44 protein-coding genes (2 of these 44 running past the window's edge) are annotated in these 57,671 nt (G+C 67.3%); 27 read left to right on the forward strand and 17 right to left on the reverse strand.

What is annotated here, in order from left to right; translation table 11 throughout:
* The 6 genes from SOM47_RS13745 to SOM47_RS13770 form a co-directional block, all read left to right on the forward strand.
* On the forward strand, window positions 1-1,883 hold the 3' portion of the coding sequence (locus SOM47_RS13745; protein WP_320505926.1) for a GH92 family glycosyl hydrolase. The gene continues 514 nt to the left of window position 1, outside the view; the window shows 1,883 of its 2,397 coding nt (coding positions 515-2,397); the start codon falls outside the window, past its left edge; it ends in the stop codon at window positions 1,881-1,883.
* Between the two features lie 94 nt (window positions 1,884-1,977).
* Window positions 1,978-3,033: a LacI family DNA-binding transcriptional regulator gene (locus SOM47_RS13750; protein ID WP_042613961.1), complete on the forward strand. Its 1,056-nt coding sequence runs from the start codon at window positions 1,978-1,980 to the stop codon at window positions 3,031-3,033.
* A gap of 44 nt (window positions 3,034-3,077) precedes the next feature.
* Window positions 3,078-4,394 (forward strand): sugar MFS transporter, encoded by a 1,317-nt coding sequence (locus SOM47_RS13755; protein ID WP_042613960.1) that lies wholly within the window; start codon window positions 3,078-3,080, stop codon window positions 4,392-4,394.
* Between the two features lie 5 nt (window positions 4,395-4,399).
* Entirely contained in the window at window positions 4,400-5,395 is a 996-nt protein-coding gene (locus SOM47_RS13760; protein ID WP_320505891.1) for a carbohydrate kinase family protein, read from the forward strand.
* Complete coding sequence (locus SOM47_RS13765) at window positions 5,395-6,582, forward strand: AGE family epimerase/isomerase (protein WP_320505892.1); 1,188 nt, start codon at window positions 5,395-5,397, stop codon at window positions 6,580-6,582. The genes SOM47_RS13760 and SOM47_RS13765 overlap by 1 nt, the downstream gene beginning before the upstream one ends.
* Before the next feature lie 246 nt (window positions 6,583-6,828).
* On the forward strand, window positions 6,829-9,468 hold the full coding sequence (locus tag SOM47_RS13770; protein ID WP_320505893.1) for a beta-mannosidase: 2,640 nt from the start codon (window positions 6,829-6,831) through the stop codon (window positions 9,466-9,468).
* Window positions 9,469-9,696: 228 nt separating this feature from the next.
* On the opposite strand, the gene mtnC is transcribed toward SOM47_RS13770, so the two are convergent.
* The 5 genes from mtnC to SOM47_RS13795 all read right to left on the reverse strand — a co-directional run bounded on the left by mtnC (window position 9,697) and on the right by SOM47_RS13795 (window position 15,100).
* Complete coding sequence (gene mtnC, locus SOM47_RS13775) at window positions 9,697-10,392, reverse strand: acireductone synthase (RefSeq protein WP_042613957.1); 696 nt, start codon at window positions 10,390-10,392, stop codon at window positions 9,697-9,699.
* Window positions 10,393-10,398: 6 nt separating this feature from the next.
* Complete coding sequence (locus SOM47_RS13780) at window positions 10,399-10,953, reverse strand: 1,2-dihydroxy-3-keto-5-methylthiopentene dioxygenase (protein ID WP_182656796.1); 555 nt, start codon at window positions 10,951-10,953, stop codon at window positions 10,399-10,401.
* Window positions 10,954-11,042: 89 nt separating this feature from the next.
* Entirely contained in the window at window positions 11,043-11,684 is a 642-nt protein-coding gene (locus tag SOM47_RS13785) for a methylthioribulose 1-phosphate dehydratase (RefSeq protein WP_320505894.1), read from the reverse strand.
* Between the two features lie 417 nt (window positions 11,685-12,101).
* A complete protein-coding gene (locus tag SOM47_RS13790; RefSeq protein ID WP_042613954.1) occupies window positions 12,102-13,526 on the reverse strand; it encodes an amino acid permease in 1,425 nt (474 codons plus the stop codon).
* Between the two features lie 98 nt (window positions 13,527-13,624).
* Window positions 13,625-15,100 carry an amino acid permease gene (locus SOM47_RS13795; protein ID WP_192083407.1) on the reverse strand — a complete coding sequence of 492 codons (1,476 nt, stop codon included), beginning with the start codon at window positions 15,098-15,100 and terminating at the stop codon, window positions 13,625-13,627.
* A 181-nt stretch (window positions 15,101-15,281) separates the two neighbouring features.
* On the opposite strand from SOM47_RS13795, the gene SOM47_RS13800 reads away from it, so the two are divergent.
* Window positions 15,282-15,854 (forward strand): NUDIX hydrolase, encoded by a 573-nt coding sequence (locus SOM47_RS13800; protein WP_320505927.1) that lies wholly within the window; start codon window positions 15,282-15,284, stop codon window positions 15,852-15,854.
* A gap of 82 nt (window positions 15,855-15,936) precedes the next feature.
* On the opposite strand, the gene serA is transcribed toward SOM47_RS13800, so the two are convergent.
* A complete protein-coding gene (gene serA / locus SOM47_RS13805; RefSeq protein WP_320505895.1) occupies window positions 15,937-17,181 on the reverse strand; it encodes a phosphoglycerate dehydrogenase in 1,245 nt (414 codons plus the stop codon).
* A 170-nt stretch (window positions 17,182-17,351) separates the two neighbouring features.
* Here serA and SOM47_RS13810 point away from each other — a divergent pair, with 170 nt between their 5' ends.
* The 4 genes from SOM47_RS13810 to SOM47_RS13825 all read left to right on the forward strand — a co-directional run bounded on the left by SOM47_RS13810 (window position 17,352) and on the right by SOM47_RS13825 (window position 21,437).
* Window positions 17,352-18,740, forward strand: a complete 1,389-nt coding sequence (locus SOM47_RS13810; RefSeq protein WP_320505896.1) for a D-2-hydroxyglutarate dehydrogenase — start codon at window positions 17,352-17,354, stop codon at window positions 18,738-18,740.
* Between the two features lie 61 nt (window positions 18,741-18,801).
* The gene (locus tag SOM47_RS13815; RefSeq protein ID WP_042613986.1) at window positions 18,802-19,116 is read left to right on the forward strand and encodes a DUF2388 domain-containing protein; all 315 of its coding nucleotides are present in this window, start codon (window positions 18,802-18,804) and stop codon (window positions 19,114-19,116) included.
* On the forward strand, window positions 19,116-20,897 hold the full coding sequence (locus SOM47_RS13820; protein ID WP_320505897.1) for a DUF7844 domain-containing protein: 1,782 nt from the start codon (window positions 19,116-19,118) through the stop codon (window positions 20,895-20,897). Before SOM47_RS13815 ends, SOM47_RS13820 begins: the two co-directional genes overlap by 1 nt.
* Window positions 20,898-20,978: 81 nt before the next feature.
* Entirely contained in the window at window positions 20,979-21,437 is a 459-nt protein-coding gene (locus tag SOM47_RS13825; RefSeq protein ID WP_414715806.1) for a hypothetical protein, read from the forward strand.
* Between the two features lie 375 nt (window positions 21,438-21,812).
* On the opposite strand, the gene yeiP is transcribed toward SOM47_RS13825, so the two are convergent.
* From yeiP to SOM47_RS13850, 5 genes are all read right to left on the reverse strand, one after another.
* A complete protein-coding gene (yeiP, locus tag SOM47_RS13830) occupies window positions 21,813-22,379 on the reverse strand; it encodes an elongation factor P-like protein YeiP (protein ID WP_320505898.1) in 567 nt (188 codons plus the stop codon).
* A 50-nt stretch (window positions 22,380-22,429) separates the two neighbouring features.
* Window positions 22,430-23,200 carry an SDR family oxidoreductase gene (locus SOM47_RS13835; RefSeq protein ID WP_042613948.1) on the reverse strand — a complete coding sequence of 257 codons (771 nt, stop codon included), beginning with the start codon at window positions 23,198-23,200 and terminating at the stop codon, window positions 22,430-22,432.
* Between the two features lie 852 nt (window positions 23,201-24,052).
* Window positions 24,053-26,608, reverse strand: a complete 2,556-nt coding sequence (locus SOM47_RS13840) for a sensor domain-containing protein (protein ID WP_320505899.1) — start codon at window positions 26,606-26,608, stop codon at window positions 24,053-24,055.
* A complete protein-coding gene (locus SOM47_RS13845; RefSeq protein ID WP_192083412.1) occupies window positions 26,605-27,498 on the reverse strand; it encodes a hydroxymethylglutaryl-CoA lyase in 894 nt (297 codons plus the stop codon). Before SOM47_RS13845 ends, SOM47_RS13840 begins: the two co-directional genes overlap by 4 nt.
* A gap of 231 nt (window positions 27,499-27,729) precedes the next feature.
* Window positions 27,730-28,518 (reverse strand): enoyl-CoA hydratase-related protein, encoded by a 789-nt coding sequence (locus SOM47_RS13850; RefSeq protein WP_042612822.1) that lies wholly within the window; start codon window positions 28,516-28,518, stop codon window positions 27,730-27,732.
* A 116-nt stretch (window positions 28,519-28,634) separates the two neighbouring features.
* Here SOM47_RS13850 and SOM47_RS13855 point away from each other — a divergent pair, with 116 nt between their 5' ends.
* The 9 genes from SOM47_RS13855 (at window position 28,635) to SOM47_RS13895 (ending at window position 38,590) form a co-directional block, all read left to right on the forward strand.
* Window positions 28,635-28,886 (forward strand): FeoA family protein, encoded by a 252-nt coding sequence (locus SOM47_RS13855; protein ID WP_042612821.1) that lies wholly within the window; start codon window positions 28,635-28,637, stop codon window positions 28,884-28,886.
* Window positions 28,883-30,742, forward strand: a complete 1,860-nt coding sequence (feoB, locus tag SOM47_RS13860) for a ferrous iron transporter B (protein ID WP_320505900.1) — start codon at window positions 28,883-28,885, stop codon at window positions 30,740-30,742. The genes SOM47_RS13855 and feoB overlap by 4 nt, the downstream gene beginning before the upstream one ends.
* Window positions 30,742-30,996, forward strand: coding sequence for a DUF6587 family protein (locus SOM47_RS13865; RefSeq protein ID WP_320505901.1), 255 nt, complete (start codon window positions 30,742-30,744; stop codon window positions 30,994-30,996). The genes feoB and SOM47_RS13865 overlap by 1 nt, the downstream gene beginning before the upstream one ends.
* A 169-nt stretch (window positions 30,997-31,165) precedes the next feature.
* Window positions 31,166-31,888: a 4-hydroxy-tetrahydrodipicolinate reductase gene (gene dapB / locus SOM47_RS13870; RefSeq protein ID WP_080335061.1), complete on the forward strand. Its 723-nt coding sequence runs from the start codon at window positions 31,166-31,168 to the stop codon at window positions 31,886-31,888.
* Window positions 31,889-32,181: 293 nt separating this feature from the next.
* Complete coding sequence (carA, locus tag SOM47_RS13875; protein ID WP_192083416.1) at window positions 32,182-33,312, forward strand: glutamine-hydrolyzing carbamoyl-phosphate synthase small subunit; 1,131 nt, start codon at window positions 32,182-32,184, stop codon at window positions 33,310-33,312.
* Window positions 33,312-33,866, forward strand: a complete 555-nt coding sequence (locus SOM47_RS13880; RefSeq protein ID WP_042612816.1) for a hypothetical protein — start codon at window positions 33,312-33,314, stop codon at window positions 33,864-33,866. The genes carA and SOM47_RS13880 overlap by 1 nt, the downstream gene beginning before the upstream one ends.
* Window positions 33,867-33,920: 54 nt before the next feature.
* Window positions 33,921-37,163, forward strand: coding sequence for a carbamoyl-phosphate synthase large subunit (gene carB, locus SOM47_RS13885; RefSeq protein WP_042612815.1), 3,243 nt, complete (start codon window positions 33,921-33,923; stop codon window positions 37,161-37,163).
* 8 nt (window positions 37,164-37,171) lie between these two features.
* A complete protein-coding gene (gene greA, locus SOM47_RS13890) occupies window positions 37,172-37,636 on the forward strand; it encodes a transcription elongation factor GreA (RefSeq protein WP_185000279.1) in 465 nt (154 codons plus the stop codon).
* 3 nt (window positions 37,637-37,639) lie between these two features.
* Entirely contained in the window at window positions 37,640-38,590 is a 951-nt protein-coding gene (locus tag SOM47_RS13895; RefSeq protein ID WP_320505902.1) for a phosphoglycerate mutase, read from the forward strand.
* A gap of 63 nt (window positions 38,591-38,653) precedes the next feature.
* On the opposite strand, the gene SOM47_RS13900 is transcribed toward SOM47_RS13895, so the two are convergent.
* A complete protein-coding gene (locus SOM47_RS13900) occupies window positions 38,654-39,706 on the reverse strand; it encodes a DUF1176 domain-containing protein (protein ID WP_320505903.1) in 1,053 nt (350 codons plus the stop codon).
* 116 nt (window positions 39,707-39,822) lie between these two features.
* On the opposite strand from SOM47_RS13900, the gene recJ reads away from it, so the two are divergent.
* Window positions 39,823-41,580 (forward strand): single-stranded-DNA-specific exonuclease RecJ, encoded by a 1,758-nt coding sequence (gene recJ / locus SOM47_RS13905; protein ID WP_320505904.1) that lies wholly within the window; start codon window positions 39,823-39,825, stop codon window positions 41,578-41,580.
* A 71-nt stretch (window positions 41,581-41,651) separates the two neighbouring features.
* Here the strand turns inward: recJ and SOM47_RS13910 are convergent, their stop codons facing one another.
* Window positions 41,652-42,746, reverse strand: coding sequence for a DUF1176 domain-containing protein (locus SOM47_RS13910; RefSeq protein ID WP_414715807.1), 1,095 nt, complete (start codon window positions 42,744-42,746; stop codon window positions 41,652-41,654).
* Between the two features lie 99 nt (window positions 42,747-42,845).
* Here SOM47_RS13910 and SOM47_RS13915 point away from each other — a divergent pair, with 99 nt between their 5' ends.
* Window positions 42,846-45,800, forward strand: a complete 2,955-nt coding sequence (locus tag SOM47_RS13915) for a DUF2135 domain-containing protein (protein WP_320505906.1) — start codon at window positions 42,846-42,848, stop codon at window positions 45,798-45,800.
* On the opposite strand, the gene SOM47_RS13920 is transcribed toward SOM47_RS13915, so the two are convergent.
* The gene (locus SOM47_RS13920) at window positions 45,787-47,025 is read right to left on the reverse strand and encodes an acyltransferase family protein (protein ID WP_320505907.1); all 1,239 of its coding nucleotides are present in this window, start codon (window positions 47,023-47,025) and stop codon (window positions 45,787-45,789) included. The genes SOM47_RS13915 and SOM47_RS13920 overlap by 14 nt on opposite strands.
* A 157-nt stretch (window positions 47,026-47,182) precedes the next feature.
* Here SOM47_RS13920 and SOM47_RS13925 point away from each other — a divergent pair, with 157 nt between their 5' ends.
* The 5 genes from SOM47_RS13925 to SOM47_RS13945 all read left to right on the forward strand — a co-directional run bounded on the left by SOM47_RS13925 (window position 47,183) and on the right by SOM47_RS13945 (window position 54,460).
* A complete protein-coding gene (locus SOM47_RS13925) occupies window positions 47,183-48,073 on the forward strand; it encodes a LytTR family DNA-binding domain-containing protein (protein ID WP_320505908.1) in 891 nt (296 codons plus the stop codon).
* 103 nt (window positions 48,074-48,176) lie between these two features.
* A protein-coding gene (gene prfB, locus SOM47_RS13930; RefSeq protein WP_101099674.1) for a peptide chain release factor 2 occupies window positions 48,177-49,302 on the forward strand; the annotation gives its coding sequence in 2 pieces (ribosomal slippage) (window positions 48,177-48,251 and window positions 48,253-49,302; 1,125 coding nt in all).
* Window positions 49,303-49,427: 125 nt separating this feature from the next.
* The gene (lysS, locus tag SOM47_RS13935; protein WP_320505909.1) at window positions 49,428-50,945 is read left to right on the forward strand and encodes a lysine--tRNA ligase; all 1,518 of its coding nucleotides are present in this window, start codon (window positions 49,428-49,430) and stop codon (window positions 50,943-50,945) included.
* 195 nt (window positions 50,946-51,140) lie between these two features.
* Complete coding sequence (gene rpfG, locus SOM47_RS13940; RefSeq protein ID WP_042612809.1) at window positions 51,141-52,280, forward strand: cyclic di-GMP phosphodiesterase response regulator RpfG; 1,140 nt, start codon at window positions 51,141-51,143, stop codon at window positions 52,278-52,280.
* A gap of 2 nt (window positions 52,281-52,282) precedes the next feature.
* The gene (locus tag SOM47_RS13945) at window positions 52,283-54,460 is read left to right on the forward strand and encodes an ATP-binding protein (protein ID WP_320505910.1); all 2,178 of its coding nucleotides are present in this window, start codon (window positions 52,283-52,285) and stop codon (window positions 54,458-54,460) included.
* A gap of 82 nt (window positions 54,461-54,542) precedes the next feature.
* Here the strand turns inward: SOM47_RS13945 and SOM47_RS13950 are convergent, their stop codons facing one another.
* From SOM47_RS13950 to betA, 3 genes are all read right to left on the reverse strand, one after another.
* Complete coding sequence (locus SOM47_RS13950) at window positions 54,543-55,412, reverse strand: crotonase/enoyl-CoA hydratase family protein (protein WP_042612805.1); 870 nt, start codon at window positions 55,410-55,412, stop codon at window positions 54,543-54,545.
* A gap of 227 nt (window positions 55,413-55,639) precedes the next feature.
* Window positions 55,640-57,316 (reverse strand): long-chain fatty acid--CoA ligase, encoded by a 1,677-nt coding sequence (locus tag SOM47_RS13955; protein WP_320505911.1) that lies wholly within the window; start codon window positions 57,314-57,316, stop codon window positions 55,640-55,642.
* Between the two features lie 251 nt (window positions 57,317-57,567).
* Window positions 57,568-57,671, reverse strand: the 3' end of a protein-coding gene (gene betA / locus SOM47_RS13960; RefSeq protein ID WP_320505912.1) for a choline dehydrogenase. The gene runs 1,576 nt beyond the window's last position; 104 of the gene's 1,680 nt are visible here — the last part of the coding sequence; its start codon lies beyond the right edge, outside the window — the gene reads right to left on this strand; the stop codon is at window positions 57,568-57,570.

Here is a 57,671-nt window from a genome sequence, read left to right on the forward strand (position 1 = left end):
AGCGCCATTCGGTGATCGGCAGCGTGGTCGACGTGGTCGGCGACCGGGTGGTGGAAGGCAAGCTGGTCACCAAGAGTTTCTGCGGTGGCCATCAGTACACGACGTGGTTCCGCATCGAGTTCGACCGTCCGTTCACCGCGCACGGCGTGTGGGGCGAGGAGCGCGGCCTGCCGGGCGCGCGCCACAGCATGGAAGGCGAAGCCAAGCCGAATGGTGCGTGGTTGAGCTTCGACCTGGCCGACGGCCGTGCGGTGACCGCGGTCAGTGCGATCTCGCACGTGGATGCCGAAGGCGCGCGCACCAACCTGCGCAGCGACGGCATGCAGGGCGGCAAGCTGCTCGGATTCGACCGGATGCGCCGCTTGGCGCAGGACGCGTGGCGCGAAGAATTGTCGACGGTGAAGCTTGATGGGGGCAGCAAGGACGACCGCACGGTGCTCTACACCGCGCTGTACCACGCGCTCCTGCAACCGCTGACCGGCAGCGATGCCGACGGTCGTTACCGTGGCTACGATGATGCGATCCATCGCGCCGACGGCTGGACCTACTACGAGTATTTCTCGCTGTGGGATACCTATCGCGCGCAGAACCAGTGGCTGGCGCTGACCCGCCCGCAGGTGGCACGTGACATCGGCCGCACGCTGCTGGCGATCGATGCACAGGGGGGCTGGTTGCCGCGCTGGGGCTATGCCAACTTCGAAACCAACATCATGACCGGCGATCCGGTGACGCCCTTCATGGCCGACCTGTGGCGTTTCGGCGCGCTGGAAGGCCGCGAGCAGGAAGCCTGGTCGGCACTGCGCCGCAATGCCTTCGACGTGCCGCCGTTGAACTCGCGCGCGGCCGGCCGCTCGGGCAACCCGTCCTACCTGGACAAGGGCTACGTGGTGTACGACCGCGCGTTCCCGTCCAAGGGCATGGATGTCGATCCGCACCATGGCGGTTCGGCGACGCTGGAATACGCGCTGGCCGACTGCGCACTGGCGCAGATGGCCGATGGCCTGGGCCATTCGGCGGATGCGGCGACGCTGCGTGCCCGCGGGCGCAACTGGCGCAACGTATGGGATGGCTCGGTGCGTGATGCGGAAACCGGCTTCACCGGCTTCCCGCGTCCGCGCACCGAAGGCGAGCAGTGGTACACCCCGTCCGATGGACACTACAGCCCGCGCTCGCACCATGGCTTCCACGAAGGCACCGCCTGGCAGTACCAGTGGCTGACCCAGCAGGACGTACCGGGCCTGGTGGAGGCGATGCACGGCCGCGAACAGGCCGGCAAGCGGCTGGATGCGTTCTTCGCGATGGATGCGCTGCTGGCCGATCCGCTGCAGGCCGCGCGCAAGGAATGGGTGGTGGGCCCTTACAGCTATTACAACCAGTACCGCTACAACCCCAACAACGAACCGGACCTGCATGCGCCGTGGATGTACACGCTGATCGGCCAGCCGTGGAAGACCGCCACCGTGGTCCGCGCAGCGCAGCAGTTGTTCACCAACGCCCCGAACGGCGTGACCGGCAACGATGACCTGGGCACGATGTCGGCCTGGTACCTGTTCAGTGCGCTGGGCCTGTACCCGGCGGTGCCGGGCAGTGGCGAGTTCCTGCTGCACGCGCCGCGTTTCGCAAAAGTGGATGTGGCGCTGGGCAACGGCCGCACGCTGAAGCTGCGTGCCCCCGGCGCGGACGGCCGCACGCTGCAGTACGTGCAGGGCGTGGAAGTGGACGGCGCCGCGCGATCGGCAGTGTGGCTGGACTGGGAAGCGCTGCGCGCTGGCCCGACCCTGCAGTGGTCGCTTGGCACCCAGCCGGCGGAACAGGGTTGGGGCACGGCGGTCAACGACCTGCCGGTCTCGTTCTGCGCCGCACCCGGCAGCGTCCTGAAGTGAGGCATTCGGCTCCACGTGCTGCGCATGATCGTGCACGCGCGGCTGGGGCCGTTATGATTCAGGTACCTATCCAGAGCTCAGGGTCCATTACAGGATGAATGACGCCACCGGCAGCAAGGGGCCACGCAAAAGCGGCGACCGCGCGGTCACCGTGACCGACATCGCGCGCGCGATCGGCGTGTCACGGGCGACCGTGTCGCTGGTGCTGCGTGGCAGCCCGCTGGTGAACGTGGATACGCGCGCCAAGGTGGAGGCCGAACTGCGCCGCCAGCGCTATGTGTACAACCGCGCGGCGGCCAACCTGCGCCGGCGCACATCCTCCAGCGTGGCGCTGGTGATCAACGACCTGTCCAACCCGTTCTTCGCCGAGTTCGCCGCCGGCGTCGACGAAGCACTGGGCGACCAGGGCTATGTGACCTTGCTCGGCAGCACCGGCGAATCACCACAGCGCCAGCAGGCGGTGCTGGGCACGCTGATGGAGCACACTCCGGCCGGATTGATCCTGTCACCGGCCGAAGGCAGTGATACCGCGCAGGTGCGCCAGGCCTTGGGGCCCACCGCCAACGTGCTGTTGTTCAACCGTGCACTGGTCGGCGCGGACTGGGATTTCCTCGCGCTGGACAACCAGCAGGGAGCCTATCTGGCGACCCGCCACCTGATCGAACGCGGTCACCGCGAGATCGCCTTCTTCGGTGGCCACGCCGATTCCAGTTCCTGCGAACAACGCCGTGCCGGCTACCAGCAGGCACTGGGCGAGGCCGGCCTGTCGGTCACGCCGCAGTGGCTGATCGAATCGGCGCCGAACCGCCTGGAAGCCGCGCGCCGGGTTGACGAGCTGTTCGTCGGTGGTGGGCGGCCCAGTGCGGCGGTCTGCTACAACGACACCGTCGCGCTGGGGCTGATGCTGGGCCTGACCTCGCGCGGGATCCGTCCCGGCGGCGATTTCGCCGTCACCGGTTTCGATGACATTCCCGAGGCGGCGGTCGCCGTGCCGCCGTTGACAACCCTCACCGTTGATCCGCGGGCGCGCGGACGCCAGGCTGCCGAGCTGCTGCTGCAGCGTGTGCAGGCCCCGGATGCGCCGCCGCAGCGTACCGTTGCCCCCGTGCAGCTGCGCATACGCGAAAGCAGCGCCGCCCGCCCGAACTGATTCCCCTTCCTCATTCAACCACGCGCACCGAGGCGCGAACCCGCATGCCGATTTCATCAACGCCCCGTTTGAACACCACGCCCGGGCAAGGCGCACCGCCGGTCAACACCCGCATGGCGCTGGGCGTGGCCACCACCATCTTCTTCATGTGGGGCTTCCTGACCTGCCTCAATGACATCCTCATTCCGCACCTGAAGGCGGTGTTCGAACTGAATTACGCGCGCGCGATGCTCGTGCAGTTCACCTTCTTCGGCGCCTATTTCCTGATGTCCCTGCCGGCCGGTCGGCTGGTGGCCCACCTGGGGTACAAGAAAGGCATCGTGGCCGGCCTGTTGATCGCCGGCGTCGGCGCGCTGGGCTTCTGGCCCGCCGCAGAGCTGCGCGAGTACAGCGCCTTCCTGGGCGCGCTGTTCGTCCTGGCCACCGGCATCACCGTGCTGCAGGTGGCCGCCAACCCGTACGTGGCGCTGCTGGGTCCGGTGGAAACCAGTTCCAGCCGCTTGACCCTCGCCCAGGCACTGAACTCGCTGGGTACGGCGATCGCGCCGATCTTCGGCGGACTGTTGATCCTTGGCAACACGGTCAAGAGCGCCGATGAGATCAATGCGCTGTCGGTAGCCGAACAGGCCGCCTACCGTGCAGCCGAGGCGCAGTCGGTGCAGGGCCCCTACATCGGCCTGGCGATCGCCCTGGCGCTGCTGGCGCTGTTCGTTTACCTGTTCCGCCTGCCGACGCTGAGCGAGGCGTCCGAGCAGGTCGACGACGGTAAGCAGCACACCTATGCTGCCGCACTGCGCCACCGCCACCTGCTGTTCGCGGTGCTGGGCATCTTCTTCTACGTGGGTGCCGAAGTCTCCATCGGCAGCTTCCTGGTCAACTACCTGTCGATGCCGACCATCGGTGGCTTCACCGAACAGCAGGCCACGCATTACGTGTCCGCCTACTGGACGATGGCGATGATCGGCCGCTTCGCCGGTTCGGCGCTGCTGACCCGCTATTCGCCGCGGCACATGCTGGCCCTGTTCGCCGGCATCAACGTCGTGCTGCTGGGTGCCACGATGGCCAGTTCGGGCCAGGTCGCGCTGTACTCGGTGGTGGCCATCGGCCTGTTCAATTCCATCATGTTCCCGACCATCTTCGCGCTCGGCATCGAGCGTCTGGGGCCGCTGACCAACAAGGCCTCCAGCCTGCTGATCATGGCCATCGTCGGTGGCGCGCTGGTGCCGTACCTGCAGGGCGTGCTGGCCGACCACATCGGTCTGCAGCCGAGCTTCATCCTGCCGCTGGTGTGCTACGGCTACGTCATCTTCTTCGGTCTGGTGGGTGCACGCCTGCCGGCTGACACGACCCGCGGAGGCTGATGCAGATGGGCACCATTGTCTGTTTCGGCGAGATTTTGATCGATCTATTAGCGCAGCCACCGGCCTCGCCGGCCGAGCCGCGCGCCTTCCTGCAATACGCCGGTGGCGCGCCGGCCAACGTCGCGGTTGCCGCCGCACGGCTGGGCGTGGATACCCAGTTCGTGGGCATGCTGGGTCGGGACATGTTCGGTGATTTCCTCGCCGACAGCCTGCAGCAGCACGGCGTGGGCATCGACTACATCGCACGTACCGATGCGGCCAAGACGGCGCTGGCGTTCGTCGCGCTGGATCCGCATGGCGAGCGAAGTTTCAGCTTCTACCGGCCGCCGGCGGCGGACCTGCTGTTCCGCGCCGAGCATTTCCAGGCGGACTGCTTCGCGCAGGCACGCTGCTTCCACGTCTGCTCCAACAGCCTGACCGAAGCGGCCATCGCGCAGGCGACGTTGGAGGGCATGCAGCGTGCGCGCGCGGCCGGTGCCCTGGTCAGCCTGGACCTCAACCTGCGTCCGGCGCTGTGGCCGGCCGACACCGATCCGCTGCCGACGTTGTGGCAGGCGCTGGCGCTGGCCGACGTGGTCAAACTGTCACGTGAAGAGCTCGACTTCCTGGCCGCGCCGCTGGGCGAGGGCGGTGCCGAACAGGTCCTGCAACGGCTGTTCGCCGCGCAGGCGCGCTGGGTGGTGGTCACCGATGGCGCCGCCGCACTGCGTTGGTACACGCGCAGCGCGCAGGGCCAGGCCACCAGCTTCCGTGTCGCCACCGTGGACAGCACCGCTGCCGGCGATGCCTTCGTCGGCGGCCTGCTGACCGCACTGGTCGAACGCGGCGTGGATGCCAGCAACCTGCCGACCTTCTGCAACGACGAAGCGGCGATGCACGAGGTGTTGCGCTTCGGCGCTGCCGTCGGTGCGCTGGCGGTGACCCGCAAGGGCGCTTTCGCGGCCATGCCCTCGCGCGATGAAGTCAACGACTTGCTGCTGCAAACCGAGGAATCGCACTGATGACCCAGACTCCGGACTTCCGTTCGCCGGCTTTCCTGCGCGGCCACATCGCCCACACCATGGCGTTCTACCATCCGCGTTGCATCGATCCGCAGGGTGGCTTCTTCCATTACTTCCGTGACGACGGCAGCGTCTACGATGCAGGGCATCGCCATCTGGTGAGCAGCACGCGTTTCGTCTTCGACTACGCCATGGCTTACCGCGAGTTCGGTGATGCGGCTTACCTGGACGGGGTCAAGCATGGCGTGCGCTACCTGCGCGAGGTGCATCGCAACCCGGCCACCGGCGGCTATGCCTGGACGCTGCGCGATGGCGTGGTGGAAGACGATACCAACCACTGCTACGGCGTCGCCTTCGTGCTGCTGGCGTACAGCTGCGCGCTGAAGGCCGGCATCGAAGAAGCGCGCGGCTGGATGGAGGAGACCTGGCAGCTGCTGGAAACGCGGTTCTACGAGCCGGCGCACGGTCTGTACCGTGACGAAGCCGACGCGCAGTGGAACTTCAGCGGCTACCGCGGGCAGAACGCCAACATGCACATGTGCGAGGCGATGCTGGCCGCGTTCGAGAGCAGTGGCGAGCAGCGCTACCTGGATCGTGCGCTGCAGCTGGCCGACATCATGACCCGCCGCCAGGCCGCCAAGGCCGACGGGCTGGTGTGGGAGCACTACGACAGCGAGTGGAACATCGACTGGAAATACAACCTGGATGATCCCAAGCACCTGTTCCGTCCGTGGGGATTCCAGCCGGGTCACCAGACCGAGTGGGCCAAGCTGTTGCTGATCCTGGATCGCCATGTGCAGGCGGACTGGCTGGTGCCGACGGCGCGCCATCTGTTCGGCGTAGCGGTGAAACGCAGCTGGGACAACGAGCGCGGTGGGTTGTATTACGGCTTCGCGCCGGATGGCAGCGTCTGCGACGACGACAAGTACTTCTGGGTGCAGGCGGAGTCGCTGGCGACCGCGGCGGTGTTGGCGCAGAGGACGGGTGATGCGGTGTACTGGGAGTGGTATGACCGGCTGTGGGCGTATGCGTGGGAGCACTTCGTGGACCATGAGTACGGTGCGTGGTTCCGCATCCTGGATGCGGACAACCGCAAGTACAGTAATGAGAAGAGTCCGGCGGGCAAGGTGGATTACCACACCATGGGCGCGTGTTATGAGGTGTTGAAGGTGGTGCGTTCCGGTTGAGTACAAGCGCGGCGCCTGTTTGATCCTGGGGGCGGCGCCTGCCTTGGTGTCGGGCTGAGGCGGCGGGCCACCCTGCGCGTGACACGCCGTGAACCCATCCATGGGGGCTCGTTTCCGCCCGTCCGGGGCTCCAACGGTCCCGCGCAGGGTGGCCCGCCGCCTCCGGAAAACTCCCCGCGCGTGCGGCCGGTCAAGCGTGTTGGTCGGTCGTGCGCTGCGGGGATCATTGTTGAGACGGGGGTTGGGATGCAGATCCGGGATGCGTGGGTGCGGTTCGGTGCGGTAGTGCTGGCGTGTCTGTTGCCGGTGCTGGCGCAGGCCGGTGTGCTGGAGGCGCGCTGGGAATTCCGGCTGCTGCCGGGTGGGGCGCAGGTGGCGGCGCATCCGGAAGCGGCAGGCTGGGGCGCGGCGCAGGTGCCGGGCAGTGTGCATACCGATCTGCTGGCCGCCGGCTTGATCCGCGATCCGTATGTCGGTTCGCCCGAGGCGCAGCTGCAGTGGATCGGGCTGGCGGACTGGGAGTATCGCGCCGGCTTCGATGTGGACCCGGCAACGCTGGCGCGCCCGCACGCCGAGCTGGTGTTCGAAGGGCTCGATACCTTCGCCGAGGTGGAACTCAACGGCCAGCCGTTGCTGCGCGCTGACAATGCGCACCGGACCTGGACGGCGCGTGTCGACGGCCGCCTGCAGCCGCGGGGCAACGTGCTGCGCATCGTCTTCCGTTCGCCGATCACCCGGTTGCTGCCGGCCGTGCAGGCAATGCCGCACAAGATCGCGGGCAACTATCCCTCGCCTTATGGGGATGAGCCGCGCGATGCGATGGTCGGCAACTTCGTGCGCAAGCCGGCCTACCATTTCGGGTGGGACTGGGGCCCGCGCTATGTCACCGCGGGCGTGTGGAGGCCCGTACGGCTGGAAACTTGGGGCGCGCAACGGGTGACCGACCTGGCGGTACGCACCGAGGCGCTGGATGCCAACCTCGCTGCGTTGACCGCCCTGGTCGAGGTCGAACATGCCGGCGCCGAGGCGACGCTGCCACTGCGGCTGGAGGTGCGCGATCCGGACGGCAAGCCTGTAGTGCAGGTGGTCCGCGATGTGCTGCTGAAGGCGGGAACGCAGACGCTGCAGGTGCCGTGGCAGGTCCCGCAGCCGCGTCGCTGGTGGCCGGCCGGGCAGGGCGCGCAGGACCGTTACAGCGTGCGGGTTGCGCTGGGTGCGGGCGACGAGCCAGCACTGCAGGCCAGCCGCCGGATCGGCCTGCGCAGCGTGGAGCTGCGGCGCGACACGGATGCCCAGGGTGGCCAGGGCTTCGCCTTCGTGATCAATGGGCGCGAGGTGTTCGCCAAGGGGGCCAACGTGATTCCCTTCGATGCGTTCCCCGCACGCGTGGACACCGCCCGCCTGCGCACCCTCCTCACCGCCGCGCGCGATGCCAACATGAACATGCTGCGCAACTGGGGCGGCGGTTATTACGAAGACGATGCGTACTTCGAGCTGGCCGACGAGCTCGGGCTGATGGTCTGGCAGGACTTCATGTTCGGCGGCGGCATGCAGCCGGGGTTCGATCCGGCGTTCCGGCAGAGCGTGGTCGCCGAGGCCCGCGACAACGTGCGGCGGCTGCGCCACCACCCCAGCATCGTGCTGTGGTGTGGCAACAACGAAGAAGAAACGGCGTGGAAGGATTGGGGGCATGGCCGCGATCTGGAAAAAGCCGATCCTGCGTTCGCCGCCCGTGTATGGCAGGGCTACGTGGACCTGTTCGGGCATGACCTGCGCGCCGTGGTGGCCGAACAGGGCCTGGGTGTCCCGTACTGGTCCAGCTCGCCCAGCAACGACCTGGATGACAAGGCCAACGACTCCACCCGTGGTGACAAGCATTACTGGCAGGTATGGGGCAATCCGGCGTTGCCGGTCGGTGCCTACCTGAAAGAAACGCCGCGCTTCATGTCCGAGTATGGCCTGCAGTCCTGGCCGTCGCAGGCCATGGTCGACCGCTTCGCCACGCGTGCCGAGCAGCGCATCGACAGCCAGGTGATCCAGGCGCACCAGAAATTCATGGCCGGGCAGGGCAACGAACGGCTGCTGCATTACATCCGGCTCGGCTATGGCGAGCCGGCCGATTTCCCCGCGTTCCTGTACCTGTCCCAGGTGATGCAGGCTGAAGGCATCCAGTTGGCTGCGCTGCACCACCGGGCGTCGCGTCCGTACACCATGGGTTCGCTTTACTGGCAGCTCAATGATGTGTGGCCGGGTGCGTCGTGGTCGGGCATGGACCACGACGGCAACTGGAAGGGATTGCATTTCCAGGCGCGTCGCTTCTTCGCCGACCTGGCCGTGGCGGCGCTGCGTGATGACGGGGTGACCCGCGTGAGCCTGCTCAACGACACTGCGCAGCCTCACTCGGTGCGCTGGCGGCTGCGGGTGATGGACCTGCAGGGGCAGGTGCTGGCAACGCAGGAACAGGCGGTGATGCTGGCGCCGGGATCAGCCACCGAGGTCGGGCGTTTCAGTGATGCGCGCCTGCTGGGCGCGGCGGATCCGGCGCGCACCATCGCCGTGGTCGAACTGCTGCAGGGCGAGCGGGTGCTGTCGCGGCAGGTGGTCGGTTTCGTCGAGGCGCGCGATCAGGCGTTGCAGCCCGGACAGCTGCAGGCAAGCCTGCAGGGCGAGGGCGATGCGCTCGAAGTGGTGCTGCAGGCACGCGGGCTGGTGCGCGCGGCATGGATCGATTTCGGGGCAAACGAGGTGGTGCTGGAGGACAACCTGCTGGACCTGCTGCCGGGCGAGCGCCGGGTGCTGCGCGTGCGCTCGGCCAGTGACGCCGAGACGCTGCGCGCAGCCCTGCGCGTGCAGACCCTGGGCGACGTGCTGGAAGAGAGTCGGTAGCGCCGAGCCATGCTCGGCGGCCGTGCGCGGGAAGGCCCCCGCCGAGCATGGCTCGGCGCTACCAGGGCAGTCCCGCGCGGCGCAGGTGCGAAAACGCTGCGCGCAGCCCTGCGCGTGCAGACCCTGGGCGACGTGCTGGAAGAGAGTCGGTAGCGCCGAGCCATGCTCGGCGGCCGTGCGCGGGAAGGCCCCCGCCGAGCATGGCTCGGCGCTACCAGGGCCGCTCGCTCAGAGCGTGATCTGCTGGAAGTTCTCTACCCGGTCATGGCCGTGCGTACCCTCGCCGCTGCGCGGCAGCGGGTAGTCGTCCAGGCGGTCCAGCAGGCGCGTCTGCAGGCCGGCTTCGCGCGCCGCATCGAGTTCTTCCACCACGTCGGACAGGAACACGATCTCCGCGGCGGGCACGCCGATGGCCGCCACGATACGGCGGTAGCTGTCCGCCTCGCGCTTGCCGCCGATTTCGGTATCGAACCAGCCGGACACCAGCGCGGTCAGGTCGCCGGCCTCGCTGAAGCCAAAGAACTGCTTCTGCGCCGGCACCGAGCCGGAGGAATACACGTACAGCGGCAGCCCGGCGGCATGCCAGCCCTTCAGCACCGCGGCGACTTCCGGATAGAAGTGCGCCTTGTAGTCACCGTTGCGGTAACCGGATTCCCAGATCATGCCCTGCAGCGCCTTCAGCGCCGTGTGCTTGCGGTCCTGGTCGATCCAGCCCTGCAGCGTTTCGGCCACCACGCTGTCCTGGCAGGCGCCACCGATCTCGGTGGCCACCGCATCCAGCCAGCGCCGGACCTGCGGTTCGTTGCCATGGGCGGCGATGAAGCCGGGCAGCGCCTGGCGTGCATACGGGAACAGCACGTTCTTGACGAACGAGATGCTGCTGGTGGTGCCTTCGATATCGGTGAGGATGACGCGCGGCTGCATGGATCTTCAGGCCTGGGTAGGGACGTAACGGGGGAACTTCTGCGCGATGTCGGTGCCGGTGAAATGACCGACCCAGCCATCGGCTTCAGTAAAGAAGCGGATCGCCACGAAGCTTGGTTCATCGCCCATGTCGAACCAATGGTTGACGCTGTCCGGCACGGCGATCAGGTCGTCCTTCACGCATTCGATTTCGTAGACCTTGTCGCCCACGTGCAGGGTGAACAGGCCGGACCCCGCGACGAAGAAGCGGACTTCGTCTTCCTTGTGGAAATGCTCGTCGAGGAACTTCTTCCGCAGTTCGGCACGGTTCGGGTTGTCCGGCGCGATCGACGCGACATCCACGCTCTTGAACCCGCGTTCGGCGACCAGCCGGTCGATGTCGGTGCGGTAAGCGGCGAACACCTCTTCCTGGCTGGCGCCCGGGGCGACCGGCTGGCTGGCCTGCCAGCGCTCGAAGGTGACGCCGATCTTCTGCAGTTCGGCGGCGATCAGCGCGCCGTCCTGGGAGTCCAGCAACGGGGCGTCGGGGGCAGTGTCGTTGTAGATGCGCAGTCGGCTCATGGCGGCAGCTTGAACGTCGGGGGGACGGGTAGGGTAGCAGCGCGGCGCGGCGGGGTCAGATTCCAATCGGCCATGTGACCCCTCCGGATTCAGCCTCGCAGGCGGCGCAGTTCCAGTTCGCAGTGGAACAGGAACTCGAACGCTTCCAGGTGACGGCGCGCTTCGGCCATGTCGCGGCCCCAGGCGTACAACCCATGGCCGTCGATCAGATAGCCCCACAGGCACTGGGTATCCAGCAGCGCGTCGACCTGGGCGGCCAGCACGTCCATGTCCTGCGTGTTGGCGAACACCGGCACCTCGATGGCCATCTCATGGGTGCTGTTGCCGGCGAAGGCCTTCAGCAGCTCGTAGCCTTCCAGCCGGATGTGGCCCTGCGGTGCGTACAGCCGCGAGGCGATGGTCTGCACCGGGGAATGGGTATGCAGCACGCAGCCGACTTCGGGGAAGCGGCGATACAGCTGGGTATGCAGCAGGGTTTCGGCAGACGGGCGCAGCGGGCGGCCGACGGCCTTGCCGTCGAAGTCCACCACCATGATGTCGTCTTCGATCAGCCGGCCCTTGTCACGGCCGGACACGGTGATCGCCGCATGCTGGTCGTCCAGCCGATGCGAGAAGTTGCTGCTGGTCGCGGGTGTCCAGCCGGCCTGAGCCAGCTCGCGGATGTTGTCGATCAGCAGCTGCGCCAGTTCACTCAGGCGCTGGCTGTCATACGGAAAAAGGGGCGCGTTCATGCGCCCCATTCTATCCGGTCCCGCCGGGCAGGGCGCGTGCCTGGCTCGGTAGTGACGGCCGCTGGCCGTCAGCTCTTGCCGTTGGCAGGTCACGACCGTTGGTCGTTGGTGGGTGACGACCGTTGGTCGTTGGTGGGTGACGACCGTTGGTCGTCACGCTGTCGCTTGCCGCTGCGCTCGCCGAGCATGGCTCGGCGCTACCACTCAGTGGCTCGCTATCTGGTCCCGCCGGGCAGGGCGCGTGCCTGCCCCGGTAGTGACGGCCGCTGGCCGTCAGCTCTTGCCGTGGGTGGGTCACGACCGCTGGCCGTCACGCTGTCGCTTGCCGCTGCGCTCGCCGAGCATGGCGCGGCGCTACCAATCAGTGGCTCGGCGCTGCCAGTCAATGACCCGGCGCTACCCGCTACCCGCTGCCTGTTACCGGCGCAGGCGGCTGTGGCGGAAGCCGTAACCGAAGTAGATAGCGAAACCGACCACGGTCCACACGCCCATCAGCATCCAGTTGTGGAACGTCATGGCCGACAGCAGCGCCATGCAGCTCAGCACGCCCAGGCTGCAGACCAGCCAGGCACCGCGGATGCGGAACGGCCGCGGCAGGTCCGGCTGGGTGCGGCGCAGTACCAGCACGCCGGCACACACCGCGGCGAAGGCGATCAGGGTGCCCATCGAGGTCAGCTCGCCCAGCACGTCCAACGGAAACAGCGCGGCCAGCAGGGCGATGCCGATGCCGGTGATCACCGTGTTGATGTGCGGAGTGCGGTACGTCGGGTGGATCTTGGTGAACAGGGGCGGCAACAGGCCGTCACGGCCCATGATCATGAAGATTCGCGGCTGGCCGATGATCATCACCAGCACCACAGAGGACAGGCCGACCAGCGCGCCGATTTCCACCACTACGCGCAGCCAGCCCAGCGACGGGTGGGCGGCCACGGCCGTCACCACCGGCTCATCGGTGCCCAGCAGGGTGTACGGCACCAGGCCGGTCATGACCGCGGCCATGGCGATGTAAAGGATGGTGCAGATCACCAGCGAGAGCATCATGCCGATCGGCATGTCACGCTGCGGACGGTGCGATTCCTGGGCCGCCACCGAGACGGCCTCGAAGCCGATGTAGGCGAAGAACACCATCGCCGCACCGCGCAGCACGCCTTCCATGCCGAACTGGCCGGGGCCCGTGTTTTCAGGAATGAACGGCTGCCAGTTGGCCGGGTCCACGTACTTCCAGCCCACTGCGATGACCAGGACGATCAGGCCGGTTTTCAGGATCACCATCGCCATGTTCATCGCCGAGGACTTGCGGATGCCGACGTAGCACAGCCAGGTCAGCAGCAGCACCAGGATCGCAGCGGGGATGTTGGCGATAGCTCCGGTGGGGCGCAGCTGGCCGTCCAGTGGCGCGCTGACCAGCGCGGCGGGCAGGTGGATGTCGAAATGGCTGAGCAGGCTGAGGAAGTAGCCGGTCCAGCTGACCGCCACCGCCGAGGCGGAGACGCCGTATTCCAGCACCAGCATCCAGCCGATGAACCACGCCGCCAGCTCACCGAAGGTGGCATAGGTGTAGCTGTAGGCACTGCCGGAAACCGGCACCATCGCGGCGAATTCGGCGTAGGCCAGCGCGCAGAAACCGCAGCAGATGGCGGCCAGAACGAACGACAGCATGATCGCCGGTCCGGCATGGTTGGCGGCGGCCTGGCCGGTGATGACGAAGATGCCGCCGCCGATCACTGCGCCGATGCCCAGTGCGGTCAGGCCCCAGGGTCCCAGCGTACGGGTGAGGCTGAGGCCGTTGGCATCTTCGTGGGCGGCGTGCGGGTGCTTGGTGGCCCACAGTTGCTTGAGCATGGGTGTGTGTTCTTGTCGGTGTGTGCAGGCAACCGGTGCCTGCGGGATGTGCTGGTATCAAAGCAGACGGGCCGGCCAGGAGCCGACCCGTCGACGTATCAGGAGGACTTGGCCAGCTTGCTGTTGCGCATGCCGTAACCGAAGTAGATCAACAGCCCAAGCACGGTCCAGCCGATGAACAGGTGCCAGTGTTCGCGGAAGGCCATGGCGAACAGGGTAAGGCACGCCAGCGCACCCAGCGGACAGATCAGCCAGGCCATCGGCACGCGGAACGGACGCACCAGTTCCGGACGGGTGTAGCGCAGCACCAGCACGCCCACGCAGACGGTGGCGAAGGCCAGCAGGGTGCCCATCGACACCAGTTCACCGAGTACGTTCAGCGGCATCATGCCGGCCAGTGCCGCGGCGATGACACCGACGATGATGGTGGCCACGTAGGGCGTCTTGAAGCGCGCATGGACCTTGCCCAGGAAGCCCGGCAGCAGGCCGTCGCGGGAAATCGTGTAGGCGATGCGCGTCTGGCCCATCATCATCACCAGGATCACCGAGGACAGGCCGGCGATGGCGCCGATCTCCACGGCGGTTTTCAGCCATGCCAGCTGCGGATAAGCTTCCAGCGCGGTGGCGACCGGCTTGGCGGTTCCCAGCTGCTGGTAAGGCAGCAGGCCGGTCAGCACCAGGCACACGATCACGTAGATGATGGTGCAGACGGCCAGCGAGCCGAGCAGGCCGATCGGCATGTTGCGTTGCGGGTCCTTGGTCTCGCCGGCGGCGGTGGACACCGCATCGAAGCCGATGAAGGCGAAGAACACGATCGAGCCGGCGCGCAGTACGCCACTCCAGCCGAACTCACCGAAGGTGCCGGTGTTCTCCGGGATGAAGGGCTGCCAGTTGGCCGTGTCGATGTGCGAGGCGCCAAAGCCGATGAACAGGCAGATCACGCTGACCTTGATCGCGACGATGATGCCGTTGACGAAGGACGACTGGGAAATGCCCACGTACAGCAGGCCGGTCAGCACCGCCACGATCAACACCGCCGGCAGGTTGAACAGCTGCCCCGAGGCGACGAACTGGCCGCCTTCCCAGGCGATGGGGGCCGAACTGAGGGCGGCCGGGAAGGGCATGTCCAGCGTGGTGGTCACAAAGCTCAGCAGATAGGCCGACCAGGCAACGGCCACCGACGCGGAGGCAAACAGGTACTCCAGTACCAGGCACCAGCCGATGAACCAGGCCATGCCTTCGCCCAGCGTGGCATAGGAATAGGAATAGGCACTGCCGGAGACCGGCATCATCGCGGCGAACTCGGCATAGCACAGGCCGGCCAGTGCGCAGGCCAGGCCAGCGGCCACGAAGGACAGGGTGACGGCGGGGCCGGCATGGAACGCCGCGGCCTGGCCGGTCATCACGAAGATGCCCGCACCGATCACCGCACCGATGCCGAGCAGGATCAGGTGTTTTGCCGTGAGCGTCCGTTTCAGGGTGGCTTCGCCGTCCAGGCGGCCTTCGATGGGTTCGCCAGCGTCAACGTGTCCGGCTGGCTCAACCGGTTTGACCCTCAACAGAGCTTTCAGCATGCGGTACTTCCCTAGGTGGTCGTGGGGTGGCCGGCGATGCGTTGCCGCCGGCGCGTATGGTTGGTGAAGGCCATGCGAATGGCTCGCTGTACCTTAGCCAAAGCTGAAGGTGATGCACAAGCCGCATGTGCAACATTTTCTGGCGATAATGGCCGATACTTTTGCTGAACGCGTGGCGGACATGTCGGAAACTGTCGCAACCCTTGCCCTGCTTGACGATCCGTTGCGTCAACTGCTTCGTCGATACGCGCTTGAAGTGCCTGTGCAGGGCGACTTGTCTGACGAATTCAGCACACTTCTGGATGATCCGTTGGATCCGTTTCTTCGCGAGCGGCTGGAAGGCCATTTCACTGGCAGCGCATGGCTTGTGAGCGCCGATGGGCAACGGGTTCTACTGACCCACCACCGCAAACTGGACCGATGGCTGCAGCTGGGTGGCCATGCCGATGGCGATCACGACCTGGCCCGCGTGGCTTTGAACGAAGCTGAGGAGGAATCAGGGCTCTCCGGGCTGTCGCTGGACGATCCGGCGATCTTCGACCTGGACAAGCACTGGATCCCGGAGCGTCACGACGTGCCGGGGCATTGGCACTACGACGTGCGTTTCGTGATCCGCGCGGGCGCTTCGGAAGCCTACGCGATCAGCGAAGAGTCGCTGGCGCTGGCCTGGCGCGACATCGCGCAGATCGTCGCCGACCCGCAGGCGGATGAGTCGCTGCGGCGGATGGCCCGCCGCTGGCTGAGCCGCAGGTAGCGCCGAGCCATGCTCGGCGAACCCTATCCGGTTGCGCCTGCAAAGAGCCGCCGAGCATGGCTGGGCGCTACCGATCCGCTGGTCAGCTGTACAGCACGCGGGTGCGCAGGGTGCCGGGGATGGCGGCCAGTTCATCGCGAACGGCGGCCGCCTGCTCCACGCTGGCGGTGATGTCGATCACCACGTAGCCCACCTTCGCGTCAGTGCGCAGGAACTGGCCGTCGATGTTGACATTGTGGCGCGAGAAGATCTCGTTGACCTTGGACAGCACGCCCGGCACGTTGCGGTGGATGTGCAGCAGGCGCAGGCTGCCGTCGTGCTCGGGGAGGGTGACTTCGGGGAAGTTGACCGCGGTCAGGGTGCTGCCGTTGTCGCTGTAGCGCACCAGCTTGGCCGCCACCTCGATGCCGATGTTGTCCTGCGCTTCCAGCGTGCTGCCGCCCACGTGCGGGGTCAGGATCACGTTGTCGTGCGCGGTCAGCGGGGATTCGAAGAGGTCGCCGTTGCCCTTGGGTTCCACCGGGAATACATCCAGCGCCGCACCGCCGATGTGCCCGGAATTGAGCGCTGCATCCAGCGCCGCGATGTCGACGATGGTGCCGCGCGCGGCGTTTATCACATGCGCGCCGCGGCGCATCTTCGCCAGTTCCGTCGCGCCGATCATCCACTGCGTGGCGGGGGTCTCCGGCACGTGCAGGGTGATGATGTCCGAGCGTTCCAGCAGGTCGTCCAGGCTGACCGCGGCGCGCGCGTTGCCCAGCGCCAGCTTGGCCTCAACATCGTGGAAGATCACCTGCAGGCCCAGCGATTCGGCCAGTACGCCGACCTGGGTGCCGATATGGCCGTAGCCGATGATGCCCAGCGTCTTGCCGCGCACTTCGTGGCTGCCGGCAGCCGATTTGGACCAGCCACCGCGGTGGCATTCGGCGTTCTTCTGCGGGATGCCGCGGGTCAGCATGATGGCTTCGGCGATCACCAGTTCGGCCACGCTGCGCGTGTTGGAGTAGGGCGCGTTGAACACCGGGATGCCGGCCAGTTCAGCCGCGTCCAGGTCGACCTGGTTGGTGCCGATGCAGAAGCAGCCCACCGCGATCACGCGCTTGGCCTCGGCCAGTACCTCGGCCGACAGCTGGCTGCGCGAGCGGATGCCGACGATGTGGGCTTCGGCGATGCGCGCCTTGAGCTCCTCTTCCGGCAGGGCCTTGGAATGCAGTTCGATCTGGCTGTAGCCGGCCGCAGAGAACACGTCCACGGCGGTCTGGCTGACCCCCTCCAGCAACAACACGCGGATATCCTGCTTGGGGTAGGAGGTCTTCTTCGGCGACATGGGACGGCACGGCCAGTGGGACAAGGGCTGATCACTATGCCAGATGCGGCTGCCCATGGTGCACTGCGGAATTGGTTGCAGACGTAGCCATTCCGATCGCGCGCAGGGCTGGACGCTGGGCTGCCGCGCTGGCACGCTTTCCCGTTCTGCCTGTGTCTGCCTGGACTGCCATGACCGATCCCCGCGTTGCCTCCCTCCAGCAGGCCGTTCCCGACCTGCGCCTGAAGACCGACGCGGCTGATCTGGAGCATTACGGGCGCGACTGGACCCGGCGCTGGACTCCGGCACCATTGGCCATCGCGTTGCCGGCCAGCGTGGAAGAGGTGCAGGCGGTGATGCGCTGGAGTGCTGCCCAAGGCGTTGCCGTGGTGCCGTCGGGCGGACGTACCGGCCTGTCCGGCGGCGCGGTGGCGGCCAACGGCGAACTGGTGCTGAGCCTTGAGCGCATGAGCAAGGCGCTGTGCTACGACGCGGTGGACCGGACCCTGGTGGTGCAGGCCGGCATGCCGCTGGAGGCGCTGCACAACGCGGCGCTGGAGCACGGGCTGATCTACCCGGTGGATTTCGCCGCGCGCGGCTCCTGCTCGATCGGCGGCAACATCGCCACCAATGCCGGGGGTATCCGCGTGATCCGCTACGGCAACACCCGCGAGTGGATCGCCGGGCTGAAGGTTGTCACCGCTGACGGTGAGCTGCTGGAGCTCAACAAGGGCCTGATCAAGAACTCCAGCGGCTATGACTTCCGCCAGCTGCTGATCGGCTCGGAGGGCACGCTGGGGGTGATCGTGGAGGCCACGGTGAAGCTGACCGATCCGCCGCCGGCCAGCAACGTGATGCTGCTCGCCGTGCCCAGCTTCGAGGTGCTGATGCAGGTGTTCGCTGCGTTCCGTGCGCGGCTGCAGCTGCAGGCCTTCGAGTTCTTCACCGCGCAGGCGCTCAGGCATGTGCTGGCCCATGGTGCGCAGGCGCCGTTCGACGAGGTGCATCCGTATTACGTGGTGACCGAATTCGCCGCCGGGGACGAAGCGCAGGAGGCGGCGGCGATGGCGGCGTTCGAAGACTGCATGGGCAATGGCTGGGTCATCGACGGCGTGATCAGTGCCAGTGACGCCCAGGCCGCGCAGTTGTGGCGCCTGCGCGAGGGCATCACCGAGGCGGTCGCACGTTACAAGCCGTACAAGAACGACGTATCGGTGCGGATCTCGGCGATGCCGGCGTTCCTCGCTGAGACCCAGGCGCTGATCACCCAGGCTTACCCGCAGTTCGACGTCGTGTGGTTCGGCCACATCGGCGATGGCAACCTGCACATCAACGTGCTCAAGCCCGATGACACCGGCGATGCGGAGTTCCTGCAGCAGTGTGAGCAGGTAACCAAGCTGCTGGCGCAGGTGCTGGCACGTTTCGATGGCAGCATTTCCGCCGAGCACGGCATCGGGCTGGTCAAGAAAGCCTACCTGGACAGCACCCGCGGGCCGGCCGAAATCGGCCTGATGAAGGCGGTCAAGCGCGCGTTTGATCCGCAAGCCCGGCTGAATCCCGGCAAGGTCTTTGATCTCTGAGCTGCCGTTTGCGTCAGGGGTCGGGTACGCTCTGCACGATCCCTTCACGAGTAGACCGATGATGACCCGACTGCCTTCGCTGCTGGTTCCCTTCGCGCTGTCCCTGCTGGCGCTGCCGCTGGCTGCGGGTGCTTCCAGCTTCGCCGGAACTTCGGCGGGCTCGGCCTCCGGTGCCTCGTCCAATTCGTCGGGCAGCAGCTCCGGCGATGACAAGGTGATCCTGGCTGCGCGCGATGATGCAGCCGCCTTCGTTGCCAGCGATGGCCAGATCCGTGGCGCCCGCCTGCAGGCGGCGCTGGTCCATCTACGTGAGCAGGATGCGGCGGCCCGCGCAACCAGCGACCTCGCGCTGGCCCAGGCGCTGCTCGCGCGCTGATGACGATGCGCCGCCACGCGTGGTTGGCGTGGTGGCTGCTGTGCCTGGCACCTGCCACGCAGGGGTTCGAGCTGGTACCTGACCTGCACGGGCTGGACGCCGGCGAACGCGCCCGTGCCGAGCGCGCCGTGGATGCCGTGGCCCAGCGCCTGCCTGGCACGCTGCGCGCGGCGCTGCCACCGCAGGTGCCGGTGCGCTGGGTCGATACGCTACCTACGCATGTTGCCGGCCGCGCGTTCGCCGGCGACATACAGCTGCAGCGATCTCTGCTTGATGGCCATGGAGACGCGGCTGGCCGTGTGCTGCAGGCCGCGCTGATCCACGAACTGGTGCACGTGGCTGATCGCGCGCAGGCCGGTGGATGGTCGGGCCAGGCGCGCTTGCGCGAACTGGCCGGATGGCAGCGCCGTCCCTGGAAACTGGGGCGCAGCGCGAATCGTTTCAGTGACCGCAGCCCGGACGACTACGAGCGCAAGAGTGCCGCCGAATACCTGGCGGTCAATGCAGAGCACTGGTTGCTCGATGCGGACTTCGGTTGCCGCCGTCCGGCGCTGGCGACCTGGCTTTCCGCGACGCTGGGCCCGACGCCACGGCAGGCGGACTGCGATGCCGGCGTGCCACTTCTCCAGGCCGGTGCGGAGGAAGGTCTGGTTGAACTGATGCGACTGGATCCGGCGCGCGTTTACGCGGTGGATTACCTGTTCGCCGAGAGCGGCGACGTACCGATGAGCCGCTGGGGCCACAGCATGCTGCGGCTGGTGATCTGCCGCGAGGGCAGGGTGCCCGGACCGGCCTGCCGCCTGGACCTGGACCAGCACCGGGTGCTGTCGTTCCGCGCGTTCGTGGGTGATGTCGAGCTGTCCAGCTGGCGTGGCCTGACCGGTGGCTACCCCTCACGCCTGTTCGTGCTGCCGCTGCAGCAGGTAGTGGATGAGTACACCAAGGTGGAACTGCGCGGCCTTGCCTCGCTGCCGTTGCAGCTCTCCGCGCAGGAGATTGCCGGCCTGCTCGAGCGCAGCGCGCAGGTGCACTGGAGCTACGACGGTCGCTATTACTTCATCGGCAACAACTGCGCGGTGGAAACGGCCAAGCTGCTGCAGGCGGGCGTGCCTGCGCTGCAGGAGGCCGGCATCGAACGCATCAGCCCGCGCGGGCTCCGGCGCAGGCTGGCGCGGCTGGGCAGGCTGGATGAAAGCGTGCTGGATGACCGCGCCGCGGCGATCCGCGAGGGCTACTACTTCGAATCCAGCGACCAGCACTACGACCTGCTGTTCGCGGCGGCGCGCGAGGAACTGTTGCTGCCGGCGCGTGATGCGCAGGCATGGCTGAAGCTGGACGCCGCAACGCGTACGCCGTGGCTGCAACGTGGCGGGCTGCGCGCCACTGCCGGCCTGCTGCTGCTGGAGCAGGCCGCGTCCGCACGCGCCGAGCTGCGTGCGCGCGACACATTGAAGCGTGCCCTGCTGTCAGAACGTGACAGCGACGGGGCGCGGCAGTTGCAGACGTTGCTGGAGCAGGCAGGGCAATGGCTGCAGCCCGGCGCGTTGCTGGGTGGGCCGGGGTATGGACTGCCGCAGGCCGATGAACTCGCCGCGTTGCAGCCACGGCTGCTGGCAGCATCGACGCAGGCACCGCAGGCCTGGAAGCAGTTGCGACGGCAGATGCGCGTGCAGCTGCCAGTGCAGCAGCGGCAGGAGCTGGACACGTTGGATGCCAACCTGCGTGCACTCCGGACGCATCTGCGTGCGCAGGCCGCCACGCCGGCTCCGGCGGGAATCTGAACGCCACGCCTGGCGTTTCCCCTCGCGTTGACGGTGCGGATGTTAGCGTGGTGTGCTGTTGAATGATGTCGAGGAGCGCACATGCGTCCATCTTTTTTCCTGCTGCCCACCGTGCTGGTGGTTGCCTTGGCCGTCGCCTGCCAGCCTGCGGCGGATCCGGAACCGAACCGCGAGGCCGCCGCTGCTGGGCCTTCCGATGCGCCGGCGGCGGTTGTTGCTCCGGCCGCCGAGGGGCGTTCCTCCGACGCCTTCCGCGCGACCGGCAACGAGCCGGGCTGGTTGGCTGAAGTCGCCGCAGGTGGTGCTTCGGCGCTGCGCGTGGAAGTGGATTACGGCCAGACACGGTACGAGGTGGTTGCCCCCACACATGGCCCGGATGGCTGGGCCGGCGCGGCTGCCGATGGCACGCCGATCAAGTTGAGCGTGCAGCGGGTGCCGTGCCAGGACGATATGAGTGGCAAGACCTTCGATGCGAAGGCGATGCTGACCGTGGGCACGCGCCAGCTGCACGGCTGCGGGAGTTTCAGCGCGGTGCAGTGAGCTGAGAGCTACAGCCAGAGCCAAAGCTGCACGGCTGCGGGTGGGCGGGACGGGCTGGCTGTGCAGGACACGCCGTGAATCCGTCCGTGGAGGCTCGCTTTTCGCATCCATGCGAAAAGACGGTCCTGCACAGCCACCCCGTCCCACCTTCGACAGGTTCAGGGTGGCCATGCAACCTGCAACCGCTTTTTTCTCCCCCACCTGCGGCTGGCGGCACCGGAAACTGTCCGGGGCCGGGCGGGTGGGGTGCAGGGGACCGTCGTGAGGCAGGAGCCGAACGCGAGCCTACAAGGACGTACTTGCGGCGTGTCCCGTGCAGCCCACCCGCCCGGCCCAGTCCATGTGTGGGCACCGCGAAAACAATGACCTCGACACTCAGTCGGCGCGGCCGCCGAATTCGCCGGTGGCGGTGTTGACCAGCACGCGTTCGCCGTTGGCGATGTACTCCGGCACCATGATTTCCAGGCCGGTGCTCAGCTTGGCCGGCTTCGGTCGCTTGGTGGCGGTGCCGCCCTTCATTTCCGGCGGGGTCTCCACCACTTCCAGCACGACGCTGGTCGGCAGCTGGATCGCCACCGGCTGGTCGTCGATCACCTGCACGTAGATGCCGGCCAGGCCGTCGGTGATGTAGCCGGCGTCATCGCCGATCACGTCTGCATCCAGGGTGTAGGAAGTGTAATCCTCGTCGTCCATGAACACGAACGCTTCGCCATCTTTGTACGAGTAGGTCGACAGGCGGCGCAGCAGTTCCACTTCCGGCAGGTTGTCATCGGAATCGAAGCTGGCGTCGAGCTTGTTGCCGCCCGGCACGCTGTACATGATGAAACGGAAGCGGACATTGCCGCCGCGGCCCTGCGGCGAGCTGCGTTCGATGTCGCGGATCTGGTACACGCCGTTGTTGTATTCGACGACGTTGCCCTTCTTGATATCGCTGGCTTTCATGGTGGTGTAGGTCGGTTGGGGGAGGGCGCCGTCCCGGCGCCCGGGGGGAATCACTTCGGAGCGAGCCGGGTGGCGCCGTCCAGGCGGATGGTCTCGCCGTTGATATAGGTATTGCCGAGAATGTAAGCGACCAGGCTGGCAAAGTCTTCCGGCTTGCCCAGTCGCGACGGGAACGGGATCGAGGCGGCCAGCGATTCCTGCACGGCCGGCGGCATGCCGTCGACCATCGGCGTCCAGAACACGCCGGGGGCGATGGTGTTGACGCGGATGCCGAAGCGCGAGAGTTCGCGGGCCATCGGCAGGGTCATCGAGACCACGCCGCCCTTGGAGGCGGCATACGCGGCCTGCCCGATCTGCCCTTCATAGGCGGCGATGCTGGCGGTGTTGATGATCACCCCGCGCTCGCCGTCCGGACCGGCGTCGTTGTGCTGGATGCGGTTGGCCGCGGCCTTGGCGAGGTTGAAGCTGCCGACCAGGTTGACCATCACCGTGCCCTGGAAACCGGCCAGCGGCATCGGGCCTTCCTTGCCCAGCACGCGGCCGGCGCCGAGGATGCCGGCGCAGTTCACTGCCACGTTGAGTCCGCCGAGGAAGGCGTGGGCCTGTTCGATGGCTTCGGCCACGGCGGCCTCGTCGCTGACGTTGACCTGCTGGTAGGACGCGTTCGCCTGTCCCAGGGCGGCGACGGCGGCGGCGCCTTTTTCATCATTGAGGTCGAACAGCGCGACCTTGCCGCCGTGGGCGACGAGGTGTTCGGCCACGGCCAGGCCGAGGCCGGAAACACCACCGGTGATGACGGCACGTACGTTGGACAACTGCATTGCACGGTCCTGCTGGTTCAAGAGCCCGCGATTCTAGCGGAAGGCGCGTGCGGGGCCGTTGTGCAGTGCGTTGGGATGGGGGTATGGATGCCGGGCTTGCAGCCCGGCGCCTGCGTTCTGGAGCAACGGCTAACGTCAAAAGCCGCGGGGCTGTGTGTTGGCGGGGCGGGGTGGGTTGGCGGGGGACGGCAAAGACTGCATCCATGCGGGCCTTGTTTCGCGCCATCCATGGCGCTCAACGCCCCCGCCAACCCACCCCGCCCCACCTTCGACAGGTTCACGGCGGCCCTGGTAGCGCCGACCCATGGTCGGCGGAGGGTGGGGGAAATGGGGTCTGATGGGCCCGCGACCATGGGTATGCCGGTCGTCCTGACCGGCACCCTGCGGGCCGTCGCAGGCGACGTTGGCAGCGGCTCCTGCCGCTGCCTTCGGCGCTACCGCGCCCGTTTTTTCTTCCCCCAGTGCGGTGGCGGCGCACTGAAACCGTACCGCCCTGGTAGCGCCGACCCATGGTCGGCGGATGGTGGGGGGGATGGGCTCTGATGGGTTCCGCCGACCATGGGTCGGCGCTACCGCGCTCGCTTTTTTCTTCCCCCAGTGCGGTGGCGGCGCACGGAAACTGTCTGGGGTCGGGCGGGTGGGTTGCGGGGGACCGTCGTGAGGCAGGAGCCGAACGCGAGCCTACAGGGGTGAGTGCGCATTGCTTGCGAGGCACTGCCTCGCATGCGCTCGAACGCACAGCCGCCAGCGGATGGGCCGGTCCGCGGAGCGGGACTTGCGGCGTGTCCCCTGCAGCCCACCCGCCCGGCCCAGCCAAGAGATCGCGGCTTCTCGCCACCACCGCAGAAAAACCTACTTCAACTTCCTCACGAATTCTTCCGGCGTCAGCCCCGGGGCGAACAGGAAACCTTGGCCGACATTGACCCCCAACCCCATCAGATAGCGGCGCTGGGCCTCGGATTCGATGCCTTCGGCCACCACGCCCAGCCCCAGGCTGCGGGCAATCCCGCAGATGGCTTCGCATACCGCCATGTCCGAACGGTCACCGGGCACGCCCTCCACGAACAACTGGCTGAGCTTGAGCCCGTGGATCGGCAGCCGGCGCAGGTAATTCAGCGCGCTGTAGCCCTCGCCGAAATCATCGATGGCCAGCATCACGCCCATCTCGCGCAGCCGGGCGAAGGTGCGCAGGGTGTCCGGGGCGTCCTCGATCAGCACGCGCTCGGTGAACTCCAGCTCCAGTGCGGTGCCGGGAAGATGGAACTCATCCAGCGCCTGGCGCACCTTCAGTGCCAGGTCGTCGCCGGTGAACTGGCGGTAGGACACATTGACCGCCACCCGCACCAGGCCGAGGCCTTCGTCCTGCCACTGGCGGACCTGGCGGCAGGCCTCGCGCAGCGCCCATTGGCCGATCCGCACGATGTCACCAGTGCTCTCTGCGTGGGCGATGAACAGGTCCGGGCGCATCTCGCCCAGCTGCTCGTTCTGCCAGCGGATCAGCGCCTCGGCGGCGATCACCTCGCCGGTGCGCAGGTTGACCTGCGGCTGATACACCAGGCGGAATTCATCGGCTTCCAGTGCGCGGTGCAGCCGGCTTTCGATCTGCAGGCGGTCGTGCTGGGCCTGCGCCAGCGCGGGTGAAAACACCTGCCAGCCATTGCGGCTGCGGCGCTTGCAGTCATACATCGCGGTGTCGGCGTTCTGGATCAGCTGTTGCGGGCGCAGGCCGTCGCGCGGCGCGCACGCGATGCCGATACTGGCAGTGACCACGAACTCGTCGTTGCCGAATACGAACGCAGGTTCGAACGCAGCGGTGATGCGCTGGGCCAGCCGTTCGGGCTGGTCGGGCTGGTCGCGGGTATCGCAGATGACCAGGAACTCATCACCCCCAAAGCGCGCCAGCAGCCCTTCGGTGCCGATTGCGTGGGCGATCCGGCGGGTGGCCTCCACCAGCAGTTCATCGCCTGCGCTGTGGCCGAGCAGATCGTTGACCGTCTTGAAACGGTCCAGGTCGATGTACAGCACCGCGACCTTGCAGTGGGTCGGATTGGACAGCCGCACCCCCAGGTCGCTGAGCACCGCATCGCGGTTCATGATGCCGGTCAGCGGATCGGTACGCGCCTGGATGCGCAGGGTTTCCTCGGCCTGCTTGCGCTCGGTGATGTCCTGCACGGTGCCGGCGATGCGCGCGGCGTCCACGTCGCCTTCCGACACCTCGCCGATCATGCGCACCCAGAAGGTGTGGCCATCGGCGCGTTGGCCGCGCAGTTCCAGGGTGAAGCTGCTGCGCGCCTCCACGCTGGCCGCCAGCGCCTGCTGCAGGGCCAGCCGGTCATCGCTGCGCAGGCACTCCATCAGCTCGGGCATGTCATCCAGCGGCAGATCCTGGCCGAGGATCCGGCGCGCTTCGTCGGTCAGGTACAGGCGCGCCAGGCCGCGATCCCACTCCCAGCCGCCGATGTGGGCCAACGACTGGGCGCGGTCGAACAGCGCGTTGTTGCGCTTGAGTTCGGTGATGTCGCTGAACATCGCGAACACATGGTCGGCGTGGTCGCGCCCGTTGCCGAACACCGGCACGTTGGTGATCGACAACCACAGCATGCGGCCGCGCGGTCGGTGGTACAGCCCGACGATGGTGCTGCGGATGACCCGGCCCGCCTGGAAGCAACGGTTGGCCGGCCATTGGTCATGGCCCAGCAGGTGCCCGTGTTCGTCCACCACGATCCAGTCGCGCGGGTCGAGCAGGGTCTGCAGGCTGGAGCCGGTGCCGGCCGTGCCCAGGATCCGGTGCGCGGCCGGGTTGGCCGATAGCACGTGCAGTTCGCGGTCGAACAGGATCACGCCCTTGTCGATGGATTCCATCAACAGGCGATAGCGGGACTCGGCCTGCCAGCGCCCGCTCAGGTCGCGCGCCACCGCCACGATGCACGGTTCGCCCTGCAGTTCGAAGCCGGCCGAGTGCACCTCCACCGGAAACCGGCTGCCGTCACCGCGCATGTTGGTGACTTCGATGACATAGGTGTCGCCGCGTTGCAGGGCGGCCCAGACCGGTTCCAGGTGATCGCTGGGCAGGTCCGGGTTCAACAGTTCGATCGGCTGGCCGACGATGGCCTCGCGCGGGCGGCCGTAGGCGCGCACACCGGCGCGGTTGAGGTCCATCACCACCCCGGTCGAACTGAGGATGCTGACCGGGTCGGGCACCGCATCGAACAGGGCGGCATAGCGCTGCTCGGCGTCCTGCCGCTGCTGCATCGCTTCGTCCAGCGCCTGACGGGCCTGCTGCAGCAGTGCGTGCTGTTCGGCACGATGGGGCTGGGAAAGGGCGTGGTCCAGTGCGGCCCGTGCGTCGCTCTGCGTGGCGGGGTGTCCGCCAGCGGCCAGGTCGTCGCACGGGCCGCGGCGGCTCATGTCGGTGCCATCGCCTTGCCGACGCGGCTGCCGGTGGGCCGGCCCAGCAGCGCCGACAGCCAGCGGCCGATCCCGGCCAGCGGCTCCAGCTCCACGCCGGTCCGCATCCCCATCCCGTGCAGCAGGTACACCGCATCTTCGCTGGCCACGTTGCCGCTGGCGCCCTTCGCATACGGACAGCCACCGGCGCCGGAGACCGCGCTGTCGACCACGCGCACGCCGGCCTCCACGCAGCTGGCGATGTTGGCCACGGCCTGGCCGTAGGTGTCGTGGAAATGCACGGCCAGCGCATGCATCGGCACCTCGGCAGCGACTGCCTGCAGCATGGCCCGCGCCTTGCGCGGCGTGCCCACGCCGATGGTGTCGCCGAGCGATATTTCGTAACAGCCCATGCCATGCAGGGCGCGCGCCACGCGCACTACCTCGCTGACTGCAACCTCTCCCTGATAGGGGCAGCCGAGCACGGTGGACACATAGCCGCGCACGCGCACGCCATCGTCGGCGGCACGCCGCAGGATCGGTTCAAAGCGCGCCAGCGATTCGTCGATGCCGGCATTGGTATTGGTGCGGTTGAACGTTTCCGAAGCGGCGGTGAACACCGCTACTTCCTGCACCCCCGCCGCCAACGCGCGGTCGTAGCCCTGCTCATTGGGAACCAGCACCGGATAGGCCACGCCCGGTGCACGCTGGATGCCGGCGTACACCTCGGCGGCATCGGCCAACTGCGGCACCCAGCGCGGGCTGACGAAGCTGGTGGCTTCGATGCTGCGCAGGCCGGTGGCCGACAACCGGTCGATCAAGGCAATCTTGTCAGCCGTGCTGACCGGCTGTTTCTCGTTCTGCAGGCCGTCACGCGGGCCTACTTCGACGATGCGGACGTAATCAGACATCCCTGCGCCTCCCGTGGGTGGGGCGGGCGGCAGGGCAGGCAAGGGCAGGGCAGCAGGCAACGATCACGGAACGTCCTGTAGATGAAGTGGCGCACGCAGGGGTGGCCACGAGAGAGATATACGCGGGCCGTCGCAGCAACCGGCCAGCCCGCAGCATGAACGGCTTCACCAGGCGGGGCGGATGCGCGCAGCATCGGCCCGGCCCAGCCGCCGCGGCGTGAAGGCGTCGGGTCAGGTGAGGGCAGCCCACCCCGGCGGACGCTTGTCGAGGAAGGCGCCCAGTCCTTCCTGGCCCTCCGCCGATACCCGCAGGCGGGCGATCAGCTCGGCATTGGCCTGGTCGCGCGCATCGGCATCGGGGTTGGCCAGCACATCACGGACCAGTGTCTTGGCGCTTGCGGTGGCGATCGGTCCGGCCGCCAGCAGCAGGTCCAGCTGCTGCTTGACCGCGGCATCCAACTGGTCGCCCGCCACCACGGCGTGGACCAGGCCGATGCGCAGCGCCGTGGCGGCATCGAAGTGCTCGCCGGTGGCAAACCAGCGCCGCGCCTGGCGCGGGCCGATGGCGGCGATGACGTAGGGGGAGATGACCGCCGGCAGCAGGCCCAGCCGGCTTTCGGTCAGCCCGAAGCGTGCGCTGTCGGCGGCAATGGCGATGTCGCAGCAGGCCACCAGGCCCACGCCGCCGCCGAATGCCGCTCCGTGCACCCGTGCGAGCGTCGGTTTGGGCAGTTCGTCCAGGGTGCGCATCAACCGGGCCAGCGCCAGCGCATCCTGACGGTTTTCCGATTCGCTGGCTGCAGCCATGCCGCGCATCCAGTGCAGGTCGGCGCCGGCGGAGAACGAGGCACCTTCGCCGGCCAGCACGACCGCGCGCACCGAAGGGTCGCGTCCGGCCTGCGCCAGCTCACCGGTCAGTTGGGCGATCAGGCCGTCGTCGAAGGCATTGTGCAGCGCCGGGCGGTGCAGGCGCAGGGTAAGCAGGGCGCCAGAGCGCTCGACCAGCAGGGAATCCGTCATAAAGTCCGCAAATACTCGATACCTGTATGGATCATAGCGGCCCAAAGGTCATGGGCCATGACGCGGCGCGGCGATGTTAGAATTGATAACCATTCTTATCACTGGAAAGTGCGCGAGTGACGCTGTCCGATCTGCCCTTGCAAACCAACGCCGTGGTCGAAACCGTCCATGACACGCACGCCAACGACACCATCGCCCGTCGCCTGAGGGAGCTTGGCTTCGTCCAGGGCGAGTCCGTGCGTCTGGTGGCGCGTGGCCCGGTCGGTGGCGAACCCCTGCTGGTGCAGGTCGGCTTCACCCGCTTTGCGCTGCGCCGCAGTGAAGCCGCTCGCGTCCAGGTCAGCGCTGAACAGGGAGTGCCGGCATGAGCGCGGCGAGCCTGCCACTGCGCGTGGCCCTGGTCGGCAATCCGAACAGCGGCAAGACCGCGCTGTTCAACCAGCTGACCGGCAGCCGGCAGAAGGTCGCCAATTACACCGGCGTGACCGTGGAACGCAAGGAGGGCCGTATGCGCGCGCCATCTGGCCGCGAGTTCGCCATCCTCGACCTGCCGGGCGCCTACAGCCTGCAGCCGGCCAGCTTGGACGAGGCGATCACCCGTGACCTGTGCCGTGGCTTCTACCCCGGCGAGGCGGCACCGGACGTGCTGCTGTGCGTGATCGATGCGACCAACCTGCGCCTGCACCTGCGCTTCGCGCTGGAACTGCGTGAGCTGGGCAAGCCGATGGTGGTGGCGCTGAACATGGTCGACGCGGCCGAGCGTCGTGGCATCAGGATCGACGTGCCGGCGCTGGAACATGCGCTCGGCGTGCCCGTGGTGGAAACCGTAGCGGTGCGCAAACATGGCGCGCAGGCGCTGGTGGAGCGGCTGGATGCGATGGTGCCGCACCTCGGCGCACCGGTGGCGGCGGTGGAAGGCCAGGGCATCGACTACCACGCGCAGGTGCGCGGGATCCTCGATGCCGCCGTCAGCATGCCCACCCGCACCGCGAAGATCGATGACACGCTGGACCGCTGGCTGCTGCATCCGGTGTTCGGCCTGGCCACCCTGGTGGTGGTGATGTTCCTGATCTTCCAGGCGGTGTTCGCCTGGGCGACGCCGATGATGGATGGTATCGAGGCGCTGTTCGGCTGGCTCGGCGAGCAGGCTGGCGCGGTGCTGCCGGAAGGCCCGCTGGCCAGCCTGGTCACCGACGGCATCATCGCCGGTTTGGGCGGGGTGGTGGTGTTCCTGCCGCAGATCCTGATCCTGTTCGCCTTCATCCTGGCGCTGGAAGAATCCGGCTACCTGCCGCGTGCGGCGTTCCTGCTGGACCGCATGATGGCGTCGGCCGGGCTGTCCGGGCGTTCGTTCATCCCGCTGCTGTCCAGCTTCGCCTGCGCGGTGCCCGGCATCATGGCCACGCGCAGCATCCAGGACCCGCGTGATCGCCTGGCGACCATCCTGGTGGCCCCACTGATGACCTGCTCGGCACGCCTGCCGGTGTATGCGCTGCTGATCGGCGCGTTCATTCCCGATGGCAAGGTGGGCATCTTCAACCAGCAGGGACTGGTGCTGTTCGGCCTGTACGTGGCGGGTATCTTCAGTGCGCTGCTGATGTCCTGGGTGATGAAGAAGTGGCGCCGCGACAAGAGCGAGCACCCGCTGATGCTGGAGCTGCCGTCATACCGCATCCCGCACCCGCGCGACCTGGCGGTGGGCCTGTACGAACGCGGCATGATCTTCCTCAAGCGCGTCGGTGGCATCATCCTTTCGCTGACCATCCTGCTGTGGTTCCTGCTGTCCTTCCCCGGTGCGCCGGCCGATGCGACGATGCCGGCCATCGACTACAGCTACGCTGGCCAGCTCGGCCATGCGATGACGGCCATCTTCGCCCCGCTCGGCTTCAACTGGCAGATCTGCATCGCGCTGATCCCGGGCATGGGCGCGCGCGAAGTGGCGGTGTCCTCGTTGGCGACCATCTATGCGCTGTCGGCGCCGGACGACGATGCGGCGATCTCGGCGCTGACCCCGATCGTCAGTGACGGTTGGTCGCTGGCCACCGGCCTGTCGCTGCTGGTGTGGTTCATCTACGCCCCGATGTGCATCTCCACGCTGGCCACGATCAAGCGCGAAACCAATTCGTGGAAGCAGGTCGGCTTTGCCACCGTGTATCTGTTCGCCGCGGCCTATATCGCAGCTCTGGTCACCTACCAGGTGACCGTGGCGCTGGGAGGCGGTTGATGGAGGCCGGCCTGCTGCTGCAGTACCTGATCGTCGCGGTGGCGGTGCTGGCCAGTGCGTGGTTGGTGCTGAAGAAGCAGTTCCCCGGGACGGTACGCAAGGCGCGTGGCGCGTTGGCGCTGAGCCTGCTGCGCTCCGGCCGGCCGGGTTGGCGGCAGTCGCTGGGCCGACGCATCGCACCGCCAGCCAGTGGCGGCGGCGGTGCCTGTGGTGGCTGTGACAGCTGCGGGCCGACGCCGCCGAAGGCGCACTGAGCGGGTCGGGCGTGTGACGGCCAGCGGCCGTCACTACTGGTGCGATGAACCGTGCCGTGCCGTGGTAGCGCCGAGCCATGCTCGGCGAGCGCAGCGGCAGGGGCATCCATCGCGGCCGATGGGCGGCTGCCCCCTGTGCAAATGCATGCCCAGCCGCTAGCCTTCCCGGATGAACCAGACTCCCCTGCGATTGCTCATCCATGGCGCTTCCGGGCGCATGGGCCAGGCCCTGCTGCGGCTGGCCGCCGAACATACCGATACGCTGATCGTGGTGGGGGCCTACACCGGCCGCGCGCCTGCGCAGCGGGTGGTGGACGGCATCCCGCATTTCGCCGCCAAGGAACTGCACGGCGCTCCGCCGTTCGATGTGGCCATCGACTTCAGCCTGCCCGAAGGCTTCGATGCGATCCTGGCGCTGTGCGTGGAGCGCGGCGCGGGGCTGGTTTCCGGCACCACCGGCATCAGCCAGGCGCAGCGCGATGCACTGGATGCGGCGGCCAAGGCGATACCGCTGGTGTGGGCGTCCAATTTCAGCCTGGGCGTGGCGGTGCTGGATGAACTGGTCGAGCGTGCCGCACAGGCATTGGCTGGATGGGATTGCGACATCGTCGAATCGCACCACACCCGCAAGCTGGATGCGCCTTCGGGCACCGCGCTGACGCTGGGGGCTGCGGCCGGGCGTGGCGGGGCTACGCCGCAGTATGCCAGCCTGCGCGCCGGCGACATCGTCGGTGAGCACCTCGTTCAGTTCACCGGGCTGGGCGAGCGGATCGAGCTGGTGCACCGGGCGACCAACCGCGACATCTTCGCCCGCGGCGCGCTGTTTGCTGCGCGGCAGCTGGCTGAACGGGCACCGGGGAGCTATCGGGTGCGGGATCTGCTGAACGGCTGAACGGGGTGCTCGGGGGGCACTGCGCGAAGGGCCCGCTGCGCTCGCCGACCATGGGTCGGCGCTACCGGTCAGGGGCTGCTGCACGCGCCGGGGTGCGCTCGCCGACCATGGGTCGGCGTTACCTGCAACGTGGTGCTGGCGCCGGACCCCGCATGCGTCTACAATTCGCACTCGCCGAAACACGATAGCCGGACCGGTCCTGAACCGTACGTCCGCGCTTTTTTGCAACCGGTTTTTACCGTGAGCGCAGGCGTGACCTTCGGTACCCCATCGGTAGCCAAAGTGAGATTTCCGTGACCCAAGCCGCAATCCTCGTCCTCGAAGACGGCACCGTATTCGAGGGCGAATCCGTAGGCGCGCCCGGCCTGTCCGTCGGTGAAGTGGTGTTCAACACCGCCATGACCGGTTACCAGGAAGTGCTGACTGATCCGTCCTACGCCCGGCAGATGGTCACGCTGACCTACCCGCATATCGGCAACACCGGCATGACCGACCAGGACAATGAAGCGTCCAAGGTGTGGTCGGCCGGCCTGATCGTGCGCGACGTGCCGCGCCGCCCGAGCAGCTGGCGCAGCCAGGTTTCCCTGCAGGACTGGCTGTTGCAGCGTGGCGTGGTGGCCATCTCGGGCATCGATACCCGCAAGCTGACGCGCATCCTGCGCGAGAAGGGCGCACAGAACGGTGCGCTGATGGCAGGCGAGGGCATCAGCGTGGAGAAGGCACTGGAGGCGGCACGTAGCTTCCCCGGCCTGAAGGGCATGGACCTGGCCAAGGTCGTGTCGACCGAAACCACCTACCAGTGGAACGAAGGCCAGCTCGACCTGGATGCCAACGCGTTCGTCAGCGTGCCCTCGCAGTACAAGGTCGTGGCCTACGACTACGGTGTGAAGACCAACATCCTGCGCATGCTGGCCGAGCGCGGCTGCGATGTGACCGTGGTGCCGGCGCAGACCCCTGCGGCCGACGTGCTGGCGCTGAAGCCGGACGGCGTGTTCCTGTCCAACGGCCCGGGTGACCCGGAGCCGTGTGACTACGCGATCAGCGCGATCAGGACCGTGCTTGAGGCCAAGGTGCCGACCTTCGGCATCTGCCTGGGCCACCAGCTGCTGGCACTGGCCTCCGGCGCGAAGACGCTGAAGATGGGCCATGGCCATCACGGCGCCAACCATCCGGTGCAGGACCTGGACAGCGGCCGGGTGATGATCACCTCGCAGAACCACGGATTCGCGGTGGATGAAGCGACCCTGCCGGCTACCTTGCGGGTGACCCACCGCTCGCTGTTCGACGGCACCAACCAGGGCATCGCGCGCACCGACGTGCCGGCGTTCTCCTTCCAGGGCCACCCCGAAGCCTCGCCCGGACCGACCGACGTCGGCCCGTTGTTTGATCGTTTCGTGACCTTGATGGCCGAGGCCCGCGCCTGATGCGCGTTAGCGCACTGCTGGCCGGGCTGTTGTTGGCCGGTACCGCAAGCGCCCAGCCGGCCACGCCGGCCGAGGTGGCGGTGATCATGCACCAGCTCGGCATGCACGGGCTGGGCAAGAGCAGCGCCGAAGTGCTGTTCAGCATCTCCCCGACGCTGAAGGCGCTGGACCAGGGCGGGCGTGATTGTGCGTCCACCCAGATCGGCAAGCTGCTCGACGCCCACTTCCAGCAGCAGATCGCCGGCAATCTCGGTGAAGACGGGGCGGTGCTGGTCGGCGAATGGAAGCAGTTCATGGCCACGCCGGCCGGTGCCGACATGGGCCGCACCTTCCAGGCCAGCGCGGCGGCCCAGCAGGGCATGGCCAGCGAGGGACCCGAGGTGAGCGAAGCGAACAAGGTGGAGATTGCCCGGTTCATGGGCACCCCCGCGTTCCAGCGCTTCATCGACGGCCTGGCTGCCGACGGCGGGATGCCGGAAAACATAGGCGAAACGATGTCCGCCGCGCTCAAGCGCGAATGCCGCATCGACTTCGACGCGGAACAGATTTCCTGATCGTCAGCGTGCGATCACTCCCCCTTGTCACGCTGTACCGACCTAGAGAAGAAAATGGCAAAGCGTACTGACCTGAAAACCATCCTCATCATCGGTGCTGGCCCGATCGTCATCGGCCAGGCCTGTGAGTTCGACTACTCTGGCGCGCAGGCCTGCAAGGCACTGCGCGACGAGGGGTACCGCGTGGTGCTGGTCAACAGCAATCCGGCCACCATCATGACCGACCCCGAGATGGCCGACGCCGTCTACATCGAGCCGATCAACTGGCAGACGGTCGAGAAGATCATCGCCAAGGAGAAGCCCGACGCGCTGCTGCCGACGATGGGCGGCCAGACCGCGCTGAACTGCGCACTGGACCTGGCCGACAACGGCGTGCTGGAGAAGTACAACGTCGAGCTGATCGGCGCCAAGCGCGAAGCGATCCGCATGGCCGAAGACCGCGAGCTGTTCCGCGTGGCGATGGGTGAAATCGGCCTGGAATGCCCGTCCGCCGCCGTCGCGCACACGCTGGAAGAAGCGCTGGATATCCAGACCCGCGTCGGCTACCCGACCATCATCCGCCCGAGCTTCACCCTGGGCGGCAGCGGCGGCGGCATCGCCTACAACCGCGAAGAGCTGATCGACATCGTCACCCGTGGCCTGGAACTGTCGCCGACCACCGAAGTGCTGGTGGAAGAATCGGTGCTGGGCTGGAAGGAATTCGAAATGGAAGTGGTCCGCGATACCGCGGACAACTGCATCATCGTGTGTTCCATCGAGAACCTGGACCCGATGGGCGTGCACACCGGTGACTCGATCACCGTGGCCCCGGCGCAGACCCTGACCGACAAGGAATACCAGCGCCTGCGCGATGCCTCCATCGCCGTGCTGCGCAAGATCGGCGTGGATACCGGTGGTTCGAACGTGCAGTTCGGCATCAATCCGCACACCGGCCGCGTGGTGGTGATCGAGATGAACCCGCGCGTTTCGCGTTCCTCGGCGCTGGCCTCCAAGGCCACCGGCTTCCCGATCGCCAAGGTCGCCGCCAAGCTGGCCGTGGGTTACACCCTGGACGAACTGAAGAACGAGATCACCGGCGGCCTGACCCCGGCCTCGTTCGAGCCGTCGATCGACTATGTCGTCACCAAGATCCCGCGCTTCGCCTTCGAGAAGTTCCCGGCCGCCGATGCCCGCCTGACCACCCAGATGAAGTCGGTGGGCGAGGTGATGGCGATGGGGCGCACCTTCCAGGAATCGATGCAGAAGGCGCTGCGTGGCCTGGAAACCGGCAAAGTGGGCTTCGACCCGACCGAGCTGGACCTGGGCAACGAGGACGACATGCAGACCCTGCGCCGCGAGCTGAAGGCTCCCGGCCCGGAGCGTCTGTTCTACGTGGCTGACGGCTTCCGCGCTGGCATGAGCGTGGAAGAAATCCATGCGCTGTCCTTCATCGATCCGTGGTTCCTGGACCAGATCGAAGAGATCATCACCGCCGAAGGCGAAGTCGCCGCCGGTGGCATCGACACCCTGGATGCGGCGCGCCTGCGCAAGCTCAAGCGTGCCGGCTTCTCCGACGCCCGCCTGGCCCAGCTGACCGGCACCAACGAAGCGGCCGTGCGCGCGCTGCGCCGTGCGCACAAGGTGCGCCCGGTGTACAAGCGCGTGGACTCCTGCGCCGGTGAGTTCGCCACAGGTACCGCCTACCTGTATTCGACCTACGAGGACGAGTGCGAAGCGGCGCCGAGCAACCGCGACAAGATCATGATCCTCGGCGGTGGCCCGAACCGCATCGGCCAGGGCATCGAGTTCGACTACTGCTGTGTGCACGCCGCGCTGGCGCTGCGCGAAGATGGCTATGAAACCATCATGGTCAACTGCAACCCGGAAACCGTGTCCACCGACTACGACACCTCCGACCGCCTGTACTTCGAGCCGCTGACGCTGGAAGACGTGCTGGAGATCGTCGAGCTGGAACAGCCGAAGGGCGTGATCGTGCAGTACGGCGGGCAAACCCCGCTGAAGCTGGCGCGCGCGCTGGAAGCCAACGGCGTGCCGGTGATCGGCACCAGCCCGGACTCCATCGACCTGGCCGAAGACCGCGAGCGCTTCCAGCAGCTGGTGGACAACCTGGGCCTGAAGCAGCCGCCGAACCGCATCGCCCGCAACGACCAGGAAGCGCTGCTGCTGGCGCGCGAGATCGGCTACCCGCTGGTGGTGCGTCCGAGCTACGTGCTGGGCGGCCGTGCAATGGAAATCGTCTACGGTGAGTCCGACCTGGCGCGTTACGTGCGTGATGCGGTCAAGGTCTCCAACGATTCGCCGGTGCTGCTGGACCGCTTCCTCGACAACGCCGTGGAAGTGGACGTGGACATCATTGCCGACAGCCAGGGCAACGTGCTGATCGGCGGCGTGATGGAACACATCGAAGAGGCCGGCGTGCATTCGGGCGATTCGTCCTGCTCGCTGCCGCCGTACTCGCTGTCTGCCGAAACCCAGGCCGAGCTGCGCCGCCAGGTGGTGGAGCTGGCCAAGGCCCTGAACGTGGTCGGCCTGATGAACACCCAGTTCGCCATCCAGGCCGGTGAGAACGGCGAAGACATCGTCTACCTGCTGGAAGTGAACCCGCGTGCCTCGCGCACCGTGCCGTTCGTGTCCAAGGCCACCGGCATGCCGCTGGCCAAGATCGCCGCACGCTGCATGGCCGGCAAGACGCTGGCCGAGCAGGGCGCCACCAAGGAAATCGTGCCGGACTATTACTCGGTGAAGGAAGCGATCTTCCCGTTCGCCAAGTTCCAGGGCGTCGATCCGATCCTCGGGCCGGAGATGCGCTCCACCGGTGAAGTGATGGGCGTCGGCCGCAGCTTCAGCGCCGCCTTCGCGCGTGCGCAGGAAGCCGGTGGCATCAAGGCGCCGCCGGTCGGCAAGGCCTTCGTGTCGGTACGTGACCCGGACAAGCAGCGCGTGCTGCCGGTCGCCGAGGCGCTGCTGGCCAAGGGCTACAGCCTGGTCGCCACCCGTGGCACCGCCGCGTGGCTGCAGCAGCACGGCATGGAATGCGAGATCGTCAACAAGGTTGTCGAGGGTCGTCCGCACATCGTGGACCGCATCAAGAACGGTGAGATCGTCTACATCGTCAACACGACCGAAGGCCGTGCGGCGATCAACGACTCGTTCTCCATCCGTCGTGAAGCGCTGCAGCACCGCGTGACCTATTCGACCACCATCGCCGGTGCCAAGGCACTGGTGCATTCGCTGGAATTCCGCGGTACCGGCCCGGTCTGGTCGCTGCAGGAACTGCACAAGGAACTGAACGCATGAGAGCTCCCATCACGATGAAGGGCGCGCAGCGTCTGCGCGAAGAACTGGACCAGTTGAAGTCGGTCAAGCGCCCGAAGGTGATCGCCGCGATCGCTGAAGCGCGCGAGCACGGCGACCTGAAGGAAAACGCCGAATACCACGCCGCGCGCGAAGAGCAGGGCTTCATCGAAGGCCGCATCAAGCAGCTGGAAGGCGAGCTGTCGCACGCCGAGATCATCGACGTGTCCAAGCTCAATGCCGGCTCCAAGGTGGTGTTCGGCGCGTCGGTGACGCTGGCTGACGTGGAAACCGACGAAGAGAAGAAGTACCAGATCGTCGGTGACCTGGAAGCGGACATCAAGCTCGGCCTGATCGCCATTTCCTCGCCGGTGGCGCGGGCGATGATCGGCAAGCTGGAAGGTGACAGCATCACCATCGATGCACCGGCCGGCCAGCGCGAGTATGAGATCGTCAGCGTCAGCTACGCAGGCTGATCGATGGCCACGGCAACGCTGCTGCTGGCCGCACGCAGTCGATTCGCGGTGGCCGCGTTGCCCGATGAAGTGGCACGTGCGCTCGGTCGCGCCGAGCGCAGCGAGCACCCAGCCGGGGAGGGCGCGCAGCTGCAGCGTCACTTCCACGTGCAGGGGGCGTCCGATGCGCTTGATGCCGCCGGCGGCGGCGCGATGCCGGCCGCGGCACTGACCCGTCAGCTGGATGCCGGCGATGCGGCCGGCCACGTCTGGCTGCGCGCCGATCCGGCGCACATGGTGCCGGACATGCACGGTGCGCGGATGATGGGGCACGGCGACACGCTGCGCCCGTCACACGAGGATGCCGTCGCCCTGCTGCCGGACCTGCTGCCGGTGTTCGCCGAACACGGCCTGTATCTGGATGCGCCGGTGGCGTCGCGCTGGTACCTGCGCGTACCGGACGACATGACCTTGCCCGTGTTCGCCAGCCCGGATGACGTGCTCGGCGATGACCTTTTCAGCCACCTGCCGAGCGGCGCGGAAGGCCGGCGTTGGCGCGCGCTGCTTACCGAAACCCAAGTGGTGCTGCATGCACACCCCTGGAATGAACAACGGGTCGTGCAGGGGCTGAGCCCGATCAACTCGCTGTGGTTCTGGGGCGCAGGACGCCTTCCGCACAGCGTGGCGACGCCGCATGCCCAGGTGCGCAGCCGGGATGCGCTGCTGCGTGCGTTGGCGACGGCCGCCGGGGTGCAGGTGGATGGCGAGCAATCGGTGGATGCGCTGGTCGATCTGCGTCCGTTGCGCTCGCTGGACCAGTTGGCGAACCAGGCGATCATCCCGCTGCTGCAGGCGCTCCAGCGCGGTGAGCTGCATCGCCTGGTGCTGGATTTCGAGGACGGCGTGCAGTTCGGCTTCCTGCGCTCGCAGCGCTGGCGGTTCTGGAAGAAGCCGCGACAGTTGCACGAGGCCTGAAGCAGCCCCGCCATGGCGGGGTGTGGCCCACGGCGGTACAGCATGCGACCGCTGTGGAACGGCTCAGTCCATCCTGCCAAGGTAGGTCGGCAGCTGCCAGTGCCTGTGGCTCGGACCGACGCAGTCGGCGCCGACGAACTCGGCGCTCATCACCAGGCGCGCTCCGTCCCAGGCCCAATGCCGGGTCCTGCCGCAGGTGTCCGTGCCGGTCGCCACGCCTTCCTCCACGAACACCGCGTGAGGAGGGAGCGGAAACAGCGCGGCACCGGAGACCAGGGTGGGGGAGAATGGCGGGCGGTCGCGGACCAGCCACGTCCCTGCTGGAACGATGTAGCGCTCGGTCGCGCAGCTCAACACGGCCAGGACATGGCTGGCATCCACCCGTTCGACGCGAAGTCGGCGCGAAGACGCCCGGATGCAGGCGTCCTTGGCATCGGCCACCGGTTGCAGCAGCTGGCGCAGGTCTGCGCGCTCGGCCAGCAGGCCGTCGTCTTCGCGTGTTTCGACCAGCAGCGGCGGCGCTTTCAGCGAAGGCGTCGGCACGGCAGAGGGCACCGTCGATTCCGGCTGCGCGCCGTTGCGTACCAGCGCACCTTGGGTGTGCAGCCGCCCTTGTACCTCGTCCATCTTCAGCAGCAACGGGCCGGCACCGTGCTCGGACAACGGCCACGCGTGGCCCGTGCCATCGACCAGCTCGACGCGATTTCCAGCCGCCAATGCCTCGATCAAGGCCGGCACGTAGCGATCGGGCAACGCCAGATCTTCCCCTGGGGATTCCATTCGACCGATCTCGCCGAGGTCCTTTCCCTTGGCGCGCAGCCGCAGCGCTCCCTGCGGCCCCCCCACCGTGGCAGAGCGCGGCGCATCCTCTGCGCCTTCCGCCATCGCGATGCGTACGGCGACTGCGGTCTGCGGTCCCGCCGCGCGCTCGATCAGCATGCCGAGCATCAGCGGTGCCAACGGACCGAAAGCCGCTATCCGGCAGGTGCCGGTATTGTCGCAGGCCATGAACGCGTCCTGTTCGAAGAATGCAGCACCGGTGGCCGCGGTCGCGTGTGACATCGATGCGGCGTAAAGGGCAAAGCCGAACAGGGCGGTCGAAACAGGACAGCGCATGCGACGAAATCCAATGCGTGGGGCGGGCAAGCATGGCTGATCGCGCATGCTCCGCCAATCCCGATGATGCTGCTGCGCGGTATCATGCGCATGTCTTCCGCAACCCGGCGATGCCGATGTCCCTTGCCGCCGATGCTGCGCAGCCAACGTCCGATGTGCCGATGATCCGCCGTCGCGAGGTGGTGGTGCCTGGTGCCTGGCCCGACGGCACGCTGCCGCTGCTGGCGCGCCTGTATGCCGCACGCGGCGCGCATACGCCCGAACTGGCGCTGCCCCGGCTGGGCAGCCTGCATGCCCCTGAGCTGTTGAGCGGCATCGACGGCGCGGTGCAGCTGCTGGCGACGGCGATCGCCGCGGACAAGCGCATCGTGGTGGTGGGTGATTTCGACTGCGATGGCGCCACGGCCTGTGCGGTCGGCGTGCGTGGCCTGCGCATGCTTGGCGCGCGCCACGTCGCGCATGCAGTGCCCAATCGAATGGTGCACGGCTACGGCCTGTCGCCGGCGCTGGTGGAAGAACTGGCCCTGCTGCAGCCAGACCTGCTGGTCACCGTGGACCACGGCATCGCCTGCCATGCCGGGGTGGCGGCGGCCAAGGCCAAGGGCTGGCAGGTGCTGGTCACCGACCACCATCTGCCCGGTCCGCAGCTTCCGCCGGCCGATGTCATCGTTGATCCGAACCTGCACGACGATGCCTTCCCCAGCAAATCGTTGGCCGGTGTTGGCGTGATCTTCTATGTGCTGCTGGCCTTGCGTCGGCACCTGCGCGAGTCCGCGGTGTTCGCCGATGGCAAGGGACCGGACCTGGCCACGCTGCTGGACCTGGTTGCGGTGGGTACCGTCGCCGACCTGGTGGCGCTGGATGCCAACAACCGGGCGCTGGTCAGTGCCGGCCTGCGGCGGCTGCGGGCCGGGCAGGGCTGCATCGGCCTGAAGGCCTTGATCGAAGCCAGCGGCCGCGATGCCGCGCGATTGACCGCCACCGATATCGGGTTTGCGCTGGGGCCACGCTTGAATGCCGCCGGTCGGCTGGAGGACATGGCGCTGGGCATCGCGCTGCTGCTGACCGAGGACCCGGCGCAGGCGCGCGACATCGCGCAGATGCTGGAGCAGATCAATGCCGAGCGACGCGCCGTGCAGCAGACCATGACCGACGATGCCGAGAAGGCCGTGGCCAAGGTGGTGCTGGATGACGATGGACAGCGCCCGATCGCTGCGGTGCTGTTCGATGCCGAGTGGCATCCGGGTGTGATCGGCTTGGTGGCGTCCAAGATGAAGGACCGCCTGCATCGTCCGGTGGTCGCCTTCGCGCCCGCCGAGCCGGGCGGTGATGCGTTGCGCGGTTCTGCGCGTTCGATTCCCGGCCTGCACATCCGTGATGCGCTGGCGCTGGTCGATGCGCAGCAGCCGGGCCTGATCGAGCGCTTCGGTGGCCATGCGATGGCCGCCGGCATGAGCCTGCCGCATGCCCACCTGGCATCGTTCCATGCCGCCTTCGCCGCCGCCGTGCATCAGATGCTGGACCCGGTGATGCTGCAGCAGCAGATCCTCAGTGACGGCGAGCTCGGCGGCGACGAGCTTGACCATCGGCACGCGGACGCGCTGCGGCTTGCCGGCCCGTGGGGGCAGGGGTTCCCGGAACCGCTGTTCGATGGACACTTCGAGGTGACCAACTGGCGGGTGTTGAAGGAGCGCCACCTCAAGCTGGAACTGCGTCGACCCGGGGTGGCCGGGCTGATCAATGCCATCCAGTTTGGCGGCTGGACCGGCAATGCGCCGGCGCGCAACGTGCACCTGGCGTATCGGCTGGCCTGCGATGATTACCGTGGCGGCACCGCCATCCAGTTGATCGTGGAACATTGCAGCGCGGCCTGAAGCATCCCGGTAGCGCCGAGCCATGCTCGGCGGAATCCATCAACGTTCGCGGCGCCGCACCCGGCTGACCCTCACTCCTTGACCGTGGTCACCCGCGTGGGCAGGTCCCACGCACCGCCCGCAGCGACCAGTCGACACAGGCCCGTGGTGGTGGCGGAGGTCGCCACGAAGCGGCGCCCGTCCCAGCCCCAGGTGTTCATCGACCAGCAGTCACCCAGACCTCGCCCCTTGTGCGATCCACTGATGCTGCGGCCGTCATCATCAGTGCCGAAGTGGGTGACCAGCTGCGGCTCGTAGGGTGCCTGCGCGTTGACCACCCAGTAACCACTGCCCGCGTTGTAGGCCCCGCGCCAGCAGAGGGCCGATACCAGCAGCTTGTCCGCGCTCAGGCGCTGGACCTTCAACGGCACGACAGGCTCATCCATCGACACGGTCTGGTCGGATTGCAGGGCCGCGCAGTCATCGGGCGGGGTCGCGGCTACCAAGGCGGCGCGCAACGCATCGGAACCCGCCAGTGCGGCGTCGGACGGGCGTGCTGCGGCCAATTTCGCCAGCACCACCACCGGCATCGGCAACGCCGCGGGTACCGACGATTCCGCCTTCTTGCCCTTGCGCATGACCGCGCCGGGCGTGCCCAGCCGGCCCTGGAATTCGTCCATCTTCAGCAGCACCGCCGATGCACCGCGCGCCGACAGCGTCCATTGCCGCTGGTCGTCGCCGGTGAAGACGACGCTGCCCGCGCCGGGACCGGTGACCGAGGCCAGCAAGGCAGCCACCTGGGCCGCATCCAACGTCGCCGTGCCTGCGCCCGCGACGTAGTCGAGCGCGCCCTGGTCCTTGCCATCGATCTGGAGCGTCAGCCGATCAGGCAGCACGCTCTCCTCGTATTGGCCGAGCATCAGGCTCGCGCTGATCGGCTGGTCGGGTCCGCCGTGGCGGGTCAGCAGCACTGATACCGGCAGCTGATCTGCCGCTTCGTCGTTCTGGTAGCCGGCCGCACGGCAGGTCCGGGTGTTGTCGCAGGCCAGCGTCCAGTCGTGGTGACTGAAGTCGATGCCCACCAGCTCGGTTGGCGAAGCGCACAAGGCGGGCAATGGGGCCAGCAGCAGAAGCAGCAACGAGGGCAGGCGCACGGAGATCCCGGTGTATGAAAGAGGCCCGTGCATGGTGGCCGATGCGAGGGCGCAGGCCAAGATGGCAACAAGGCAAACCCCGATAGGCGCCATCATGCGTTCAACGGACTGTCACCCACGCAGGAGCGTCACATGCAAGGTCTGTCTCGCGGTCTGGTCATGTTCGCCATTGCGGCGCTGGGCATCGCGGCCTACAAGGTGGAGGCACAGCGTCCGATGCCACCCCCGCCTGCCGTCAGCGCGTCGGCTGCCGTTACCGCGCCGGTATTGCAGGTAAAAGGCGCGGAAGTGCCGGTGCAGCTGCGCCATGCCAGCCTGCACGGCACGCTGGCCGCCGGTCTTGCCGAGACCCGCATCGAACTGGAGTTCCACAACCCCAACAGCCGCATCCTGGAGGGACAGCTGGAGTTTCCGTTGGCCGATGGCCAGCAGGTGGCAGGCTTCGCACTCGATATCGACGGCGTGCTGCGCGATGCGGTGCCGGTGCCGAAGGCGCAAGGCCGGCAGGTGTTCGAAGCCATAGAGCGGCGGCGGGTCGACCCGGGGCTGCTGGAACAGACCGCCGGCAACCAGTTCCGCCTGCGCATCTACCCGATCCCGGCGCACGGCAGCCGACGCGTGGCGTTGACCCTCCGTCAGACCTTGCCGGTTGACACGCAGGACCTGCGCTGGACGTTGCCGATGCAGTTCGCGCATGGCGCGCAGCAGGCAAGCGTGCAACTGGACGCCAGTGGCAGCGGCGCGCCGCGTGCCTCGAATGCGATGCCATGGGATTTCCAGTTGCGCGATGGCCGCTATCAGCTGCAGTGGCAGGGCCGCGGCGCGGAGCTGCCGGTGCAGGCGCAATGGATCCTGCCGCAGGTGCGCCAGCGCGACGTGGTCGCCGGCCTGCATGAGGGCCAGCGCTACCTGATGGCGCAGATTCCAGTGCCGGTACAGACCGTGCAGCGTGCCATGCCTACCCGCATCGGCCTGCTCTGGGATGCCTCCGGATCGGCGGCACAGCGCGACCGTGTGGCCGAGTTCGCCGTGCTGGATCGCTATTTCAAGGCCATCGCCGATGGCCAGGTAGAACTGACGGTGGTGCGCGACCAGCCCGAAGCGACGCGCGGATTCCGCATCCGCGGTGGCGACTGGTCCGCATTGCGCGCTCACCTGCAGGCGCTGCCGTTGGACGGCGCCAGTGCGCTGGGCGCGTGGACGCCGCAGTCGGGGGTGCAGGAATATCTGCTGGTCAGTGATGGACTGTCCAACTACGGCAATCGCAACCAGCCGGCACTCGCTGCAGGCCAGCGTCTGTATGCCTTGAGTGGTGCCGGCGCGCGTACCGACGTGGCACGCCTGCGTGCCTGGACCGCCCCCCACCAGGGCGAAGTGCTGGTGCTGTCCACGCCAGCTGATGTGCCTGCCGCGGCAGCGCGGTTGCTGCAGCAGGGTGCGGCCGTCATATCGCTGGAAGGCGATGGCATCAGCGGGCTGGTGGCCGATGCCGGTGCGGCGGCGCAGGGCTGGCTGCGGGTGCTGGGCAGGATCGAAAAGCCGGACGGCAGCGTGCAGCTGCGCGTGCGACTGCCGGATGGGCGCATCGATGCCCAGCGGGTGAGCGCCGGCGAAGCACGGTTGCTGCCTGGCGGCCTGGTGGCGCATGCCTGGGCGAACGGCCAGCTGGCCGACTGGGCGGGTGATCCGGTGGCACACACCGCAGCGCGACGCACGCTGTCACAGGCGTTTGGACTGGTCGGTGCGGACACCTCGCTGGTGGTGCTCGAATCGATCGACGACTATCTGCAGCACGGCATCCGTCCGCCGCCGCCGCTGCGCGCCGAGTACGACCGCCGGCATGCGCTGGCCACCGTCGACGTGGCGCGTGAGCGCAGCGAGCGCCTCGACGACATCGCGCGGCAGTTCGCTGATCGTCAGCGCTGGTGGGAAACCCGCTGGCCCAAGGGCACCCCGCCGCAGGCGAAGGAGGAAAAGCCCAGCCCGACCGCGGTCGCCATGGCGGCGCCGTCGGCGGCGGTCGAAGCCTTCGAGGCCCGACCGAACGACAGCGTCACTGCGCCGCCGCCGCCTTCACCCGCACCCGCACCCGCACCCCCGGCGCCGCAGGCCATGCTGGCGCGCCAGGCCCCGGGCCCGCACGCCGAGCGCGCTGCGTCCGCACCAAGCGCTGCCAACAGCGGCGAGATCACCATCGCGCTCGCGCCATGGGCCCCCGATGCACCGTATGCCACGCGCCTGCGTGCTGCCTCGGCCGACGCGTTGTATCCGCTGTACCTGTCCGAGCGCGCGCAGCATGCGGACAGCAGCGCGTTCTACCTGGACGTGGCCGACCTGCTGCTGGCCAAAGGCCAGCGTGCGCTGGCGCTGCGGGTGCTGTCCAACCTGGCCGAAATGCAGATGGAAAACCGCCACGTGCTGCGCGTGCTGGGGTATCGGCTGATGCAGGCCGGTGCACCGGCGCTGGCGGTGCCGGTGTTCCGTGACGTGCTGGCCATCGGCGAGGAGGAGCCGCAGAGCTTCCGTGACCTCGGCCTGGCGCTGGAAGCCAGCGGCCAGTACCCGCAGGCGCTGCAGGCGCTGTACGAAGTGGTGCTGCGTCCGTGGGACAGCCGCTTCAATGGCATCTCGCTGATCGCACTGGATGAGGCCAACACCCTGATGGCACGCGAGGGACTGGATGCTCGCGCCATCGATCCGCGCCTGCGCCGCGCCCTGCCGCTGGACCTGCGCGTGGTGCTGGGCTGGGACAGCGACAACAGTGACATGGACCTGTGGGTGACCGATCCCAACGGTGAGCGCGCGTACTACGGCAATCGGCTGACCTACCAGGGCGGCCAGATGTCGCAGGACTTCACCGGAGGCTATGGGCCGGAGCAGTTCTCACTGCGTGATGCCAAGCCGGGCACCTACAAGGTGGAGGCCAACTTCTTCGGCAGCCGCGAGCAGCTGGTCACCGGTGCGACCACCTTGAGCCTGCGCCTCAGCACGCAGTGGGGCACGCGCCAGCAGCGCGACCAGATGGTCACGCTGCGCCTGAAGGACCAGGCCGAGAGCGTGCTGGTCGGGGAGTTCACGGTGAAGTAGGACGTGGTATCGGCGCGCCGACAGCGTCCGGCGCGTCGCTTGGCCACGTGGCGCGCCGCGGCGACCGCACGCCGAACAGCGGCCGAAGCGGCGCACTGCGCCGTATCAGTCCCTCGTGCAGCAGCAGGCACAATGCGAAGGTGCCGCCCAGCACCAGCGCCGGCTCCAGCCACGCGCCCAGCGACAGCGGGCGCAGCGCATACAGCAGCAGGATCAGCACCGTCTGGTGCAGGATGTAGATGCAGAACACGGCTTCGCGGGCATATGGCAGCCAGCGGAAAGGGCGGTCCAGCCAGGCATGCGCCCAGCCGAACAGCGCCAGCAGCGCGGTCCAGGTATACAGCGCACGTGCGAGCCGTTCGCTGGTTGCCCACGGCAGCGCCAGTACCCATGGTTCCAGCCCTTCCACGCCGGGAAGGCGCCCCAGAGCGCGGATGCCCAGTTCGACGCTCATCGCAAGCAGCGCCAACGCCAGCGTGGTCCGCCGCCAGCGCAGCAGCAGCTCCCAGCCCCGCTGCCAGCGTGCGGCGACGAAGCCGAGGGCGAACAGCGGCAGCGATTCGGCATGCACGAAGGCGTCGTGCACCAGCGCGTGGGTGGGCGGATGGCGCGGCAGCAGGTACAGCACGGTCCAGGCCAGCCAGGCCACAGGCAGCAGCAGGCCGACCAGGGCGATGGCACGGTCGGACGGGGCCCAGCGAGGCAGCGCCGGACGCAGGGGGCGAAGCAGGCTGGACAGGGCGATCAGCAGCAGCGAATAGGGAATCAGGTACGCCAGGTACCACAGGTGGTTCCAGGTGAAGCCGAACTCGGCGCCCGCGAAGCCCGCGCCGGGCCAGGGACGGAACTGCCAGTAGCGCAGCAGGAACGCCCACAGCCCGGGCGCGACGCCGCCGTTCTCCACCGCCTCGCAATACGCCTGCAGGCTGACGACCGCCACGATCCCGAACAGCAGGGGCAGCAACAGGGTCCCGCTGCGGCGCAGGGCAAACCGCCAGCGCCCGTGCACGGGCAGCGCCAACCCCAGCGCGATCCCGGAAATGACGAACAGCAACGGCATGCGCCAACGGTTGAGCGCGATCATCGGCCACTGCAGCCACTCGAAGGTATGGCTGCTCTTGAGGTGGAAGTCCCACTCGGCCACATAGGCCATCGCCACGTGGTACGGGATCAGCAGCAGCAGGGCGAACACCCGCAGGGCGTCCAGGTCGTTGCGTCGTTGCATGGGCAGGTACTGTGCGGGACAGGAGCGGCCAGCGTGCGCGCGGCACCGTTCGCCACCAGCGCCGAAGGGCCGTGCTGCGCCCGTCCAGGGACCAATGGCGGCCGTGGCGGGACCAACGGCGCGGGCAAAACGGCACCGCCACGCGATAATGCGCGGCATGGAATCCACACCTGCCGCGCCGGATGGCGCGATACCCGTCGACCGGCCCGAGCGCCAGGAGCGCCGTCGGGTCGCCGGCTTCTGGCTGGCCCTGTTCAGCGGCACGGCGGCCGCCAACGTGCTGGTGCGTTACATGCGTGCCGCGCGCGACCACGAAGCCTTCGACTGGTTTGCCGGCATCGTCGATGAGGGCAGCAGCGCGCTGGTGTCGCTGTTGCTGTTGGCCGTACTGATCCGGCTGGCGGCACGCTGGCCCCTGCATGCCGACACCTGGCGCCGGCTGCTGCCTTCCTACCTGATCGGGGCGCTGGCGTGGTGGCTGCTGCATGTGGGCGGCATGGTGGCGCTGCGCCAGCTTGCCCATGCCGTGGTGGGTGGACAGTACCGCTACGGGCCGTGGCCGACCCAATGGCTGTACGAGTTGTTCAAGGACCTGCAGACCTACGCCATCCTGGTCAGCGCGGTGCATGCGCTGGCCTGGTTCGGGCGCCGGCGGCAGGGCGAAGCGACCCTGCTGGCAGCGCCGGATGAAGGCGTGCCGGTGGAGCCGGTGGAGCGTCCGGCGCACTTCCTGGTGCGCACCCTGGGCAAGGAGTTCCTGCTGGCCACGGCGGACATCGAATACGCGCAGGCCGCCAGCAACTACGTCAACCTGCACGTGCGCGGGCACGACTACCCGCTGCGCATCACCCTGGCCGCTCTGGAGGCGCGGCTGGATCCGGCGGTGTTCCTGCGCTGCCATCGCAGCTGGCTGGTGAACCGTGCCTGCCTGCGTTCGATCGAGCCGCTGGATGGCGGCGAAGCCCTGCTGCACATGGCCGACGGGGCCCGATTGCCGTGCAGCCGGCGCCAGTTGCCGCTGCTGCGGCAGGCGCTGGGCGGGGGCTGAAGGCGGGGCAGGGGCCATGCAGGGGGCGGGCGAGCGGACTCGGCAGCAGCGGCGGCTGTGCTGGTATCATTACCGGTCATATTTCGAACACGAAACCGCCGACATGCTCGAGCTGAATCCTGTCCGCCAGCGAATCACCGATCTCACCGATCGCGTGGTCTCGCTCAGGGGGTATCTTTGACTACGACGTCAAGAAAGAACGCCTGGAAGAAGTAACCCGGGAGCTGGAAAACCCGGATATCTGGAACAAGCCGGAGTACGCCCAGAACCTGGGGCGTGAACGCTCGCTGCTTGAAAAGACCGTGGGCGGCATCGCCAGCATCCTCGATGGCCTGGTGGAATCCACCGACCTGCTGGAACTGGCCGAGAGCGAACAGGACCAGGAAACCGCCGATGCGGTGGTCGCCGACCTGGACAAGTACCTCAAGCACGTGGAACAGCTGGAATTCCAGCGCATGTTCTCCGGCGAAATGGACAGCTGCAACGCCTTCGTCGACATCCAAGCCGGCGCCGGTGGCACCGAAGCCCAGGACTGGGCCGAAATGATGCTGCGCATGTACCTGCGCTGGTGCGAAGCGCGCGGCTGGAAGACCGAACTGATGGAAGTGTCCGGCGGCGATGTGGCCGGCATCAAATCGGCCACCTTCCGCGTGGAAGGTGAGTTCGCCTACGGCTGGCTGAAGACCGAGATCGGCGTGCACCGCCTGGTGCGCAAGTCGCCGTTCGATTCGGACAACCGCCGGCACACCAGCTTCACCTCGGTGTTCGTGTCCCCGGAAGTCGATGACAACATTGAAATCGACATCAACCCGGCCGACCTGCGCACCGACGTGTACCGTTCCTCCGGTGCCGGTGGCCAGCACGTGAACAAGACCGAGTCGGCGGTGCGCATCACGCACATCCCGACCAATACCGTGGTTGCCTGCCAGACCGGCCGCAGCCAGCACCAGAACCGCGACACCGCGATGAAGATGCTGGCCGCCAAGCTGTACGAGCTGGAAGTGCAGAAGCGCAACACTGAGCGTGATGCCCTGGAAGCGACCAAGTCCGATATCGGCTGGGGCAGCCAGATCCGCAACTACGTGCTCGACCAGAGCCGTATCAAGGACCTGCGCACCGGCATCGAGCGCACCGATACGCAGAAAGTGCTGGACGGCGACCTGGATGAGTTCATCGAGGCCAGCCTGAAATCCGGCCTGGAAGCGGGCGCCAAACGCAGCGACGCCTGAGCCTGCGGGTCGCCTGCACGGTGACCCGCCCGGTGGCTGCAGCCGCAGCCACCCCCGGTCCGTCGTATCCTCGGCGGGCGTGAATTCCTGAAGACCCCCCCCACAGACAACGACCGACCAAGCCCATGAACGAGCAGACCGCCGCGCCGCAGCCCCCCGTCGACGAAAACAGCCTGATCGCCGAGCGTCGCGCCAAACTGACCGCGCTGCGGGCCCAGGGCATCGCCTACCCGAACGATTTCCGTCGCGAGGACTTCGCCGGCAGCCTGCAGGCGGATTTCGCCGACGCCGAGAGCTGGACCGCCGAAGCCCTGGAGGCCAGCGAGCGCCGGGTCAGGATGGCCGGCCGGCTGATGGCCAAGCGGGTCATGGGCAAGGCCAGCTTCGCCCAGATCCAGGACGAATCCGGCCGCATCCAGGTATTCCTGCAGGGCAACGTGCTGGGCGATGCCTACACCGCCTTCAAGGGCTGGGACGTGGGTGACATCATCGCGGTGGAAGGCGGCCTGACCCGCACCCGTACCGGCGAGCTGTCGGTGAAGGCCGAAAGCATCCGCCTGCTGACCAAGTCGCTGCGTCCGCTGCCGGACAAGTGGCATGGCCTGGCCGACGTGGAGCAGCGCTACCGCCAGCGCTATGTCGACCTGATCGTGACGCCGGAGTCGCGCGAGGTGTTCATCAAGCGCTCCCGGATCATCCGTGCCATGCGCGCCTGGCTGGACAACCGCGACTTCCTGGAAGTCGAAACGCCGATGATGCATTACATCCCCGGCGGTGCCACGGCCAAGCCGTTCACCACCCACCACAACGCGCTGGACCTGGACCTGTACCTGCGCGTGGCGCCGGAGCTGTACCTGAAGCGCCTGGTCGTGGGCGGGCTGGAGCGCGTCTACGAGATCAACCGCAACTTCCGCAACGAAGGTGTCAGCACCCGCCACAATCCCGAATTCACCATGATGGAGCTGTACGAGGCCTACGCCACGTACACCGAAGTGATGGACCTGACCGAAGGGGTCATCCGTGATGTCGCCCGCCAGGTGCTGGGCACCACCGAAGTGGAGTGGGACGGTGCCCGCATCGACCTGGCCCCGGCCTTCCGCCGCTGGCGCATGGACGAAGCGGTGCGCCACCACAACCCCGAAATCAGCCTGGCCGACTGCACCGACCGCGATGCGCTGGTCGCGCATTGCGAGCGCCTGAAGATCCGCATCAAGCCGTCCTACGGCTGGGGCAAGCTGCTGCTGGAGATCTTCGAGGCCACCGTCGAGCACACCCTGGTCCAGCCGACCTTCATCACCGATCACCCGGTGGAAGTGTCGCCTCTGGCCCGGGCCAACGATGATGCGCCGGGGTACACCGACCGCTTCGAGCTGTTCATCAACGGCAAGGAACTGGCCAACGGCTTCTCCGAGCTGAATGATCCTGAAGACCAGGCCGCGCGCTTCCAGGCGCAGGTCGCCGCAAAGGACGGGGGCGACGACGAGGCGATGCATTACGACGCCGACTACATCCGCGCGCTGGAGTACGGCATGGCGCCGACCGGCGGCCTGGGCATCGGCATCGACCGCCTGGTCATGCTGCTGACCGGCAGCAGCTCGATCCGTGACGTCCTGCTGTTCCCCTACATGCGTCCGGAAGCCTGATCCGGATACGCCGGCGCCGCCTGCACGGGCGGTCCGGTGCTACCGTGCGGGCGGGCGCTGGAGTATGGTATCGGCGAGGCCGCTGAGTGGCCGGAATGACCCGATAGCCGGGGGGAGGCGATGGGTCGCGTCCTTTACGCCATCACAATGTGACGGCGATCAAGATCCGGGGAGCGCATGGCAAGTATCGGACAGATGCAGGGTGCGGGCCTACAGAATGGCAGGTTATCCTCGCCAACCCTGATCCCGGGGTGGTCGAACAAGCAGGCAGAAGCAGCGTTGAATATTGTGATCGTCGACGACCAGACGTCCGCGCGGACGATGCTGCGCCATGTCATCGAAGACATTGCGCCGGAACTGAGCGTGCACGACTTCGGCGATCCGCTGGCCGCGCTCAACTGGTGCGAATCGCAGCCGGTGGACCTGCTGCTGCTGGATTACCGCATGCCGGAGATGGATGGGCTGGAGTTCGCCCGCCGTTTCCGCCGCCTGCCCAAGCACCGCGACATCCCGGTGATCCTGATCACCGTGGTCGGCGACGAGCCGATCCGACAGGCAGCGCTCGAAGCGGGAGTGATCGATTTCCTGGTCAAGCCGATCCGTCCGCGTGAACTGCGCGCGCGCTGCTACAACCTGCTGCAGCTGCGTCAGCAATCGGAAAACGTGAAACAGCGTGCGTTGTCGCTGGAGCAGCGGCTGCTTGCCAGCATGCACGAAGTGGAAGAGCGCGAACGCGAAACCCTGTCGCGGCTCGCACGGGCCATCGAATACCGTGATGCCGGCACCAGCGCCTACCTGGAACGCATGTCCCGCGTGGCCGGGCTGATCGCCGAACAGCTGGGGCTTCCCGAAGAGGAGGTCAAGCTGATCGAGATGGCAGCGCCGCTGCATGACATGGGCAAGATCGCCATTCCCGATGCAGTCCTGCTGAAGCCGGGCAAGCTGACCGACGAAGAGCTGGTGATCATGCGTCGCCACCCGCGCATCGGCCACGAACTGTTGAGCGGCAGCCAGAACCGCTTCATCCAGATCGGCGCGCTGATCGCGCTGCGTCACCACGAGCGCTATGACGGCAGCGGGTATCCGGACGGCCTGGTAGGCGATGCGATTCCGCTGGAAGCCCGCATCGTGGCGGTAGCGGACGTGTTCGATGCGCTGATTTCGCCGCGTCCGTACAAGGAAGCATGGACCTTCGATGCGACCCTGGCCTACCTGTACGCGCAACGTGGCCGGCTGTTCGATCCGCGCGTGGTCGATGCCCTGCTGCGCGGACGCCCGCAGCTGGAGCAGATCTGCGCCGAACACTCCACCGCCTCGGCGCGCCCCGGGTTGTGAGCATGCGCGCGCTGCTGCCCCGGCTGCGCCAACGCCTGGCCCAGCGCCAGGATTCCGAGCACGGGCAGCAGATCGTCCGCATCGTACTGATCAGCCTGATCCTGGCCTATGTGCTGATGCCGGGAGTGCGCAACGACCTTCCGCACGACCAGTACGTGGGCGTGCTGGCTATCGTGTTAGGCGGGCTGGGGCTGTCCCTGCTGGCCTTCGGCTGGCTGCTGTGGCGTCCGCAACGCTCCGACCCGCGACGCATCCTGGGCATGCTGGCCGACTACGGCCTGATTGCCGCGGGCATGATCCAGATGGGCGAGCCGCTGTCGTGGGTCTACATCGTGGTGATGTGGGTCACGGTGGGCAACGGCATGCGCTTCGGCAACAACTACCTCTACCTCGCCGTGGCGATGGCGATGATCAGCTTCGGCTGTACCGCGCTGTACACCGACTATTGGGTCGACAACGCGCGGCTGGCGTTCGGGCTGTGGCTGGGCCTGGCCGCGGTGCCGCTGTACTTCTCCACGCTGCTGCGCCAGCTCACCGAAGCGATGGCCGAAGCACGCCGCGCCAGCGAGGCCAAGAGCCGCTTCCTGGCCAATATGAGCCACGAATTCCGCACGCCCTTGAACGGGCTGGCGGGCATGACCGAAGTGCTGGCCACCACCGAGCTGGATGAAGAGCAGCGCGAGTGCCTCAACACCATCCAGGCCTCTTCGCGCAGCCTGCTGGCGCTGGTGGAGGAAGTCCTCGATATTTCGGCCATCGAAGCGGGCAAGCTGCGCGTGGTCGCCGAAGATTTCGCCCTCGGTGACGTGGTTCAGGCCATCGGCCTGATCCTGCTGCCGCAGGCCAAGGCCAAGCGGCTGGACTACCGCGTCCGGCTGGATGAAGCCGTGCCGCCCCGCCTGCGTGGCGATACCGGCCACCTGCGCCAGGTGCTGCTGAACCTGGCCGGCAATGCGGTGAAGTTCACCGACCACGGCAGGGTGGAGATCCGCATCGACGTGGTCAGCGCCGTGGCCGATGGTGGCGTCCGCCTGCGCTTTGAAATCATCGACACCGGCATCGGCGTGGCCGTGCCGATGCGTCCGCGGCTGTTCGAAGCGTTCGAGCAGGCCGATGTCAGCATGGCGCGGCGTCACGAAGGCACCGGCCTGGGAACCACCATCGCCAAGGGCCTGGTCGAAGCGATGGGCGGTGAGATCGGCTACCAGGAGAACCTGCCGCAGGGCAGCCGCTTCTGGTTCGAAGTGCCGTTCGCCCCGCCACTGCCGGAGCGCGTGGGCATCACCCCGGCGCTGGTCGGCAACCCGCTGGACAGCAGCAACGGCAACGTCATCGCCTTCGCCGATCCGTTCCTGCGCCACCGCGCGCGGGTGCGCAGCATGAGCATCCTGGTGGCCGACGACCACGAGGCCAACCGCATGGTGCTGCAGCGCCTTCTGCAGAAGGCCGGGCACCGCGTGCTGTGCGTCAACGGGGGCGAAGCGGTGCTGGATGCCATGGCCGAGAGTGATTTCGATGCGGCCATCGTCGACCTGCACATGCCGGGCATGAGCGGGCTGGACATGCTGAAGGAGCTGCGGGTGATGCAGGCCGGCGGTGCGCCGCGCACGCCGGTGCTGGTGCTCAGCGCCGACGTCACCCCGGACGCCATCCAGCGCTGCCAGCAGGCCGGTGCGCATACGTTCCTGGCCAAGCCGGTGGTGGCGGTGCGGCTGCTGGATACGCTGGCGGAGATCGCCTCCAACCGCGACCTCAAACCTTCCGCGCCGATCGTGGTGCGCACGCTGACCGGCGGCACCGACGGCGTGCTGGATTCGGGCGTGCTGGATGAACTGGCTTCACTCGGCATGGGCGACGGCTTTGAAAGAGAGTTCGTCCGCCAGTGCCTGGGCGATGCGGAAAGCTGCATGCGCAAGGCCCATGCGGAAGGCGAGGCGATGGACTGGGTGCAGTTCCGCGAGCAGGCCCACGCGATCAAGGGCGTGGCCAGCAATCTTGGACTGGTGCGGGTGTCCAACCGCGCCGGTGAGCTGATGCGGATGGCGGACTGGCAGCTCAAGGCCGAATGGCGCCAGCGCCTGTCGGTGCTGGCAGGCGCGCTCAAGGAAGGTCGGCTGGCGCTGGCCGCGCGTGCCGCGCACCGCAACCAGCCCGGCGTGGACGAGGCGGACCCGCGCTGACCCGAAGCCCGGTCGACGTTGCGGAAAACGTGCCGGCGGGCCGCCGGCACATGTCGGTTCACTTGGTGGGGGAGGGCAGTGCTCAGGCCGCGTCAAGACCGGCACGACGGGTCTGTGCCTTGATCAGCCGATCCATCGTGCGCAGCGAGCGATCGCCCAGTGCCAATGCCGAATCCACCCAGACCTTGGTGATTTCCAGCAGTTCGTCATAGCTGACGGCCTGGGCCAGGTTGCGCGCGGCATTCATCGCCAGGTAGGACTGCGGAATGCGCTGGTGCTGGCGGATCAGGTCCTGCACGGCCTTGGGGCCTTCACCCTTGCGGACCAGTACGTCGACCACGCCCATCGCATGCATTTCCTCGGCACTGTAGACGCGGCCATCCAGGATGATTTTCTCGGCCAGCTGCGGCGCCACGCGGCGGCACAGGAACGAGTAGGCGCCCATGCCCGGGAACAGGCCGAACAGCACTTCAGGCAGGCCCATGCCTGCGCCCTCTTCGGCGACGATGGTGTGGCAGGCCAGGGCCATTTCCAGTCCGCCGCCCAGCGCATCGCCCTGGATCAGCGCGATCGAACGCACGTCACCGCCAAACCCGGTATGCAGGTGATGCACGCCTTCCACGCAGCGCTGTGCGTAGGCCAGCAGGCGGTCGCGATTGCCTTCGCGGATCAGCCGGGTGAACAGGTCCAGGTCGCCGCCCAGGTTGTAAGCGGTGGCGTCGGAGGCCAGCACGAAATGGCGCAGGCGGCCGTCATGGCGGCTGGCCGGCCCCCGGGTGACGGCGCTCATGTAGCTCCACATTTCATCGAGCATGTCCTTGCGGCAGCAGGGACGGATACCGGTGGATGCATCGGCGTGCATGAACAGCCAATGGGCGGCGCCGTCGGCGCTGTCTTCGGTGCGGATGGTGGTGTAGGGGCGGTTTACGGGCAGCTTTTCGATGGTGCTCATGGCAGGTTCCTCGGCATGGCGGGCCCGCGGGGAAATCGGTGGTCGGCGGGCCGAACGGGTCCACTCGCGGGGATGCTACACCGGGCCAGTCGCCCCAAATGCAAAAGCCCGGGGCGTTTCCACCCCGGGCTTTTCACTTTTCGCTCATCCGCGTCTCGGTAGTGACGGCCGTTGGCCGTCAGGCCCTTTGCCGCTGCGCTCGCCGAGCACGGCGCGCGCTACCTGCCTCAGGCCGGCGGCGCGTCGCGCAGCTCGCGACGCAGGATCTTGCCGACGTTGGTCTTCGGCAGCTCCTTGCGGAATTCGACGATCCTGGGATGCTTGTAACCGGTCAGGTTGGCCCGCGCGTGTTCCTTCACCTGTTCGGCGGTGAGGTTCGGGTCCTTCTTGACGATCACCACCTTGACGATCTCGCCGGACTTCTCGTCCGGTACGCCGACCGCCGCCACTTCCAGCACGCCGGGCATCATCGCGATGACGTCCTCTACCTCGTTGGGATAGACGTTGAAGCCGGACACCAGGATCATGTCCTTCTTGCGGTCGACGATGTAGCAGAAACCCTGCGCATCCATCTTCGCCATGTCGCCGGTGTGCAGCCAGCCGTCGGCATCGATCGCTGCGGCGGTGTCTTCCGGACGCTGCCAGTAGCCCTTCATGACCTGCGGGCCCTTGATGCACAGTTCGCCCACTTCATCCAGGCCCAGCAGGTTGCCGTTGTCGTCCTTGATGCAGGCATCGGTGGACGGAATCGGCAGGCCGATCGACCCGTTGTACTCAGCCAGGGTCAGCGGGTTGATGCAGGCCGCCGGCGAGGTTTCGGTCAGGCCGTAAGCCTCTACCAGGGTGACGCCGGTGGTCTTCTTCCAGCGCTCGGCGACCGATCGCTGTACCGCCATGCCGCCGCCCAGGGTGACCTTCAACGTGGAGAAATCCACTTCATCGAAACCGGGCGTGTTGAGCAGACCATTGAACAGCGTGTTGACGCCGGTGATGGCGGTGAAGCGCACGCCCTTGAGCTCCTTGACGAAGCCTTTCATGTCGCGCGGATTGGTGATCAGGTGGTTGCAGCCGCCGAACTTCATGAAGACCAGGCCGTTCGCGGTCAGCGCGAAGATGTGGTACAGCGGCAGGGCAGTGATGATCCACTCCTTGCCCGGCTCGACGCCCGACGCGCCGATCCATGCCGACGCCTGCTGCATGTTCGCGACCAGGTTGCGGTTGGTCAGCATCGCGCCCTTTGCCACGCCGGTGGTGCCACCGGTGTACTGCAGGAAGGCGATGTCGTCGTGGTCGATCTCCACCTTCGGCAGGTCGTGGCGGCGGCCCAGCTTCAACGCCTGGCTGAAGCGCACCGCGCCCTTCAGGGTGTAGTTGGGGACCATCTTCTTGATGTACTTCAGCACGAAGTTGACGATCACGCCCTTGGCGCCGAGCAGGTCGCCGAGCCCGGTGGTGATGACGTGCTTGACCTGCGTGTCGGCGATGACGGCCTGCACGGTGTCACCGAAGTTGTCCACCACCACCAGCGCGGTGACTCCGGCGTCGACCAGCTGGTGCTTCAGCTCGCGCGCGGTGTACAGCGGGTTGACGTTGACCACGGTGAGGCCGGCGCGCAGCACGCCGAAGGTGGCGATCGGGTACTGCAGGCAGTTGGGCATCATCAGGGCGACGCGGTCACCCTTCTTCAGCTGCAGTTCGCCGAGCAGGTAGGCGGCGAACTGCTCGACCAGTGCATCGGTCTCGCCATAGGTGAGCACCTTGCCGAAGCTGGAGTAGGCGGGACGATCCCGGTACTTGGCCACCGAGGCGTCGAAGACGGAGGAGACCGAGTGGAACTCGTTGATGTCGATCTCGGCGGGCACGCCTTGCGGGTAACTCTGCAACCAGGGACGTTCCAGGCTCATCTTTCCCCCTCCAGGAAACTGTGATGTTTGGGTTGGTTCTGTAGCCAGTATCGGTCAGATCCAGCCGTGGCAGCATACCGTCCCGGATGGAAAACGCGAAGAGGCCCGCCGATGGCGGGCCTCTGCACTGATGATCGGTAGCGCCGAGCCATGCTCGGCGAGCGCAGCGGCGCGGCTTTAGAGCGTGACGACCAACGGTCGTCACCCACCAGGCCAGGTCGTCACCCCCCAGGCCAGCGGCCGTCGCTACCTTACTTTTTGCGGGCCGGGGCGCCGTTGGCCTGGAAGTACGGAGCGGTGCTGCGCGGCAGCGGGGCGCGCCCGCGCAGCACGTCGGCCAGCTTCTCGGCCATCA

Source organism: Stenotrophomonas sp. CFBP8980 (genome assembly GCF_034046095.1).
In the GTDB taxonomy this organism is placed as follows: Bacteria; Pseudomonadota; Gammaproteobacteria; order Xanthomonadales; family Xanthomonadaceae; genus Stenotrophomonas; species Stenotrophomonas lacuserhaii.

Coding starts and splice junctions, on each gene's coding strand:
- SOM47_RS13750 (WP_042613961.1), top strand. CDS start 1,978: ATGAATGACGCCACCGGCAGCAAGGGGCCACGCAAAAGCGGCGACCGC.
- SOM47_RS13755 (WP_042613960.1), top strand. CDS start 3,078: ATGCCGATTTCATCAACGCCCCGTTTGAACACCACGCCCGGGCAAGGC.
- SOM47_RS13760 (WP_320505891.1), top strand. CDS start 4,400: ATGGGCACCATTGTCTGTTTCGGCGAGATTTTGATCGATCTATTAGCG.
- SOM47_RS13765 (WP_320505892.1), top strand. CDS start 5,395: ATGACCCAGACTCCGGACTTCCGTTCGCCGGCTTTCCTGCGCGGCCAC.
- SOM47_RS13770 (WP_320505893.1), top strand. CDS start 6,829: ATGCAGATCCGGGATGCGTGGGTGCGGTTCGGTGCGGTAGTGCTGGCG.
- mtnC (WP_042613957.1), bottom strand. CDS start 10,392: ATGCAGCCGCGCGTCATCCTCACCGATATCGAAGGCACCACCAGCAGC.
- SOM47_RS13780 (WP_182656796.1), bottom strand. CDS start 10,953: ATGAGCCGACTGCGCATCTACAACGACACTGCCCCCGACGCCCCGTTG.
- SOM47_RS13785 (WP_320505894.1), bottom strand. CDS start 11,684: ATGAACGCGCCCCTTTTTCCGTATGACAGCCAGCGCCTGAGTGAACTG.
- SOM47_RS13790 (WP_042613954.1), bottom strand. CDS start 13,526: ATGCTCAAGCAACTGTGGGCCACCAAGCACCCGCACGCCGCCCACGAA.
- SOM47_RS13795 (WP_192083407.1), bottom strand. CDS start 15,100: ATGCTGAAAGCTCTGTTGAGGGTCAAACCGGTTGAGCCAGCCGGACAC.
- SOM47_RS13800 (WP_320505927.1), top strand. CDS start 15,282: ATGTCGGAAACTGTCGCAACCCTTGCCCTGCTTGACGATCCGTTGCGT.
- serA (WP_320505895.1), bottom strand. CDS start 17,181: ATGTCGCCGAAGAAGACCTCCTACCCCAAGCAGGATATCCGCGTGTTG.
- SOM47_RS13810 (WP_320505896.1), top strand. CDS start 17,352: ATGACCGATCCCCGCGTTGCCTCCCTCCAGCAGGCCGTTCCCGACCTG.
- SOM47_RS13815 (WP_042613986.1), top strand. CDS start 18,802: ATGACCCGACTGCCTTCGCTGCTGGTTCCCTTCGCGCTGTCCCTGCTG.
- SOM47_RS13820 (WP_320505897.1), top strand. CDS start 19,116: ATGACGATGCGCCGCCACGCGTGGTTGGCGTGGTGGCTGCTGTGCCTG.
- SOM47_RS13825 (WP_414715806.1), top strand. CDS start 20,979: ATGCGTCCATCTTTTTTCCTGCTGCCCACCGTGCTGGTGGTTGCCTTG.
- yeiP (WP_320505898.1), bottom strand. CDS start 22,379: ATGAAAGCCAGCGATATCAAGAAGGGCAACGTCGTCGAATACAACAAC.
- SOM47_RS13835 (WP_042613948.1), bottom strand. CDS start 23,200: ATGCAGTTGTCCAACGTACGTGCCGTCATCACCGGTGGTGTTTCCGGC.
- SOM47_RS13840 (WP_320505899.1), bottom strand. CDS start 26,608: ATGAGCCGCCGCGGCCCGTGCGACGACCTGGCCGCTGGCGGACACCCC.
- SOM47_RS13845 (WP_192083412.1), bottom strand. CDS start 27,498: ATGTCTGATTACGTCCGCATCGTCGAAGTAGGCCCGCGTGACGGCCTG.
- SOM47_RS13850 (WP_042612822.1), bottom strand. CDS start 28,518: ATGACGGATTCCCTGCTGGTCGAGCGCTCTGGCGCCCTGCTTACCCTG.
- feoB (WP_320505900.1), top strand. CDS start 28,883: ATGAGCGCGGCGAGCCTGCCACTGCGCGTGGCCCTGGTCGGCAATCCG.
- SOM47_RS13865 (WP_320505901.1), top strand. CDS start 30,742: ATGGAGGCCGGCCTGCTGCTGCAGTACCTGATCGTCGCGGTGGCGGTG.
- dapB (WP_080335061.1), top strand. CDS start 31,166: ATGAACCAGACTCCCCTGCGATTGCTCATCCATGGCGCTTCCGGGCGC.
- SOM47_RS13880 (WP_042612816.1), top strand. CDS start 33,312: ATGCGCGTTAGCGCACTGCTGGCCGGGCTGTTGTTGGCCGGTACCGCA.
- carB (WP_042612815.1), top strand. CDS start 33,921: ATGGCAAAGCGTACTGACCTGAAAACCATCCTCATCATCGGTGCTGGC.
- SOM47_RS13895 (WP_320505902.1), top strand. CDS start 37,640: ATGGCCACGGCAACGCTGCTGCTGGCCGCACGCAGTCGATTCGCGGTG.
- SOM47_RS13900 (WP_320505903.1), bottom strand. CDS start 39,706: ATGCGCTGTCCTGTTTCGACCGCCCTGTTCGGCTTTGCCCTTTACGCC.
- recJ (WP_320505904.1), top strand. CDS start 39,823: ATGTCCCTTGCCGCCGATGCTGCGCAGCCAACGTCCGATGTGCCGATG.
- SOM47_RS13910 (WP_414715807.1), bottom strand. CDS start 42,746: ATGCACGGGCCTCTTTCATACACCGGGATCTCCGTGCGCCTGCCCTCG.
- SOM47_RS13915 (WP_320505906.1), top strand. CDS start 42,846: ATGCAAGGTCTGTCTCGCGGTCTGGTCATGTTCGCCATTGCGGCGCTG.
- SOM47_RS13920 (WP_320505907.1), bottom strand. CDS start 47,025: ATGCAACGACGCAACGACCTGGACGCCCTGCGGGTGTTCGCCCTGCTG.
- SOM47_RS13925 (WP_320505908.1), top strand. CDS start 47,183: ATGGAATCCACACCTGCCGCGCCGGATGGCGCGATACCCGTCGACCGG.
- lysS (WP_320505909.1), top strand. CDS start 49,428: ATGAACGAGCAGACCGCCGCGCCGCAGCCCCCCGTCGACGAAAACAGC.
- rpfG (WP_042612809.1), top strand. CDS start 51,141: ATGCAGGGTGCGGGCCTACAGAATGGCAGGTTATCCTCGCCAACCCTG.
- SOM47_RS13945 (WP_320505910.1), top strand. CDS start 52,283: ATGCGCGCGCTGCTGCCCCGGCTGCGCCAACGCCTGGCCCAGCGCCAG.
- SOM47_RS13950 (WP_042612805.1), bottom strand. CDS start 55,412: ATGAGCACCATCGAAAAGCTGCCCGTAAACCGCCCCTACACCACCATC.
- SOM47_RS13955 (WP_320505911.1), bottom strand. CDS start 57,316: ATGAGCCTGGAACGTCCCTGGTTGCAGAGTTACCCGCAAGGCGTGCCC.